Raw genomic sequence first — 56824 nt, 5'->3', positions numbered from 1 at the left:
AAAACCGGCACCCTCACGGAAAACCAGATGACGGTGCAGGCCATCTACGCCGGATCCCAGCTCTACCAAGTTACGGGCAGTGGCTACAGTCCTCAGGGACAAATCCTGGCCCAGGAGGGGGGTGATCCAGTGGAAGTGGAGCGGCTGCTGGCGTTACAGGCTTGTCTCTTGGCCGGCTGCCTCTGCAATGACACCCGTCTGCAACCCAAAGACAACGGCCAGTGGGAGGTGGTAGGGGATCCCACCGAGGCGGCTCTGCTTGTGGCAGCCCAGAAGGGGGGTCTGGATCTGGAAGAACTGCAGCGCCGCCGCCCTCGCCTGGACAGCATCCCCTTTGAATCCGAGTTTCAGTACATGGCCACCTTGCACCGCCTGGGGCCAGAAGAGCACTGCATCTATGTCAAGGGATCGGTGGAAGCCCTGCTGCCCCGCTGCCGCAGCCAGATGGGATCCCAGGGGGAGATCCAGTCTCTAGAAGAGGAGCGGATTCGCCAGCAGGTGGAGGCGTTGGCACGACAAGGGCTGCGAGTTCTGGCCTTTGCCCAGAAACCTGTCTCCAGCAGCCAAACTCGGGTGGATCACCCAGATCTGCAGGAGGGTTTAATCTTCCTCGGTTTGCAGGGAATGATTGACCCGCCGCGGCCGGAGGCCATTGCCGCCGTGCGTTCCTGTCAAACGGCTGGGATGCAGGTGAAGATGATCACCGGCGACCACGTGCTCACGGCTCAAGCCATTGCCGAGCAGATGGGCCTGGGGGGTGGAAAACCTGTGCAAGCCTACAGCGGTCGAGATCTGGAGCAGCTCAGCCCGGAGGAATTTGTGGAAGCTGCCAATCGGGGATCCGTCTTCGCGCGGGTGGTGCCAGAGCAAAAACTGCGCCTGGTGGAAGCTCTGCAAGCGCGGGGGCAGATCGTGGCCATGACCGGCGATGGCGTCAACGACGCTCCGGCCCTAAAGCAAGCAGATGTGGGGATTGCCATGGGGCGAGGCGGCACCGAAGTGGCCAAAGCTGCTGCCGACATGATCCTGACCGATGACAACTTCGCCTCCATTGAGGCAGCCGTTGAGGAGGGGCGCACGGTTTACAACAACCTGCTCAAAGCCATTGCCTTCATCCTGCCGGTGAACGGGGGGGAATCGATGACGATTCTCCTCAGCGTGCTGCTCAACCGCGAGCTCCCCATTCTGGCCATTCAAGTGCTGTGGCTAAACATGATCAACTCCATCACCATGACGGTGCCTCTTGCCTTTGAGCCGAGCACAGGCCGAGAGATGACTCGCCCACCGCGGGATCCGGAGGCCAACTTGCTCTCTCCTAGGCTGCTGCAGCGCATCCTGCTGGTGTCCGTGTTCAACTGGATCTTGATCTTCGGGGTTTTTGAATACATCGAACAAACCACCGGCAACCTTAACCTGGCCCGCACCATGGCCATCCAAGCGTTGGTGATCGGGCGAATTTTCTATTTGCTCAGCCTCAGCCAAGCCATTCCTACCCTGCTGGGTCGTGGACGTGCCAGCCAATTGGAGCGCCATGAGCGCCTCATGGATACAGCAGCCATTGCCATCGGCATTGGGGCGGCCATCCTGCTGCAGATCCTCTTCAGCCAGTGGAGCCTGTTCAACATTATCTTCGACACAGCACCCCTGTCTTGGGAGCAGTGGGGCTTTTGTTTGCTGGTGAGCTTGCCACTCATCGTTGTCTCAGCGGCAGCCAATCGAGTGGATCCTGAATGAATAACTTGCTTTGGGCAACTCGCGCTCACTGCGCTCCCATCTGAAGAAGTGCCGAAGAGGGGATCCCTCAGCCATTACTCAGATGTAGCCGGCCTCTGCCAAGAGATAAAAATGCCTGCTGGCCTAGGTCTGATGGCATCCAGCTTCACACCGCTCTGGCTGTCTTTTCGACCGATTTGCGCAAGGCAATCACCATCTCAGCGGCGGTTTTTTGGAAAGTCGAGCCTGTTTTCTGGCTGTGATCAGAGTTTGGGGCAGCCGACGAGTGGGGATGAGGCTGTAGAAAGCGGTGAGTCGGATCTACACCGCGGTACTACCCCCAAGGCGATCTTTTGTCAGCTCCATCCACAAAAGCCCCAGCACTCTTCAGGGCTTGAGTTCTTTTTGCCCCCATCACCTTTTGGCAAGGGCAGGAACACCTCTTGAGGGAGACGAGGTTTTTCCTTCGGAGCTGCTGGCTCAAGGAACAGGAGAAAAACCTGTCTTCAAAAAAGCCTCCGACTTTCGGTTGCAGGAGTACATCACAAGGGTATGATCTTAAGAGAAGGATGTAGGACATTAAAAAATGTCAGATATACCACCACAACCTTTAACCGGGAAGGCTCTGCTGCAGAAGGTCGAAGCGTTGGGGCATCTTCCGCGCCGAGAAACGGCAAAGCGATGTGGCTATGTAACCATGACCAAGACCAACAAGCCTCGCGTCAACTTGAATGAGTTCTATGACGCGGTGCTGGCGGCAAAAGGTCTGAGTCTCAGCCCAAGTTCCAGCCGAGACAAGCGCGGTCGTGAACCAACCTTTCGGGTCAGCGTTCACAAAAATGGGCAGTTGATCATTGGGTCGGCCTACACCGAAAAAATGAATCTCAAGCCTGGGGATGAGTTTGAGATTCAGCTGGGTTACAAGCACATTCACCTCAAGCAAGTGCTAAACGGCCAGGTGGTGGAGGAGTCAACCCCAAGTAAAGAAGCTTCCCCCAAAGCGACTCGCGGTCGCCGGAAAAAAACTGCTGGGGCTTGAGCCGCTGCCGGGCCGGGAGTGAGGAGAAGGGATCCAGTTGACGAACTGTCACTGCGCAGCTTTCTTCCCGCTTTGCCCTCTTTAAGATGGGATCCAAAGCCTAGGTTCACCCTCTTTCTGACCCTAGATAAGGATCCCTATGCAACAGAAGGTTCAGCCACCCCTCAAGTTTTTGCCGCCGCGATTGACGCCTTGGGTCGTTCATTTCGCTCAAGCAGGCTTGCCCCTTTGGTTGCGATGGACCAAAGGGATCCCTCGCGTTGAAGTGGAGGGGGGAGAGCGTTTGGCTCAGCTTTATCAGCAGTTTGAGGCGGGCAAGATTCGCCTGTTGGTGGCGTTTCGACACCCGACCCTGGATGATCCCCCCTGCTTGATGTACTTGTTTGCCCATCTTCTGCCGCAGGTGGCCCAACGCCAGGGGATCCGCTTTCGGGGCCGACCCCACGTTTTGTTTGTTTATGACCGCGGCCTACCTCTGTGGCTGGGATCCGTTGCCCGTTGGGGCTTGCCGCGCTTGGGCGGGATCCCGATTTTGCGAGGCCGTCTGGATCGGGCAGGGCTAAAAAGTTCTCGTGAGCAGTTTGTATCGGGCCGATATCCGCTGGCGGTAGCTCCAGAAGGAACGATCAACGGTATGAGCAGTCTTCTCAACCCGTTGGAGCCGGGGGTAGCCCAGATGAGCTTTTGGGCGGTGGAGGATCTGCACAAGGCGGGACGGCCAGAGCAGGTGCTGATCTTGCCGGTAGGCCTTCGCTATTCCTACTTGCGGGATCCCAGTGCCGCTCTGAATAGATTGCTCAGCCGCATGGAGGCCGATTGCAAGCTGCCGCCCACGCGCTCGGCTCACGCCGGTCAAGCCTTTTTGCTGGCCCGTATCCTTCGCTTGGGAGAACACCTGCTCCAGGTCATGCAGACCTTCTATGAGCGCTTCTATGCCCCTGCTCTTCCTGCTGCAGATAGAGCCCAAGTTAAAGAGGGGGATCTGTTGGCGCGTCTTCAAAGCTTGTCAGATCTGGCCCTGCGGGTGGCCGAGCAACATTTCGGCCTAGAGCCTCAAGGAGACTTCATCGAGCGGCGGCACCGCATCGAACAGGCGGGCTGGGCCTGGATCTACCGCGAAGATATTGCCGATATTGCTGGTCTCTCGGCTCTGGAGAGGGGGCTGGCCAATCGAGTAGCTGCTGAGGCCAGTTTTCACCTCTGGCACATGCGCTTGGCGGAAACCTTGATGGTGTTTGCGGTGCGCCCCATACCCGAGCAGCCCAGTCTAAGTCTAGACGAGTTGGCGGAAACTGCTCTACGCCTCTGGAGCCTGTTGGCCTGGATCAAAGGAGAAAATCCTGTTGGAACTGCTCCCCCCCGCTTGGGACCCCGCCTGGCCCGTTTCAGCATTGGGGATCCCCTCTCGGTTTCCGAACGCTGGCCCGCCTACCAGGCCAACCGCCGACAAGCCGTACAAGCCCTCACCCAAGATTTACAAGCAGAAATGGAGCGGCTTATCAAAGGGATCCCGTGCTCCCCTGCGGTCCTCCCTGCTGTCTGACATGCCTAGTCGGCTCAGGGGCAAAAAGTGTAACAATTCCTGAGACATCTTGTGAGATATTTCGTGGAAAGTAAGACGAACTTTTGCATTATCTGACAAGCAGGTGAAGGAAAGGGGAAGTTTCTGGCTCTTGGGGTAGAAAGGGGGCAGAAAGGAAGTGAGGCTCGTTGGCTTGGTCTATGTCTGATGAGCTGCTCCGCGCCATTCGCAGACGCGACCTGGAGGCCGCCACTTCAGCCGTGCAGCATTTGCGTTCTCGCCATTTAAGTGAAGCTGTGATCACCTCGATGGTGATGGTGGCCGTGGAGCGGTTGGCATGGGATGAAGGCGACCGGGCCGCCGCCAGTTGGTTACTGCGTCGCTGCTCCAGACGACGGCGCTGAAGGGATCCCCCCTGGCCCAGAGGTCATTGCGATACTTCCCCTTTCCCTGGATCCGAGGGGCTTCCCGTGTCAACCTGCCCACAAAGCCCTATCCGCAGAGGGATTAGCTTTCTTCCTTGCCCTTGTTCGGATCGTCGGGATGCTGTCGGTCCTCATCAAGGAACATAAGCCTCTGGCGAACAGCCAATCGGTACTCGGAGGTGCGCCGAGAGAGAGAAGTCCACGCTCCTGCGCTGCCCAATTTAGACTTCTGATATAGCAAGGACGCGCTGGGAGCGAAGCCAACGGTTTGGGCATCCCCAATGGCAGCCAGATCGGCGCTTAAGAAGACAAACTGCCAGCTCTCCTTCTCGGTTTTTTCCTTGATCATCTTCTCAATTTGCTCTTTGCGGAACTCGCGACTGGCATTCTCTTGCCCATCGGTTACCACAACCATCACAACCTTGGCCGGGCGATCTGCCTCGCTGAGTTCGCTGAGGCTCTTTTCTAGGTCGATGATGCCGCGCCCCATGGCATCCAGCAAGGGAGTAGAAGCTCGCGGCACGTAGGTCTCGCGGGTCAGCTCAGGGACCTCAGCAATTGGCTTGAAGCGGTGAATGACTTCATAGGGATCCTGGGAGTCGAACTGAACCAAGGTAAGGGTGGCACTTCCTCTACGGCATTCTCTTTGCCTATGACTCGGATCAGATTGAAGCGGCTGCCGAGCCCACCCTTGCCGAGATCGCCAAGCTGATGCGCGAGCGCACCGACCTCAGCATCCTCGTGGTCGGTCATACCGATGCGACCGGCAGCTTCGACTATAATCTGGGTCTCTCGCGACGCCGGGCCGAGGCGGTTGTCAACCGGTTGGTTCAGCTGGGTATCGAGCAACGTCGACTCTATCCGGTTGGTGTGGGGTTCTCTGCTCCTGTGGCCAGCAACACCACTGAGGAAGGCCGGGCGAAGAATCGCCGCGTGGAGTTGGTGGATCTGGCGGGTGGCAGAATCCCCTAGGGGAGAGTTTCTGAGTTTTGGCTCAGGGCAAGCATCGCCGAAACTCTGGACACTGCGGCTGCGGCGAACTAGTTTAGAGGCAACTCTTTACTTCTAAGCTATTTCAAGGGGTGGGATCCATGCTTAGGCCCAGTCTTCTGTTCTCCGGCTCGGCTTTGTTGGGTTTGCTGTCCTTGCCGTTTTTGATCGGCGAATGTGGCTGGTTGGCCTCATCTCGTAAGAGCCAGAGTCCTGTCACTGAGGTTTCTCTACAAGCTTGGGAGCACTCCCTGCCCTCATCCCAGGCCTTGTTTGAAGATGAAGCAGGTTCTGGATCTTGGCTCATGCGGCAAGCCCAACTGCAAGAACGGGTACAGCAGCTTGAGCAACGCTCTCTAGCTCACCAGCAGCAGGCTCATCAGTTGCTGGTACAGCAGGCAGATCCCCAGCCCGCCGGGGTTGTTGGCCGTTCCAACCCAAGCCTTGCCGTGCCGGCACGGCCTCGGCGTCAGGATCCCACTCTCTCTCAATCCTCTGCTCCGGCGGATCTTCCCAATGAGCTGGCGCTGCTAACCCAATTCATCCAGCAGGAGCCGGGAAATGCGCAACTTTATCTGCAACGGGCGCAATACTTCTGGCGTCAGTCTCAGGAGGATCCTGCTGCTTTACCCCAGCCGGAGCATGCTTCTGCCATTGCTTACCTGATGCGCTCCGCTCTGCGGGATCTGGATATTGCCATTGCTTTGGATCCCTATCTGGCTGAAGCCTATTTGCTCAAGGCCAAAATCCAACACGAGCGTTTGCAAGAACCTGAGCAGGCTCTGGCAACCTTGTCTCCTCTGGATCGGATTGCCTATCACAACCCGCAACTGCACTTGATCCGCTCTCGCATCTGGGCCGAACAAGGCCATCTGGAATCGGCGTTTGATGTGTCGCATCTGGCGATTGAGCTGGCCAAGCAAAATCAAAGTGCTGCCGATCTTTTCGAGGCCTATGTCCATCGCGGCCTGATGTGGGCCAGCATCTGCGACTTCAATTTGGCCGTTCAGGATTTCAGCCGGGCTATCGAGGTGCAGCCCCAGCGGGCTGAAGGTTACTACCACCGCGGTATGGCGCGCGCTTACCAGGGAGAGGATAGGGCTGGTGCCGCTTCCGATTTGGGTAGCGCTTTGATGTTGTGGCAGGTTTCGGGCGGGGGATCCCCGGGGCTGCTGGAATATGTAGAAGCGGTGCGGAGGGAACTGTTGCGGTAGCTCAGCTCTGGCGGGGTTTTTGCTGAGGATCTGAAGCGCTGGGTTTGGGGTCTTTGCCCAGGAGCATTTGGCAAGTTCGTCCAAGCCAGGCCAGGATGGTAGAGCCATCTGTTACCTAGGGGGGCTTGAACGCCCCCCTGAAGAGAACCCAGCCAGATGATGAGCCGAAGACAATTGACCATCTCCGTATCCTCCGTAGCCCTGGTGGTGGCCACAGGGATGCTGTTGTTGCTGCTGTGGCAACTGCGCAGCTTGGTGCTGACGGTGATGATCGCGGTGGTGGTGGCGGCAGCGCTGGCTCCCCTGGTGGATCTGGCCGAGCGATTACGCATCCCCCGCTGGCTGGGGGTTGTGCTGGTGTATTTGAGCTTAATTGCCGGGATTGCCGGCTTGGCTCTGCTCATTGGCCCAACGGTGGTAACTCAGACCCAGCGGTTGCTAGCGAGGTTGCCCTTCTATCTGGAGCGACTACAACTGCTGGTGGACACCTGGATTGCTGATCTGGCGGGGGTGGATCCGGCGGCGCTGGACTACTTAAACCAGTTGCTCGATCCTCAGTCGTTGATGAGCTGGGCAGTTCGCTCGGGACAACGGGTGCTGGTGCAGTCTTTCGACTTCACCCGCGGTTTGCTGGGTGGTCTGCTAACCACGGTGCTGACCCTCTTCATTTCCGGCTACATGCTGGTGAGCGGCTCTGACTTGGTGCGGGGCTTGGTGGAGTTGTTTCCTTATCCCTGGAATGACCGGCTGGCTCAGCAGGTACACCCGATGGCCCAGCGCATGGGGGGCTACATTCAGGGGCGGGTGCTGGTCTCTGCCATTTTGGGTGTGATGATCACCGTCTCGCTTCGCTTTCTGGGCCTGTCGGAGTTTGCTCTGGCGCTGGGGGTGATCGCTGGGTTTACCAACCTTATCCCCTTCATTGGGCCGGTACTGGGATCCCTGCCCGCCTTGGTGGTGGCAATCGTTCAGGGGGGCTGGACTTTTTTGTGGGTGCTGATCCTATACGTTGCCGTTCAAAACCTGGAAACCTATGTGTTGGATCCTCTGTTGGTGGGATCCTCGGTGCAGGTGAAGCCCTTGTATCAGTTGCTGGCGGTGCTGGGCGGTACCCAGTTGTTGGGTATTGTTGGGGCGGTGATCGCCCCCCCGTGGGTGGCGGGTATGGCGGTGCTGCTGGAGAACCTTTATCTGAAGCCCAAGCAGGAGGCAGAGGTTCGAGCCAGGCTGTATGCTCGGGCCACCGAGGCTGCTGGTTCTTTGGCTTTGCCGGGGATGGATCCTGCCGACGCGAGCAGCCCAGAGCCATCTTTTTCCTCTCGTCCGAATGACTCGTCAAACGAGCCGGAAGGGTTGCCACAGAAAGAAAGTCTCTCGCCTGCGGATCCCGTAGCCGGAAGAAGTCCTTATTAGCAAGCTTCTCATCTGATTCGCCTCTGTTGCTCTCGGAGAAGGGCTGCTGTGGTTTTGGGTAGGGTGCACATCTCAGCGGTGACGGGCATCGAGGATGAACAGAGCACTACCTACGACGAACAGGAGGCTGGCTCCTATCCCCAGCAGGGTTTGGACAACCTTGAGATTGAGAAAGGCTGGAGCTGCGGGATCCCACGGAGGGGGGTCGCTACCCAAGGTCATCACCTCGCTCGCCGCAAACAGGCTGCTCCCCAGCAAAAACAACCAACTGGCCAACTCGTAGCGGTGGTTGCCTCTCATGTCTTCTCCGACTGCAAGTGTTCGTAGGCTTGAGCAGCGGCGGCCATTTCCGCAGCCTTTTTCGAGCGACCTTCACCGCGGCCCCAGCACCGCCCTTGCCCCCAAACTTCCATGGTGAAATGAGGGGGATGCTCCTGGGCGGCCACCAGGCGGTATTCGGGCAGGCTACCCCAAAGGCGTTGGGTCAGTTCTTGCAAGGCTGCTTTGGGGTTGCGCCGAGTGGGGTCTTGAAACCACTGCTCCACTCGCCGGTGTAGATAGGGATCCAGCCAGGGATGCAGCCTGGGCAGCGTGTAAATACCCCAACTGAGATAAAAAGCCCCAAGCAGAGCCTCGAAAGCATCCGCCAGCCGCCGACCCCGTCCGGCCAAGTCGTTTTGAGAGCTGGATCCCACCTCGAGGTAGCGATCCAAGCCGTGCAGATCCGCCAGTTCTGCCAGGTAAGCATCGCTGGTCAGGTCGGAGCGAATCGCGGTCAGCTCTCCCACCGACAGATGGGGATAGGACTGAAACAAGAATTCCGTAACCAAAATCCGCAGGACAGAATCCCCCAACAACTCCAGCCGATCGTTGTTCCGTCGGCCATCCAGAGAAGGGTGAATCAGAGCCTGATCCAGCAGATCCCAACGCAGTTGTTCCAGCAAAGCCGGATCCCTGAATCCAAGGCGGGCCAGCAAATGCTCCAAGGCACGGCGACGGGGCGGGATCAACTCAACCATACACTCAGGTGCTGACGTTGCCTTAGCGGTCAGAACTGCACAGCTTAGGCCCATTTTGACCTGGGCCATCCCACCCCAGCCGGGATCCCCGCTCAGGCGGTAAGCCAGCTATGCTACAGGAGTAGTATAGGCTTTTCGAGGGAGGATCCCTGCATGCCCATCCGCGCCCATTCCCCCATTCCCACGACCCAGATGGAAGTGACCAGCATTCGGCTGGAACGTGAGCTGAAGCAGCGACTGAAGGCGTTGGCCGGAAATCAGGGTTACCAGGCCCTCATACGGGAAATTCTTTGGAGTTATGTCCTGCGTCACTCTCAAGGGGCTGCCACCCTCAGTCCTGAGGATATTCGGGCCAGCTTCCCGGCCACGGCCCACCAAGCCCAATGCTGTGCTCTCACCGGACGGGCCATTCAACCGCAGGAGCCAATGTTGCTGGGGTGGACCACCGATGGGAAGTTTGTCGCCCTCAGCTCCTCCTGCTTTTAAGTTTTGGAGTCTCTCTCCAGTTGGCGAAAGGCTCCACCCGGCACGAATGCCACCCCTTTAGACGCCACGAAGTTCTCGATATTTTCTGGCCCGTTCCTCGGCTGGATCGGGGGCTTGAGCTTTGGCAACTGCCTCCTCCAGTTGGGCCATCACCGTCTCTGCCGGTTCAGCGGAGCGGACGACGTAAAACATTAGGTTAATGGCTTCGTTGGCCGTCAGTTTGAGGGTTTCTTTTCCCTTGGGCACCAGCGCGATCTTGCCATCTGTGGTTGTGATGGCTGTGTGGGATCCCTTAGCCAGAATCTCCCCCGCTTTTTCCAGAGTGACAAGCATATCCGTAGCTCACGGCAGCAGGACATCTACTATCCTATCGAATGTCTTGGGGCAAACGTTCCAGAAGGGTCTAAGCCATTTGGCGGATTGGGTGGGTTCATCATGGGTTGCCATGCTCTGCCAGCCAAGCATACAAGTGGGGAAACAACTTTTGATTGGCCCCTGGGAAGGGAAATTCCGACAGTTCCGCCGGGCTGACCCAGCGCACCTCGCTACATTGCAGGGCTTGGGCTTCTCCGCCCAGGTAGCGACAGATAAAAGCGATAAGAGTAACGGTGAAATGGGTATAGGCATGTTCGACGGTGGCTAGCGGCGCGACCACCTCGATATCGATGCCGATTTCTTCTTTTACCTCCCGTACTACACACTCAGCAGCCGTTTCTCCCGGCTCGATTTTGCCTCCGGGAAACTCCCACAGCCCGCTGAGCATTGAGCTTTCCAGTCGTCGATCGATAAGGATTTCTTTTCCCCGCAGAACAATGGCAACCGCGATTTGCTTATGAGGACGGGAGGCACGGGGTGCAGACATAGGCAATTGTTGGTGTTGACCTCGATTGTAGGCGCTGCAATCCGCTTGCCAAGGGCACCGGCCACAGTGAGGCTTTTTGGGACGACAGACGGTAGCTCCCAAATCCATCAGGGCTTGGTTAAAAGCCCGTGGCTGCACGGGATCCAACAATTGCTGGGAAAGCTGCCACAGCAGGGACAGACACTGGGCCGGAGGCTGTTGCAAAGCCACCAAGCGAGCCAGCACCCGCTTGACGTTGCCATCCAAAATGGGCAAAGGCTGATCGAAGGCAGCGCTGAGAATGCCGCCGGCTGTGGTGCGCCCGATCCCCGGCAGAGCCAACACCTGCTCCAGATCCCTGGGGAACTCACCGTTTCGCTCCCGCATCAAAATTTGGGCAGCTTTGTGCAAGTTCAGGGCCCGCCGATAGTAGCCCAGGCCCTCCCACAGTTTCAGCACCTGCTGCTGGGGGGCTGCCGCCAGTGCTGGGATCCCGGGCAGGGTCTGCATCCAGCGCTGAAAGTAGGGGATAACTGTTGCCACCTGGGTTTGCTGTAACATCACTTCCGAAACCCAAATGGCGTAAGGATCCCGGGTGCGGCGCCAGGGCAGATCCCGCCCGTGTTCACGGTACCAACGCTGAAGAGACTGCCGCAAGCGTTGCAAGAAAGCCTCGTCCCAATTCCCTACCTTGTCCGGGAGGCTTGCAGCGCAGGAAAAGCTGCCCTTAGCTTCTGGAAGAGGCTGAGACTCAAGCCGCGTAAGCAAAGTGCAAAGCCCACCAGATCAGGGCCGAAACCACACCGGCCACAATTCCTGCCGAGATCAAAACGACAATTGGGCTATCTGCCCCCTTGAACTTCATAATGCCGCGATTGTAGTCAGCCATCCTTGCCTCCTACCAGCTCTGGCGTTGGGGTTGTCAGGGATGTTGATCGGGATCCAGATCTGCCAGCTCTATTCACAGGGAAAGCTGTGGCGAAGATGTCCCAGTAGAGGTGCTCCGCACCGCCGGCGCAAACATGCCTGGGGAGAAGCACCGTCCTCGGTCATGCATGATACAACCTTAGCATGGAACAGACTTTGACCCTGGTGATTTGGACTGTTTGGAATAACCAGAAGCTAGGCAACCCGCAGGACTAACCGGTCTGCTTCCCACTGTCGAAATAGGTTGAGAAGGTGGTCGGCTCTCTCTTCATGGGCAGCCAGGATCTCAGCGCCAGAACGGGCTTGATTGGCCAAGGGCAGCAGCAGCTCCACCACTTGGTAGCGGGTAGAGGCCATCATCTTGCCAGGGATCCGGGCGACGGGCCAGAAAATATCCATCTTCTGGGTCAGGATCTGGGCCGGATCCAGCTTGCCCAACAGATCTGAAAAGGGGATTTTTTGATCCCAGTAGCGCACGCTGCCATAGCGGACGAACAAGGGGTTGAGTTGCCAGCGGGATCCCTTAAAAAATTCGACTGTAAAGGGATCCCAAGTTGTTATCTTTTGACCTTGATGGCAGCACCAAAAGAGATTTTGCGTGTGATATAGGGGCTCCAGATACTCGATGACCCGCAGTTGGTCGATGCGAGCAAGGGCCTCGTAGCGGCGATGGAACTCCGGGTGGGTGGCGGCAATCAACGGCCTGGCATTCCAATAGTCCAAGTAGGGGGCTACATCGATAAACTCCAGCCCGGCTTGGGCAAGCAAGTCGGGAATCTCGCCGATGTCGAAAGGGATGTCGTTGGCGTGCAAAAAGTTATCGACGATATTTTCATCGTGGAGGTAGTAGTCCTGGTGGGCCTTGGCATGCTGGGCCAGCATGGAAGTAGGATGAGCTGCCTTTAACAATTGCCGCACGAATTCAATTTTTTCCGGAGTGGCCGGCGGAGTAATGCCCAGCAGCTCCAAAGCGCGGCGAATGCGGTAGAGGTGCCAACGGCCGGAACGGTTGTAGAGCATCAGAGCCATCACCCCGTCGGCAGCTAGGCGCGAGGCCAAGTTCCTCAAAGCCTTGACGGGATCGGCAGTGTGGTGGATTACCCCGTAGGAGCTGATCATGTCGAAGCTGCCTTCGGGCCAAGTAGAGGGATCCAGCAGATCCCCGTACTGCACCGAACAGTTGCGCAGGCCGTGGTGCTTAATTCGCTTCTGGGCCATCTCCAGGGCTGGGCGACTGATGTCAATCCCGACCACCGAACCATAGCCGGGGTTGCTGGCGGCAATGCCATGCACCTCCCAGCCGGTGCCACACCCTGCCACCAAAAACCTGGCTCCTGCGGGCTCTTGCAGCCTACGGGTGCGGGCGTACTGCGCCAAGGTATAGCTGCCCAGACTGGAGAAGCCCTCAAAGGGCCGGTCGTAAGGAATAGGAGGATAGGGGAAAGTCTCGTACTGGGCCTGCACTGCCTGGGTAATCTCGGCTTCGCTCACCAAAAGCACTTCCTCCCACGTATTCCCCCCCATCCTACGGTTTTCTTGAGGTTTTGAGCGGGGAGATCTTCCCAACCGTTGCTAAGCCCCTGCCAGAGCGTGGGTAGCCCGCTTGTAGGCTTCCTCCAGCGTCTCTGCCAAGGTGGGGTGAACGTGCACCAAGCCGGCCAGTTCTCGCACCGTGGCCCGGCGAGCAATGGCCTGAGCCGCCTCGTGGATCAAATCCGCTGCATGTGCCCCCAAGATGTGGGATCCCAGCAGTAGGCCGGTGCTCTTGTCAAAGACCAGCTTGACCATGCCCTCTGTCTCTCCCGAAGCAATGGCCTTGGAGTTGCCGCCAAAGTAGGTGCGCACCGTGCCCACGCTGTAGCCTTCCTCCTTGGCCTGAGGTTCGGTCAGCCCCACAAAACCCATTTCCGGGTGGGTGAACACCGCTGCCGGAATGCTGAGGTAGTCCATGTAGGCAGTACGGCCACAGATGTTTTCCACGGCCACTCTCCCCTGAGCTGCCGCCGCGTGAGCCAACATCATTTTGCCTGTCACATCCCCAATGGCCCAGAGGTGAGGCAAATCGGTGGCCATGCGGCTATCGACGGGGATGAACCCCCGTTTGCCGGTGTCGATGCCCAGCTCGGCCAAGCCCAGCCCCTCTGAGACCGGGATCCGACCGGCAGCCACCAGGCAGCCATCCACCTGCAGCGTCTCGCCGTTGGAGAGGTGAATGGTCACCGGCTGGCCGGGGATCACCTGCCGAGCCAGCACGCCCACAAAGGTTTGAATGGAGCGGGGCTTGATCAGCACTCGCTGGGCCAGGCGGGCAATATCGGGGTCAAAGGCCGGCATCAGGGTCTCCAGGGCTTCGATGAGGATGACCTGGGATCCCAAGGCAGTGTAGATGTCGGCAAACTCCTGGCCAATGTAGCCGCTGCCGATAATCGCTAGGCGCTCCGGGATCCACTCCAGCCGCACCGCCTCGTCGCTGGTGAACACCGTCCGCCCATCCACCTCGATGCCGGGGGGCACAAAGGGGCGGGAGCCCGTCGCGAGAATGACATCCTGTGCCGTGTAGGTGTGGGATCCCTTCTCTTCCTGGACTTCCACCTGCTGGGGTGCCACCAACTTGCCTCGCCCTCTCAGGATTGTTACCCCCAGCTTCTCCAGCGAGCGAGTCATGTCGGCGCGGATCTTCTCCACCACTTGGGCAGCATGATTGGCAATAGCCTCTCGGTTCACCTGAAGGGATCCCACTTGGATGCCCAGCCCAGAGCTATGTTGCAGTTCCCGCAGGCGTCCTGAGGCGGCCAGCAGAGCCTTGGAGGGGATGCAGCCGCGGTTGATGCAGGTGCCGCCCATTTCTGCACCTTCAACGATGGCGGTCTTCAGGCCAGATTCGACCGCATGTAAAGCAGCGCCGTGGCCGCCGACGCCGGCACCGATGATGATCAAGTCAAAATCGAAGCTCATGGCGAGATTGGATAACCGGTGCCTCATTTTCTCACCTTGTTGGCCTTCCCAGAAACCAGGCTGAGAGCACCCAAACCATGGGGTAGCATAGGGTCGCTTGTAGCTGGGGGGGAGCGGGGGTACGCATGGAACTGCAAGCTTTGATTTTCGATGTGGACGGCACGCTGGCGGACACGGAGCGGGATGGTCATCGCGTGGCCTTTAACGCTGCCTTTGCCGAGGCAGGGCTGGACTGGCACTGGTCGGTGGAGCTCTACGGCCAACTCCTGGCCATTACGGGGGGCAAAGAGCGCATTCGCCATTTCGTTGCAACCTGCCAGCCGCCGCTACCCCCTGGTGAAGATTTAAATGCCCTCATTGCCCGGCTGCACCAGGCCAAAACCCGCCACTACACTGCCCTATTGGCCCAAGGGGGGATCCCACTCCGCCCAGGGGTGAAGCGCCTCCTGCAGGAGGCCAGAGCTGCTGGGATCCGCTTGGCCATTGCCACCACCACCACGCCGGAAAATGTAACAGCCCTTTTGGAGCACACACTGCCGGAGAGCCTAAGCTGGTTTGAAGTGATCGCTGCCGGCGATATTGTCCCCGCCAAAAAGCCCGCCCCCGACATCTACTTCTACACCCTGGAACAGATGGGGCTGCCCCCCCAGGCCTGCCTGGCCTTTGAAGACTCGGAGAATGGGCTGCGCTCGGCCCAGCAGGCCGGTATTCCCACTGTGGTGACGGTAAACGACTATACCCGGGATCAGGATTTTTCCGGGGCAGCTTTGGTGTTGGATCACCTGGGGGAGCCTGAGGATCCGTTTCGGGTGTTGGCGGGAACGGTGGGATCCCACCGCTACTTCACCCTGGAGTTGGCCCGACAGATCCATGCTCAAGTTGCCCGGTCTGGAGTGGGAAGCTCATGATGGCGTCAGATCTCCAAGACCTGCGGCAGCGCCTAGAGGCTCATCTGCAGCAAGTGGCCCAGCCCCGGGATCCCGACTGGTCGCCCTTGGGCCATCAGCAGGTGGAGCGCTACATCCAAGAGCAGCTTTCTAAGTGGGGATCCCTGGAGTCCTTCCCCTTTGAGGCCGGTGGCCGCCTGCACCGCAACTGGATCTTGAAATTGCCGGGATCCCGTTCTGGCCGCCAACCCATCCTCATCGGAGCCCACTTTGACGCTGCCCCGGCAACCCCTGGAGCAGACGACAACGCCAGCGGCGTGGCGGTGTTGCTGGAGTTGGCCCGCCATTTTGCTGCCGAGCCGGCTTCTTCTCCGCTGTGGCTGGTGGCCTTTGACCTGGAGGAGCGGGGAATGGTGGGCAGCACAGCCTACGCCCGCTTTCTTAAACAGCAGCGCCAGCCCCTGCGGCTGATGCTCTCTCTGGAGATGCTGGGCTACCGGGATCCCGCCCCCGGATCCCAGGACTATCCCGCCGGCCTTGAGAAGCTTTACCCCAACCGGGGAGATTACATTGGCCTTATTGGCAACTGGCCCACCTGGGGGGATCTGCTCAAGCTGCAGCGTGATTTTCAAAAAGCGGGGATCCCTTGCTGTTGGTTGTTGGCCGGGCAGCGAGGCTTGATCCTACCTGCCACTCGCCTGAGCGACCACTCCCCCTTTTGGGATGCGGGCTACGCCGCCGTTATGGTTACCGACACCGCCTTCTTGCGCAACCCTCACTACCACAAGCCAAGCGACACCCTCGAAACCCTAGATCAAGACTTCCTGACGGGGGTCTGCCAGGGCTTGATGGCCGGGATCCGCTCGCTGTAGCTCTTCCAAACACCACAGTCGTTCAACAACAAGTAGCGTGCGTTAAGTCCTAACTCCCCTCTCTCTGGAAGGAGGCTGGGGGTAAGGGTAGAGTTGGCATCCTCAGTACGGAGATTTCTCCAGGGGGTTCGCGATTCTTCGACTGGATCCTTTGTTGATGAGGGGAGACAATAGACGAGAGTAGTAAGACGAGAGTAGTAGCAGGGAAAAGGTTAAAAAACCTGCCTTGGCACTGTAAAACTCAGCAGGAGATTGCGTATGAGCGCTTTTGCCCAAGCTCCCAAAAAGTGTGTTTCCGCCGCCTTCAAAGAAGAGGGCAAGCTGCAAGAGTGTATCCAGCGGCTTTTGAACCGTGGCATTCCCAACGATTGCATCTCCATTATTGGCCGCAACTTTCAAACCGAAGCCAAAATTACCGGGTTTATCACCCGCAAAGAGGTGGTTCTGGACGGTCTGACCAATGGGGCCATCTATGGATCCCTGTTCGGATCCCTGCTGGGGCTGCTCACTGGCGTGGGGGTGCTGTTCATTCCCTTTTTGGGGGCAGTGGTGGCCGCTGGGCCTCTGGGAGCCGCTTTGTTGGGGGCAACGGGCGGCGCTTTGTACGGAGCACTGGGAGCGGGCCTGGGATCCGCCCTGATTGCCTTGGGTATGCCGCAGGAGAAAGCCGCCATCTACCAAACCCGGGTACAGGCGGGCGAGTTCTTGTTGGTGGTGCAAGTACCGGAAGAGAAGTCGGGCGAAATTTACTTGCTGCTGCAGAGTGCTGGCGGAGAGGAAGTTTCCATTGCCGACTTGAACTTGCCCGGTGAGCCAGAGGGAGACTTAACCCCAGAGAGCATCTCGCCGGAAATCCGCGCTGACCTCTCGGAAGAAGCGCAGCAAACCTTTGTGGAAGCCTACAACCAAGCCAAACAAGAGAGCAATAACTCCGCCCATGCACTCCTCAAAGCTTGGGAAAAGGTCAAGCAAATTTTCACACGAGATGAGAAAGGGATCTTCTCCAAACGCAAGCCCTAGCCCAAAAAGTTTCCGAAGTAGCGAGAGCACAGTAAAGCGCCATCTCGCCGCTCTGCCTGTACGTGTTCTGGGTCTGCTCCAATTTTTTTTTAGCTGCAACCTTATATCCTGAGAATAGCCCGAAAAACTCTAACCTAACCTTGCAGGGGTGAGCCTATGGCTGCGAGTGACTTCAAGGATTATTACAAGATCCTGGGCGTCAGCAGAGATGCCTCTGCCGAGGAAATCAAGCGCGTCTATCGCAAGCTGGCCCGCCAGTATCACCCCGACGTGAACCCCGGCAACAAGGCGGCAGAGGAACGCTTTAAGGAGATCAACGAAGCCTACGAGGTGCTCTCTGATCCAGAGAAGCGGCGGCGCTACGACCAGTTTGGGCAGTACTGGCAGCGGGTGGGTGCCGGCTCTGCGGCTGGAATGCCCGGCATGGAGGGCTTCGCCCAATACGCCAGCTTCGAGGAGTTTATCAACGAGCTGCTGGGCCGTATGGGATCCCGCCGCAGCGGGTTCCAGGGCTTCGCCGGCGGCTTTGGGCCGTTTGTTTCGGTGGATTTGCCGGGGCAGGATGTGGAGGGCACTCTGGGTCTCAGCTGGGCAGAAGCTTTCCACGGCACCCAGAAACGGCTGAACCTAGATGGAGAAACGCTAACTATCCGCATTCCCCCCGGCGCTAAGCCGGGCAGTCGCATCCGCGTCAAGGGCAAAGGCCAGGTCAGCCCCTTTGGCGGGCCAAGAGGGGATCTCTACCTCACTTTGGAGCTGCCCCCCCATCCCTTCTTCCGCTTTGACGGAGACAACCTGCTCTGCGAGCTGCCCATTACTCCTGACGAGGCGGCTTTGGGAGGGACGGCGGAAGTTCCCACCCCTACGGGTCGCGTGCAACTGAGGATCCCTGCCGGGGTAGACAGCGGCCAAACCCTGCGGCTGCGGGGCCAAGGCTGGCGGGATCCCCAAGGCCAGCGGAGCGACCTGCTGGTGCGGCTGAAGGTGGTGGCGCCCAAATCCCTTTCCCAGACCGAACGGGATCTCTACGAAAAGCTGCGGCAAAGCCGTAGCTGGGATCCCCGCGCCCACTTGCAGGAGGTGAGTCTATGAGTTTGGCCATTGTGCGGGTAGAAGAACGGCTCTATACCTTCGAGCAGGCCACGGAACTGCTGGGGATCCCTCCCCACCTGCTGGAATGGCTGCTGGCCCAAGGCTTAGTGGAGGCCGAGAGCAGCTACCTGACCCCCCAACAGCTCAGGCGGTTGTTGCAAATGAGCCGCCTACACCGAGACTTGGGGCTTAACTGGACGGGGGCAGCGATGGTCTTGGACATGGCTCAGGAAATTGCCCGGCTCAGGGGGCAACTGCGCCACTACCGCGGATTTTGAGGCTGCCCAGCCAACCCATCAAGGAGATAAACTTCGATGAACCCTATGGAACAGATCATCCGACGTAGCCAAGTGGTGGGCCTGCTGGCCCTCGATGGCAGCACTGCTACCGCCTTGGGTACCGTAGAAGAAATCTGGGTTGACCCAACAGGGCGGGTATGCTACTTCACCAGCCAGCAGGGGTACACCCCCCTGGAGCAGATTTCTCTCATCGGGCCAGACGCGCTGCTGACCTACTCCACCGTTTTTGCTACCCCCCTAACCCCCATCAGCTCTCTTTACCGTCGCACAGTGCGCATTGGGAATCGAGAGGTCGGCTGGATTGAGGATTTTCTCTTTGACTGGGAGACTGGAGCGATTGCCGCTTATATTCTGGGTGGCAGCATTGCCGAGCCTTGGGGGGGGCGCGCCGTTCTCCTGCCTGAGGATGTGGAAGCCATTGATGTGGACGCGGTGGTGGTTAAGGAGGATGCTCCGCAGCGGCTGAAATCGGAAGCAGAAGGCTTGAAGAACTTTTGGAGCGAAAAATCTCGGCAGGTGAAACAGCTTATCCAGCGCATGGGGGATCGCCTCAAGGCGTTGGTTGGCCCACAGGATCCGCCGGAGGTGGTGCGCGTTAAGGTGAAGCAGGTGCGGGACGAGCTGGCCAAAGGGGGCAAGTTCGATCTCTCCCTACTGGACGAGGCGGCAGAGTTTCTGCAACACAAGTGGGAAACCTGGCAACATCGCCTCAGCCGCGCCGCTCAGCGCATGCAGGCTGCCCTTCAGGCTGCTTGGGAGAAGCTGACCGAATAGCAAAGAATGACTCTGCAACCTCTGGCCTGCGGTCGCCTCAGATGCTGCACATTTGCTTCCCAACTGCTTCCCAACTCCCCTCTTCCTCTGGGAAAGGGGCTGGGGGGCAACAGCATGAGGTGCTTGGGGAGTCCGTCCCACTGCTCGACCGGAACTGTTGCAAGCCAGTCCTCGACCAAACCCAGCTGACGGACGGCGGCTTTTTCGGCTACGATCTAAGATCGCTGTCAATGCTCGGATCAGGTTTCAAGACCCCCGCAGGGCACCTGTACGGCAGGGAGAAAGATGACTTACGCAATTGTGGAAACCGGCGGTAAGCAGCTTTGGGTGGAGCCGGGGCGTTTTTACGAGGTCGATCGCCTGGCGGAAGTGGAGGAGAACAGCCCCTTCGATTTGTCTCGTGTGCTGTTGATCAACCACGAGGGACAAATCACGTTGGGGCATCCCTACGTTTCGGAGGCGGTCGTCAGGGCACGGGTTTTACAGCATCGGCGCGGCGATAAAATCATCGTCTACAAGATGAGGCCAAAGAAAAAGACCCGCAAAAAGAGGGGTCATCGGCAACCGCTGACCCGTCTGCTGATCGAGTCTATTGAACTCAATGGGGTGCCCCTAGCCACGGCACCATCCCGTACGGAAGCGGCTCCAGAGTCTAACCCAGAGGCAGCCCCTTCGGCAGCGGCGACAGGGATCCCTGCGGATGAGGAATAAACTCTGAACTCAGGTGTCCTGAATCCCGATTTTTTTATCTCGTTTCTGTTGATCACGCAGTTGCATAGGAGGCGTCATGGCTCATAAGAAGGGAACGGGCAGCACTCGCAACGGTCGAGATTCCAATGCCAAGCGGCTGGGGGTGAAGCGCTATGGGGGCGAGCTGGTGCATCCCGGCCACATTCTGGTCAGGCAGCGGGGCACCAAGTTTCACCCAGGGGTGAACGTGCGCATCGGCGGCGACGACACCTTGTATTCTGTGGTCACCGGTATTGTGACTTTTGAGCGCTATGGCAAGTGGCGGCAAAAGGTGAGTGTCTACCCAGCTGAGGTGGCTGCCCAGTAGGGAAAGGCCCAGCTTTGAAACTGCCTGGGAGAGTTTCTTCCGCAAGAGAAGATTCTCGCTTCTGTCGACCAAGCTGCTTGCCGGGCTGAAAACTGTCTGCTCCAGAGCAGACAGGGTTTTGCTGTTGCTGATTCCTGAACTTTTTTCGTTCTTGAGGATTGGGGCCAGCCGGAAGAGAAGAGGAGCTAGGGATCCCTGACCACTTAGGGGCGAAAATGGCAAAAGCGTGGAAGGCAGAAAGCTGATGCGGGTGTATTTGTTTCGCTGGGCAGGGTTGCTTCACCTCATTGCCGGGGTGATGTACCTCTACTGGCGACTGACAGCCGGGTTGATGGATTTGGGATCCCTTTTGTTTTGGGGGGCAGAGCTGTATGTTTGGCTGGCAGCGGTGGGCTTCACCCTCAGCCGCTATCCCCAAGTGCCGAGAGAGACGATCCCATCCCCAGAGGTCCTGCGGCGGTCGTTTTTCCAATTGCCGCGGGTGGATGTACTGGTGCTGCGCCAGTGGGATTCTCTGGAGGCAACCCGGCAGACGGTGCTCTCGGCTCTGCACCTCGACTACCCGTGGGAGCGGTTGTTTGTCCACATTGTGGATCGGGTAGAAGATGAGGAGATGGCCAAGGCGGCCCGGGCCATTCCCTGCGAATACTGGGCCTGCCCTAGCCCCACAGCCGACCCCCTGGCTTACGCGATGGGATCCCCTCACATCCAAGGGGAGTATCTGCTCCTGGTGCAGCCGGGCCATTTTCTCGAGCGGGACTTCCTGTGGCAGACCTTGCCCCACTTTTACGACTCGCCGGAGCGGGCTCCCATCGCCAATCGTATCGGGTTTGTGCAGGCGATGCTGCGCACCCTAGGCCAGCCCAGAGCCGTTCACCCACTGCAACAGCTTTTGGCGGTGGGATCCGAAGGGTATCAGGCGGCACCCCTGTTGGGTTCTGGCTGTCTCATCCGGCGCAAGGCTTTGGAAGGGATCCCGCGGATCGACATTCGTCGCCCTGTGCAGTTGGGGTGTCAGATGCACTGCCGCGGCTGGCAGTCTCAATTGGTTCGCCAAACCCAGGTTACGGGTGTTTTGTTGCCCTTGCGCAACCGCCGCGTTGCTTTGCTGGCTTTGTTTTCGGCCTTGAGGGAAAATCCCTTCTGGGGCAAGCCGACCACGCAGCAGCAGCGCTTTCAATACCTGTGGCTGGCCCTCTGGGCTGCCGGTGGGATGGCGGAGCTGGTCTACTTGGCGGTGCCGATGGTCTTTCTCTGCACGGGGTGGATGCCGGTGCCGGCCTTTGACCGGGTCTTCTTCGCGTGGTTTTTGCCTTATGCTCTCCTAGGGCGCATCAGTTGGCTCTTGGCCTTTCCCCCGCATTTGTGGGGGGCAGCTTGGCAGTCGGAACGGCAGACGGGCAGCCAGTTTTTTCAGTCCATCCAGGCGCTGGTGCAAAGTCTGCAGGGAGTGCCCCCCTATCCCGAGCAGCCTTCCCAGCTCTCCTTAGGACCTCAGGCTCTGGCTATTGTGCTGACTTTTCTGGCTATGGGGGTGGGATCCCTGCGTTTTGCCGGCAGTTGGGATCCCTCTTGGCCTGAGCTGCTGTTTGGCTTGGTCTGGGCCTTCTACAACCTGATGATCCTGACGGTGCGCCCCGACGATCACGATTTTGCCGGCTTTGCTTTTCCCAGCAGCAGCGCCGCTGCGGCGACAGAAGAGAGCGCCGACCCATAGGCTGCCAAGCCAAGACAAGTTCATCGCAAAACCAAATCCCCACATCCATTCAGCTGCTGCATGGATGAAATGGCAGGCTGCCGCGGCAGATGGTGGGCAAACGCTATGCTGTGAGAAGTGTAGGATAAGTGGATCGGCACAGGTTGTCTCCAACTCTCCGGGGAGGTGTACCGGTGGAGAGGGGGGATCCCTGGCCAAGTCGCCCCTCCTGTTTGCAGGATTGAACGCGGTCTTCTAGGTTCAGAACGACACACCTGTGGAGTCAGAGAGACCCCCCCTTCGACTGCTCCCCCTGGGTACGGATCCCTGGCAGCAGGGCTGTGCCTATTGGCTGGAGATGGGATCCCACCGTTTGCTTCTCGATTGTGGGTTGCCCGCTCCTGCTCTCTTTAAGGCTCTGCCAGGGATCCCGGATGCGGTAATCTGCAGCCATGCTCACTTTGACCATGTGCAAGGGCTACCTGCTTTTCATCGTCGTTACCCTCAGGTACCTCTCTACGCCACGCCGGTGACTGCTCATTTGGCCGCTGGTCTGTGGGAGTGTGGCGTTTGGCCAGGCTACGACCGGGACATTCGCTTTCCCCCCTTTCGGGCGCTGCCTTTGGGCCGGGCGCGAGAGATTTTGCCCCATCTGATGCTCACTTTCTTTGCGGCTGGGCATCTGCCGGGAGCGGCGGCAACCCTGCTGCAAAATACCCAGGCAACCCTGCTGCAAAATACCCAAACCACTCCGGCCCAAGCCTGCGTGTACACGGGCGACTGTTCCCTGGCCTCAACTCGCTTTGCCCCCGGCTTGGATCTCATTGCTTTGCGCCACTGGCAGCCGGACGTGTTGCTCATCGAGGCTTCGCTGGGATCCACCCGCCATCCACCCCGTCGTCACCTGGAAAATCGCCTGGTGGAGCGGTTGCTCAGCGCCTTGGAAGCGGGGCAAACGGTGCTGTTTCCCCTGCCAGTGTTGGGGTTGGGGCAGGAGCTGATCTTTCTCCTCAAAGCCCACCACCGCTTTACCCAAGCCCCCCAAGATCTCAAGATATGGGTGGCGCCGGGGCTGGCGGCAGGCTGCAATCTCTACGAGCGCTTGCTCACCTACCTGCCGGAGCCGGTGCGCAATTTCGCCACCTACCAGCCCTTGTTCTGGGAAGACCGCCTGCAGCCGCGGGTTCAGCCCCTTACCGAAGCGGATCCTCTGCCCCAAGGCTTGCTGCTGTGCGACGCCGATGCCGGGCCTGAGGCTTGGGATCCAATTTGGTCGAGGTTGTTGGCCCAACCGCAGCGCTCCTGTCTGCTGGTGCGGCTGCCGGAAGTGGAGCTGGCCACCCCATTTGAGCGTTGGCCGGCGCCGCTGCGCTCCCGCATTGCCGTTGAATGGATAACCTGGCACAGCCACAACGATGTCGGGCATCTCACCCAGATCATCCACACCTTTCGCCCCCAGCATTTGGTCTTGGTTCACGCCGACCCCAAGCAGGCTCAGGATCTGGCGGATCTGCCGGAGCTGTGCAATCGCTACCATGTCCACTGCCCCCAGCCCGGACATTGGCTGGAGCTACCCGACGGCCGCCTGCAAACCCCGGTCAAGCTCCCGGATTCTCCTGCCGAGGTCACGGATCCCGCTGTGCGCTACGAGGGGGAGGTGGAAGAAGTTTGGCAGGAGCAGGGCTCGCCGCGGGCTTTGGCGGGGGTACAGGTGCGTCTGCCGCCCCAGATCACCCAGGATCCCCGTTGGCTGGCCTGGGCCGATACCGGCCTGGTGGAAGCCCGCTGGCAGGGATCCGAACTGGTGCTGCGCGGCCTTTCTCCACGGGAGCTGATCCGCCCGGCAGAGGCTGCCCCTTCTCCAGCAGGGATCGTGCCGCGTCCAAAACAGCCTTCTGTATCCAGTCATCACGGTGGCAAAAAGTGCCAAAATTGTCGCTTTGCCCGCCAGATCTTGACTTCCCAAGCCCAAGCCTTTCGCTGTGATCAGGAGCGTTCCCCCCTCTACCGCCTCAGGGTGGATCCCCAGGGGAGCTGCCCCTACCATCAGCCGCAGGAGATCCGCTCTTCCGGTTAGCCGTCAAGCCACGGCAGCCCAAAGGCTAGAATGGGGCAAGTCCCGGTGCCAACCATGCTTGAGCAAGACTTCTGGGCAAATCATCGCCGTGGGCCGGTCGGATCCCTGGAGCGCCCAGCCGAGGCCTTGGCTGCGGCCAGCCCGCCCGTAGTGCAGATGGTTGGGGTGAACAAAGTCTATCCACTGCCGGAGGGCAGTTTTCAGGCCCTCTACGATATCGACTTGGCGATCCAGCCGGGAGAGTATTGCGCCATTATGGGGCCCTCTGGATCCGGCAAATCCACCCTGATGAACCTCATCGGCTGCTTGGATCGGCCCAGCTCAGGGCGCTACTGGCTGGATGGGGTGGAAGTTTCCACCCTGACCGATCGCGATTTGGCCCACATTCGCAACCAAAAAATCGGCTTTGTCTTCCAGCAGTTCCATCTCCTGCCCGTCCTGACAGCGCTGGAGAACGTCATGCTGCCCTTGGCCTATGCTGGGATCCCGGAGCCGGAGCAACGCCGGCGGGCCAAGCAAGCCCTAGAACAAGTGGGCTTGGGGAGCAAACTGCAGCAGCGTCCGGCCCAACTCTCCGGCGGCCAGCAGCAGCGGGTGGCGATTGCTCGTGCCATTGTCAACCGACCCCAACTGTTGCTGGCTGATGAGCCGACTGGGGCTCTGGATAGCCATACCGGCCAGGAAGTGCTGAACCTTTTTGCGGAGCTCCACCGGCAGGGCATCACCCTGGTCGTGGTCACCCATGACCTTGAAGTAGCCCAGGCCGCCCAGCGCATTATCCGGGTTGGAGATGGCCGTTTGCTGGATTGAGAGGGATCCGCCTGGGGGCAGTTGGGTTCAGGAGAGTTCCCAGTTGCGGTGAACTGGCGTGCCGGATGGATCCCTGGCCTCACTTTGGGTGAAGGTCGAAGGGAATGTCTTAAACGGGCATGGGATAACCCTATCTAGGATGGCCCAGCTTGGGCTACTCTAAACGCAACTGAGGGCTTGGGAAGAGGATCCGTCCATGAAACTGATCGAAGATATCATCCGGTTTTTGGAAACCCGCCTGGAAGAATTTCTCAGGGCCCACCCTGAGATCGAGCTGCAAGCCCTCGATGAGCAGTTGCGCCAGCAGGAATCCGATACCCTGCGGCTGTTGCAGGAAAGCCGCGCCCAAGAGGAAGCTCTCCAAAAAAGCATTCTCAACTTGGCTGAGGAGATCAAAACCTGGCACTTTCGCATTGAGAAGGCGCAGCGGGCCAATCGCCCCGATCTAGCCGAAGGAGCGCGACGCCGGGAAGCTGAGCTGTTGGAGAGGGGCAGCCAGCTATGGAGTCAAATGAAGGCCCAAAAGGAGAAAATCCAACAAATGGAAGCGCTGCTGCCGCAAATTCGCCAGCGCCGCCAAGAGGTGAAGACCAAGCTGCAGGAGGTAAAAGCCGCACAAGCCAAAGGCGTTGACAGCCCGGACTTGGGTTTCAGCCCTTGGGGAAAACCTTCCGAGGCTTGGGATGAATTGGAAGAGCAATTTCGTCAGCTAGAGGTGGAAAACGAATTGAATGACACGAAGAGGAAGGTGCGGGAACAGCAGCGGCGGTAACAGCCTGACCCAAAATCTTGTTAGTTTGCTAATGTTGAATCCAGTCGCAACAGCCAAAATCGAGCTGGGCGGAACTTGTGATTTAAGCCCTTGGTCTCAAGAGCCATAGCCACATCATTTCCAGAACTTTCTCTGGCACCGACCGGGAAGAAAAGTCTCTCCTCTCCCCCAAGAGTGATACGCTATTGGGCATGAATGAGTTGTATCTGAATCACCCCACATTTGGTCTGCTCTACAGCCTGTGTCAGGTCGACGAAAATCAGGCTCTCTTCACCACTCTCTACGCCCAAAGGCTCTTTTTTCGGGTTTACTTCAGGCCGCCGGATAACAGCGGGGATCCTGCTGCCATGGAGGAGTTGGTCTTCGATCCGATTAGCCGTAATGAGGCTCGCCAGCTCATCGAAGAGCAAATGCGCCTGCTGCGCCGTGCTGCCCGCCAAGATGAGCTAGAACAATTGCAGTTGATCTACAAGCAAACCTTTTCCTGAAAGAGGGTTTTCTGAAGGTCTTGCAGGGCTCAGGACGAGGGTTTTGTTCCTCAGATAAGATAGCCACCTAAAACTGAGACAGAAAGCGCAGGTCGCTGGTATAAAACAGGCGGATATCCTGAATGCCGTGGAGGAGCATGGCCATCCGCTCAATGCCGATCCCTGCCGCAAATCCGGTGTAGCGCTCCGGGTCGTAGCCCACCGCTTGAAATACATTGGGATCCACCATGCCGCAGCCGAAGATTTCCAGCCATTTCGAGCCAAAGCGCACGTCCATCTCAGCAGAAGGCTCGGTAAAGGGAAAATAGCTGGGCCGAAAGCGGGTTTCTCGCTTGCCCAATAGGCGGGTGATGAAAGTGTTGAGGGTGCCCTTCAGGTCGGAAAAGGTGAGGTTCTCGCCCACCGCCAAAATTTCCATCTGGTGAAACACAGCGGAGTGGGTGGCATCCACGGTATCGCGGCGCATCACCCGACCGGCATGCACAATGCGCAGCGGCGGCTGGTGTTGCTCCATGTAGCGCACCTGCACCGAGGAGGTTTGGGTACGCATCAGGTAGCCATTGGCCAGGTAGAGGGTATCCTGCATATCCCGCGCCGGATGGTCGGCAGGGGTGTTGAGAGCCTCGAAGTTGTAGTACTCCGTCTCGAGCTCAGGCCCATGCACCACGGTGTAGCCCATTCCCACAAAGATATCGAGCATGCGGTCGATGGTGGCCTGCAGCGGATGGATCCGCCCCAGAGGCCGACGGGGCCCGGGCATAGTGACATCCAGGCGCTCTGCTTCTAAGCGGGCCAGCAGTTGAGCTTCGCCAAGGGCCTGTTTGCGCTGCTCCAGGCTGGATTGGAGAGCTTCTTTGAAGGTGTTGGCCAAAGCGCCGATGGCAGGCCGTTCTTCTGGGGGCAGCTTCCCCATTCCCCCCAAGATTTTGGAGAGCTTACCTTTCTTGCCCAGGTAGTCGATGCGGATCTGTTCCAGAGCCTCCAGACCGTCAGCTTGTTCCACTTGGGCGAGGGCCTCGCTTTGCAGGGTGAGAAGCTGTTGGCGAAGCGTGTCTTTTTCGTCTTGCATGGGGCCGATTCCAAGGGCAGAAGGGATCCCTGGGGTTGTGAGGAGTCCCTACAAAGGTATCACAGGAGGGAGCTCGGTCGCGCCTTTGCATCCGATGGGGTTGGTCGGCAGCAGGGGGAACCCTTTTGGGGAACTAGCTCTGAGGCGCCGAATCTGGCAACAGACACCCCAGAGCGTCACACCCTGCCGGTCCCTCTGCTGCCAAGGTAAAGTTGCGGTCGTAGCGGGCCAGGGCCGCGAAGAAGTTATCTGTCCGCCGTCTCTTTTTGACCTCGGCCACCAGTCGTTCGTAGGTGGGCTTGTCGATTTTCTCAAAAGGCAGGCGGGGGAAGGGGGCATCGAAGCGGGCCAGCAGCGCTGCGCTGATGTAGCCCTCGTCGTCGCGGATGGCTTCGTAGATACGGGATCCCAGAGCTTCCACCTCGTCCTCCCGCAGCTCGATGGTGGCGGAGGTGTTGTGGGTGGTGTAGTACTTCTGAACCTGCATATAGAAGTCAAACTGGGCCAGGGCCGAGAATTGCTCGATCTCGATCTGGCCAGCACCGGGCAGGTTGGCCCATTCTACTTCCACAGGCAGTTCCACCAGCCATTCGGTACAGCGGGGATCAAAGGGGTCGTTGAGCAAGTTCCCGTTTTCATCTTTGTCCGCCTGAGCAGGTACCACCGAGTAGCCATAGTCCAGACAGGCCAGCGCCACCGGGTCATTTTTGGCAAAGGTGATGCGGCGGATGTAGCGTTGGGCTTTGGGCGGGTGCCAGCCGGGAGAGGCGTTGGTGAGCAGCGACTTGGTGCCGGCGGGCTGAACCGTGGTGCAGCGGTTGGGGCGGCGCAGGCTGTGGCGGTCGCAGTAGTCCCAGACCACGCGGTGGACGATCTCCTTCCAGCGGCTGAGGTATTCCCGCTCCTGCTGCTTGAATTCCTTCCCGATGGGGGTATCGGGTCTCCCTTCCTGCCACCAGCGCAGCCATTCAACCCCAAAGGCTTTGACGCAAAAGTCGAACAGGCCTGTGAACGAGACGCCGACAATGGGATCCCATTCCCGCGAGCGCTGGAAGCGAGGTTCCACAAAGTGGTGGTGGAGCAGAGCTGCCACCGTGAGGGCTCCCGCCGTGAAGGCGTCTTCCTGCTCCTGCCAGTTCTGGGGATCCAGCCGGTTGAGGTGGATCTCGGCCAGATTGCAGTGGAAGTCGAATCCGATGATCTCGCCGCAGTTGTGGACGACTAGCCCGTTTGCATCAAAGCAGCTGGGGCCGGGCACGGTGCAGTCATAGACCGGTTCCACCCCGTCAGGCTCCAGCGCTGCAACCGTGACGGCAAACCGCTCTCGGTTAAGCCGGGGCTGATAGCTGCCCAGCAGTTCGCCTAGCTTCTGGGCTTTGCGGGGTTCGCGGAAGCCCACTACTGCTTGAAACTGGTGCAGGTTGTCCTTAGTGATAACCAGCTCGTGAGCGATAACCAGCTCGTGCTGCGCGGCTGGCTGGCGCTGGCTGGCGGGCAGCAGGTGATATCCAGCGGGACGGATGGCCGAGACAATCCCCAGGCGGGCAAGCATGCGCTGCACGGCTTTGAGGGTGTCCAGGTTGCTTTGGGAGAGCCGCACGCTAAGCCCCTGCACGCTGCCATCGGCATCAAACAGGCCGCACAAGAAGCCGCGGTGGAAATCGCAGCTGGTGGCCTCGACTGCCGCAGTCATTTCTTTCTGTCCTAGAGCTATGCCGAACTTGGCCGCCAGTCTTGCCAAGCCGGTGGAATGGATAACCCGACACTTCAGCTCAGGGTGATACCAGGTCTCTGGCCGGCGAGGTTCGCACCCCACCGCAGTTTGCAACCGCTGAACCGCATATGGGTTCATCTCGTCTTGGGTATCCTGCCAGTGGCGCAATACAGCTGTGTCGTTCCACTGGGTCGTCGCAAGGCTGCCGTTGCCCAACCAATTCCCCAGGAGCCAGCCTTCCTCCCAGGTTCCCTCACCATCCCACGGGGTTAGATGGCGATGGTTGTGCAGCAGGATGCGGTCGCCCGGGCGCAGGTCTTCTGCCGGCACCCATTCGGTGTACTGTGCCTTTGGGGTCTGGGCGATGACCTTGAGAACCCGATGGTTGCCTGTCAGCCGCAGAGAAAACCCCTCCTCGGTCAACAGCTTGAGCACGGGCTTGGTGCCAGAGTAGAAGAACCCGGCTGGCGTGGTGCTGAATAGCTCGCCGTTGACATAGGTGCTGTGCTGCTTGCCGATAAGGTCTTTCACCTGGCGCGGGCCGTCGCCGGTATGGATCCAGGTGTCGGCCGTAACGCAGGGGTTCAGCCCGTACCGTTGTACCCTATGCCATGCCGGGGGTTGGAGGAACGGAGAGTCGGTAGCTGCCTGCCGCTCTTCTATCCAGCGTCCGGCTCCCTCTGGCCCCTGCGAGGCATAGACGTCGAGGAACTCCCGCTTGAGCTCTGGGGTGTTGAGCAGGTCGGCGTTGGCCCGCGCTACAGCTTCCCCGGCCCACTGGATGGCGCCCTCACCGGAGTAAAACTGCTTGCGCACGGCCTCAATACATTCTTCCCGCGTCGGCTTGCGGTGAAACACCCGCGTGTGGTTGGCCATGCGCAGGGCATCTCGCTCGGGATCAATTCTCCAGTTGCCGTTTTCGTCCTGCTGCCAGAGGTTGTCTTTGGCGGTGGATCCCAGCTGGTCGTCGGCAGCAAACTGACGAATGCCAGCGCTACGACGAATGTTTCCCGCCACCACCACCACCGCCGCCTCGTCGATGAGCAAACAGCACTCCACCGAGTTCAGTTGCCGACCTACCGCCCTGTTGAGGATGGCGGCACAGCGCTCGTACAAGCCGGGCAGCTTAATGGGGTTGGCTACGCCCCCAAACCCTTTCAGCCGCTCCCCAGCCGGGCGGACATCGCTCAAGTCCACTGTCACTTCCACCTGGCCCCCAAAGCTGGGATCCGACGCCAGCTCCAGCAGCGCTTGGTAGGACTCCACCCAGCCGCGGCGGCTGTCCCCCACCTGGATGTGCACCTGGGATCCCTGCCGTTGGATGCGGGTGTGCTCCTGCCGCTCTTCGGGAGGGGTGGTGCCGATGGATCCCTTCACGTGAACCCGCAGGCGGTTGACAATGGGGGGCAACTGGCGGATGAACTGGGGTTCCAGCACCGCTCCCGTGCCGCAGCCCATCATGGCCAGATCCATCATCAGGCCAAAGGCCCGCCAGTCCACCACCGCCAAACTGGTGCAGTTGTAGGCACCGGAGAAGTTTTCCGGCTTCTGGATCCAGTCGGTGCCCATCACCCACAAGGCTCGACCGGAGATCAACGCCTTCAACTGCCGCTGCATGCGCTCTACGAGCTCCCGCTCCTGAGGGGTGAAGCGCCCCAACCGGGCAATATCGGCCAAGGTGCGATCGCAAACCTCGCTCCAAGTCTCGCGGCTGCCATCTGGGCGGCGACGGCTGTAGGTGCGGTAGAACACCGGGCTGGCCGCCGGGGCTGTGGCCGGAAACTCGCCTGGAGGCGCGGCTCCCATCGTCTGGGCGGGATCAAGTCCCTGTACTTCTTTGCTCTGTTCGCCTGAGCGGGACGAAGTCCACACCATAGCCACACCTCTTCTGCAAAGCTCGGTAGTTCCGACTCTTGAGCGCCGGTTGGCAACCCCGCCGACCCAATGCCCAACCACGTTATCACAATCTTCAGGGATCCGGTGTTGTAGGTAGTGTTGTGCTCTGAGAAGATCTTTAAGAGCCTCTAGGGATAGGGCAGGCCCGCTGTCTGCCGGGGGAGCCGCAAGGGAACGGAAGGCCCGGCAGAAGGGCTACAGTGGAGGAGAGGGATCCCAAGTTAAGGGGCTGCTTGTCGTCTTCAACGGCACCTTCCTGGGCCTTCTCCCCAGTAAGAGCTGTGTAAGGAGTTGTATCGTCATGACCAGTCGCCTGCGCATCGGTAGCTTGTGGGGGATCCCCTTTTTCATCGACTACACCTGGTTCCCGGCGGCCCTCCTGCTGGTGCTCTCCTACGGGGTGTTGACGGCGATGGGGTTGTTTCTTTCTCTGCTGGCCCATGAGTTGGCCCACAGCTTGGTGGCCCGCGCCTATGGGGTACGGGTTAACTCGATAACCCTATTTATTTTTGGGGGTATGGCGGCGATTGAGCGGGAAGTTCCCCGCCCCCTTGGGGCTTTTTGCGTGGCGGTGGCAGGCCCTCTCCTCAGCTTGGGTCTGTTTGTTTTCTTCAGCGTGGCCCGGGCTTGGGCTGTGCCGGAGTCGATGCTGGCCTCAACCCTCACCAGCTTGGCTGCCATCAACCTGACGATTGCCCTGTTTAACCTGCTGCCGGGCCTGCCTCTGGATGGGGGGCAAATGCTCAAGGCGGCCATCTGGGGTTGGACAGGGGATCGGCAAAAGGGTATGCTGTGGGCGGCCCGAGCCGGCCAGGGGGTGGGCTGGGGTTTGGTGGGGCTAGGTCTGCTGGTGGTATTTTGGGGGAGCCTCAACGGCCTCTGGGTGGGGTTGATCGGCCTGTTTATTTTGAACACCGCCCGCCGCTACAGCCAGTACGCGCAACTGCAGCAGGTGCTGGCCCGCCTGAAAGCTGCAGATGTGATGACCCGCCAGTTTCGGGTTTTGGATGCGAACATGAGCCTGCGGGAGTTTGTGGATCGCTATCTGGTGCCTTCTTCTCTCAGGCCGGAAGCCCCAACTCAACCGGCGGACGTTTATTTTGCTGAGGAAGATGGCCGCTACCGTGGGCTGGTCAGGCCAGAATTGCTCAACGACATCGAGCGCAGCCAGTGGGATCGCCTCACCCTCAAGGCTATTCTCAAGCCGATGGAGCAACTGCAGGGGGTACGAGAAGAGACCCCCATTCCCCAGGTAATTCAGATGATGCGCCAGGCAGAACCCCGCCGCATTTTGGTTTTCACGCCCACCGGCGCCATTGCTGGCTTGATCGACCGGGGGGATGTGGTGGCCATGGCTGCCCGGCAGTTGGGGGTCGTGCTGCCCCAAGAGGTGGTGCAGCGGGTGCGCGATAGCGAAGAATGGCCCCCTGGATTTCAGGTGGAGGACAATCTGGCCGGAGAGGGATCCCCCAGTCTGGCTTGGCAGGGATCCCCGGATCTGCGCAATGAGCCTTAGGGGGATGTCTGGACAGGGAGCAGCCCAAGGTACCTAGGTTCTCCCTCTACCACAAAAGGGGTTGGGATCTGCAAGGTGGGGAGAGAAGGCCGAGAAAAGTAGTCTCAGATACTATTTCCCGGAGCCCCTCTCCATCTACAATTAAGACTGTTCTCCATCAGTTAAGAATTTTGAACCGCTTTCCTCGTCTCTTGCCCGCCTACACCCACCGACTGAGCAACGGGTTAGGCGTTATCCTTCATCCCATCCCCATTGCCGATTCTGTAACCGTTGATGTCTGGGTACGGACAGGTGGACGCCATGAGCCGCCGGAGTGGCTGGGCCTATCCCATTTTTTGGAACACATGGTGTTTAAGGGCAGCGAGCGGCTGGCCCCTGGTGAGCTGGATTGGGCAGTGGAAGGACGGGGCGGAGTTACCAATGCTGCCACCGGCCAAGACTACACCCATTACTACATTACGGTGGCTGCTGCCGACCTGGCGGATACCCTGCCCTACCTGGCAGAGGTGGTTTTGCGGGCCGGGATCCCAGATCTGGAGTTTGAGCGGGAGCGGCAGGTGGTTCTGGAGGAAATTCGCCGCGCTGCCGACAACCCGGACTACACGGCCTATCAGCTTTTGATGCAGACCGCCTATGGGGAGCATCCCTATGGACGACCGGTGTTGGGCACACCGGAAAGCTTGATGCAACTGACCCCTGAGGTGATGCGCGCTTACCACCGCGCTTGGTATCGGCCTGAATCCATGACGGTGGTGGTGACGGGTGGCATCGATCCCGAGCGGGCGTTGGCCTTGGTGGAGGAGCAGTTTGGCAGCTCTGCTGCTGGGCCAGCACCGGCCAGCCCCCCCATCCCGCCCCAGCCTCGTCCCCAAGGGATCCTGCGCCGGGAGAGCGACCATGCCCGCTTGGAGCAAGCCCGTCTGAAATTGGCCTGGCCTACCGTTGGCATTGACGATTGGCAACAAGCCTGTGGCCTGGAGATGTTGGCTTCTCTGCTGGGAGATGGCCGTACTTCGCGGCTGGTGCATCTGCTGCGGGAACAGCGGGGCTGGGTGAGGGCCATTGGCTGTTCTTCGCTGGTGTTGAAGGAGGGGGGACTGTTTTGTATCGGCGCTCAGCTGGAGCCGAAGGATGTGGCGCGGGTGGAGGCGACGATCCTGCACGAGATTGAAAAGCTGCAGCAGGATGGCATCGGCCAAGCGGAGTTGGATCGCACCCGGCGTATGCTCACCCATGAGTTCCTGTTCTCCGCCGAGTCTCCCAGTCAATTGGCGGGCATCTATGGCTACTACGAGACGCTGGGCGGGGTGCAGCGCATTCAAGAGTACCTGGAGCTGTTGCAATCTTTTACCCCGGCTCAGATCCGGGAATTGGCCCAGCAGTACTTGTCTTTGGAGGCCTATGTGGTCACCGTTCTCAAGCCGACTGCCCTGGGTACAGCGGCGGCTTCGGAGCTGCAACTGGCTTGCCGTTAAGCGCTGCCTCGACGCTCCGGACTCTTGATTTTCGGATTTTGGACGGGATCCCTTGCCTGCATGAACTCTGCTCTGCTTGCCACCCAACGTGGCCGTTTACAGCGCGTCCTTTTGGCCAATGGCATCACGCTGTTGCTGGGCCAGAACCCAACGGTGGAGATCTTGGCTGCCCACTGTTTTTTCCGCGGCGGTAGCCGGGCAGAGCGGCCGCAACAGGCGGGGGTGAGCCACTTGATGGCGGCTGTCCTCACCAAAGGCACGCATCGGCGCAACTCCCAGGCCATTGCTGCTGCGGTGGAATCGCTGGGGGCCTCGCTATCGGTGGACAGTTCTGCCGACTCTTTCGAGGTGAGCCTGCGCTGTGTGGCTGCCGATTTCCCGGAGCTGCTGGATTTGCTGGCGGAGATATTACGGGATCCCAGTTTTCCTGAAGAGGAGGTGGCGCGAGAGCAGGGGTTGATGCTGCAAGCCATTCGCGCCCAGCAGGAACGGCCTTTCAGCTTGGCTTTCGATCAGGTGCAACAAGCCCTCTATGGGGATCATCCCTACGCTCTGCCGGGGTTGGGACGGCTGGAAACGGTGGGATCCCTGACCCGCGAGGATTTGGTAGCCTATCACGCGGCCTACTGTCGTCCCAATGGAATGGTGATGGTGGTGATCGGCCCAGAGCCGCCGGAGCAAATGGCTGCCCAGGTGGAAGCGGCTTTGGGGGACTGGGTTGTTCCCGGCCCCTCTCCAGAGGATCGGGATGTTCCCCTACCCCCTCTGAGGGATCCCCAACTGCTGAGGTTGCCCCAGCCCACTCAGCAGACAACAATCTTGATTGGGTTTCGCGGATCCCCTGCTGCTTCTGCGGATTATCCGGCCCTGAAGTTGCTGGCCACCTACTTGGGCAGCGGTCTGTCCAGCCGTCTGTTCGTGGAACTGCGGGAGCGCTGTGGCCTGGCCTATGAGGTCTCGGCTTTTTTTGCCACCCGTCGGGATCCCGCCCCTTTTGGGGTTTACATGGGCACTGCGGCAGAGAACACCCAGGTGGCCCTGGAGCGCCTACAAGCAGAAATCCACCGTCTGCAGGCCAATCCGCTCGACCTGGCAGAGGTGGAAATGGCGCAGCGCAAACTTCTGGGCCAATATGCCCTCAGCAAACAAACCAATGCCCAGGTGGCCCAACTGGTGGGCTGGTACGAGATTTTGGGCTTGGGCATGGAGTTTGACCAGCAGTATTTGCAGAGGGTCAGGCAACTCACCCCAGAGCAGCTCCATCAAGCCGCAAAAACCTACCTGACCCCCCCGGCCATTGCTCTGGTGGGGCCGGAAGCCGCCTTGGCAGAGGTTGAGCTGGTGTTTTAAGCTGAGCAAACCATGAGGAAAACTAAGATCTGGCAAACATGGCCATTTCGATTCAAACGGGGACATTGCGCCCACACCTCAATAAAACACCTAAATAAAAAATGTTGAAAATGTTGAATGCGCAGTGCCGGAAAGCTTTTTTTAGGAGCCCATGTGTCTCACCCTGGCCTGAAGTAACCATAACTCTGGATTGAGGTCACGATTGTGGGTCAATCTCGAGATGTCCAAGAAAACGATGGGGATCGTTTCTGAATAGCAGCCCTCTGAGAAAACTGGCGTTTTTCCTTTCTTTATCTTGCTTGAGCTTTTTGTGGCTGGTAGGCACAGCAGATCATCTGCAGGGGATACCCAAAAAGAGGGATCCGTGCCGCTTGGGCGGCTGGAAAAGCGGTTTTCCTTTGCGTTTTGCCCCTACTGGCGTCCCTTTCGGCGGCCCCTGCGTACCCACCACGGACTGTGGTCCGTGCGCGAAGGGATCCTGATCCGGCTTACGGATCGGGAGACAGGCTGTCAGGGATATGGGGAAATTGCTCCCATCCCTTGGTTTGGCAGCGAGACCTTAGAGCAGGCTCTGGAGTTTTGTCGGCAGCTGCCCCCTCTTTTGTCGGAGGCGTATATTTTGGGGATCCCAGAAGCACTGCCGGCCTGCCGGTTTGGGTTGGAAGGCGCTTGGCTAGCCTGTCGGGATCCCGATTGGTTGAACAAGGATCTCTCTCTACTCTCTTTCTGTGAACTTTTGGGGGAGACCCTGCCGCCGGAATCTTACAAGGACTCCTACAAGGACTCCGTCCCACTCACGCGGTCGGTGTACAAGCTCAAGGTAGGGAGGGATCCCATGCAGCAGGAGTTGGAGAAGCTGGAGCAATGGCTGGAGCGGTTGCCACCAGGATCCCGTCTGCGTTTGGATGCCAATGGGGGGTTAACGCTTGCGGAGGCCCACCGGTGGCTGATGGTTTGTGATCGGCTTAACCAGGCCTCGCCGGTCAAGATTGAGTTTTTGGAGCAGCCTCTGCCGCCGGATCAGCACGCCCATTTGGTGGAGCTCAGCCGCCAGTACCAAACCCCCGTTGCTTTGGATGAATCGGTGGCCTGCCTGGAGCAGTTGCAAGCGATCCATCGCTCAGGATGGACAGGGATCCTGGTGGTGAAGCCATCTTTGGTGGGCTCCTGCATTGCGCTGCGAGAGTATCTCAGCCGCCATCCCGGCCTGGATCTGGTCTTTTCTTCGGCGCTGGAGACTCCCATCGGCGCCTGGCACGGGTTGGCTTGGGCGGGATCCCTGCAAGCCAAAACCGCCTCTCCCCGGGCCGTGGGATGGGGGGTAGGGGAGTTTTTCCAGGAAGGGGATCCCCTGACCTTGACCCAGCTCTCAGCCCAGGAGCGGGCTGCCCTCATGCAGGCGGTGTGGGAGCGCTACAGCCGGCCCTAGACTGCGGCGGCCTGTTGTTTGGCGTATTCCTGCCGCAGATAGGCCTGGATAAAATGCATCAGCTCCTCCGGCTCGCCGTTCATAAAGGCCTCGACATTGTAGGTTTCGGCGTTGGTGCGGTGATCTTTGATCAGCTTGTAGGGATCGAAGGTGTAGGTGCGAATACGCCCCCCAAAGCCCTGAGTCACCATCTCGCCGCGAATCTCGGCCAGCTTTTGTCTGCGTTTTTCTTCTTCCATCTCGATCAGCTTGGCCTTCAAGATCTGGATGGCCCGCTCTTTGTTTTGCAGTTGGGAGCGCTCCTCGGTGCAGCGCACAGCAATGCCGGTGGGCTTGTGGATCACCCGCACTGCTGTTTCCACTTTGTTCACGTTTTGGCCACCTGCTCCACCCGAGCGGGAGGTCTCGAACTCCAGATCTTCCATCTTCAGCTCATACTCGCTTTCCTCTTCCAGGATCGGCATCACCTCTACGCCGGCGAAGCTGGTTTGCCGTTTGCCGTTGGCGTTGAAGGGGCTGATGCGCTCCATGCGGTGGTTGCCCTTCTCGGCAGAAAGATACCCATAGGCGTAGGGGCCTTCGATCAGCAGGGTGGCGGACTTGATACCGGCTTCGGCGCCTTCGGAGTATTCCGAGAGGCTGACCTTGTAGCCCTGGTTTTGTGCCCAGCGGGTGTACATTTTCAAGAGCATTTCCGCCCAGTCCTGGGCGTCGGTTCCCCCTGCGCCGGCGGTGATGGTGAGGATGGCACCGTTTTTGTCGTAGGGGCCGGAGAGCAGTTGCTGTAGCTCCCACTGGCCCAACTCCCGCTCCACCACTGCCAGGGATCCCGCTGTCTCGGCTAAGAGTTCCGGATCGGGCTCTTCTTGGAGCAGCTCAAGGGCGCTGACGGCATCTTCTAGGCGATCCTTCCAGCGATGCACCTGATCCCAGGAGGCCTTGAGGCTGTTGAGCTTTTGCAGGTGGCGGCGGGCTGCCTCTACATCATTCCAAAACTGCGGCTGCGAGGCTTCTTGCTCTAGGATGGCAATCTGTTGCTCCAAGTGGGGCAGGTCAAAGATAGTCCTGAGCGTTGCTCAGGCGCAAGGTGAGCGATTCTAGGGTGCGTCTTAGATCGGCAAGTTCCATAGAGAGCAGCAAGCTGTTTGCGCGTCGGATCCCATCCTAACCTGTGGGCCGGCAACTCAATCAAGGGATGGAGCCCTTCTGTGGGGCAGTTCCTGGCCGTTCCCATTGCAACAGCATTGCGATCCCTTGTCCATAGCAACAACCCCGCCAGAGGCAGGACGGAGTCCTTTGGCTTCTGCCGAAAGATCCCTGTTGAGGTGGCTCAAGCCTATAGCAGAATAAAGAATTCGGTTTCGGAGGCTGCGATGCTGAAGGTCTTTTCCTTGCTTTCCGGGCTGGTTTTGGCGGGAGGAGTGGCTGCTTTGGCCATCACCAATCCCACCTTAGAAGAGCATGCCTCTAACCCCCAAAACCCTGAACTTTGCTGAATTTACTGAGCTTTAGGCGGTTTGGCAAAAGTCATTGAGAGGGATATAGTAGACCAAGTTTCCCCCTGATCCTTGAGTCCACCGCAACGGTTGCCGGGAAGTGAAGGGGGAAAGCGCTCGGGGGGTATTCCTCAGGGCTTTGCGGGATACCGCCTTCCTGCTCAGAGATAGGCAGGATGCGATCGCTTCTTTCCTGAACCATGTTCAGGAGAGTTCAGCGTGAATGTATCAGTACAGAACCCATGCAGGGCAACAACTGGCCGCCTACGCTACGCGAGAATACTGCGCTCAGATCCCGTCTTTCTTGGTCACTTTGATCGAGGAATGTCATGCCCTTGTCCGAGAGCTCCAGCCCGAACTAGAAGCTCTGTTCATGCGCCAAACCCGCCGGCAGAATTTTATCCTTTTCAGCCTCTACGCCACCGATTTGTCGTTGCTCAACTTTGGCCCACTGGGGATCTCCTTGCCCACCTACCACTTTGAAACCCTTGCCGTGGCTGGGCAATTTTATACTTATGAGACTCGAGAGGGGAAAGTTGACCCCTAGCCACCATGGCAACCTTAGGGATCAGACAGATCCAAAAGAATCTCAAACCCAAAAGGGAGGCTAGATCTGGGCCTGTTCCAACAGGGTTTGCAGCTCTTCCAGGGCCAACTGGGCCGACTGGGCCTGCTGGTAAAGGGATTGCACCACCTCAGCGCTGCTCTGGGCCGATTGCAGTGTGGATTGGCTCTGGCGCTGGATGCGATCTGCTAGGCCGCGAATGCGGTTGCTGGCTTCAGTGGTTCGCCCGGCCAATTTGCGGATCTCCTGGGCAATGGCTCCAAAGCCACCGGCACCACCGCTGCGGTTGGCCTCTACAGCCGCGTTAAAGGAGAGCAGGCGAATGTATCCTGCCACCTCCACGATCAAATCCACGATGGTGTTGATCTCCTTGAGTTCGCGGGATAGCTCCTGGTTGTTGTCGGCAATTTCCTGGAAGAGGGTGCGCACCGCTTCTACCCCAGCAAAGGTGGCGGCAAAGGTGGATTTGCCTCTCTCAGAGAGCACAGAACTGATTTCAATGATGCGGGCGTTGAGGCGAGCCAACTCCTCGGAGCGCTGTTGGGCCCGGCGACGTTCCATGTCTAAGGCCAGGTTTTGGTTGAGGATCTCGGCTTTTTGTCGCTCCAGATCCCGGGCATACTGGAGGCTGCGGTTTTTTTCCTGCTCCAGCTCTGCCAAGATCCTTTTCATCTCTTCCTGCTGCTCCTGTAGCTTGCGCTGGGTGGCCAGATGCACCTGGGCCTGGGCCACCAACAACACCGGCACATCGAGAAGGCGGTAGTCCTGGGATCCCAGTTGAACCACCACGGGGTCATAGATGGTCTCTTCGGGCCGTTGGAAAGCTCGGTCGGCTGCTTGGATGACATCGCAGTCGCCGGGGAGCAAGAGAAAATCCCGGCTATGGAACTCTACCATGGAGCTGATGGGCCGCTTCAAAAACACATCCAGGCCGTAGGGCTTGCTAAGCATCCACTCCAGAATGGCGCGGCGGGTCAACATTCCCCGCACCTGTGACCGCTCGTCCAGCACGATGACTCCTGAAAGGCTGCTGTCATCTTCTAGGCGGCGCACCACGTTCTCACAAGGGGTGGACTCGCTCACCTGAAACTCCACCAAGGCCAAATCGCGCAGCTTGGTGTTGATCGATAGGGTGGGAGTGGGCGGGTTCGTCAGGGTAGCCATCACAGGGATCGTCGGCACACGTTGGGTACAGATGGGTTGGATGCTAATGTGTAGAGTAACACAAAAAGTCGGCCCTAAATCGGCCTTTGATGGGGTGATTCCTGCAGAAAATCGACCACCTTCAGTTTGCCCTGGGATCCCATCTCCTGCCCATAGAATTTTGCAGAATTGTGCGGGAAGGATGGCCTGGGATCCCTTCTTTGCGGTTTGCTGGGACGGATCCCTTTGATGCTGGATTTAGCGGGTTTCTTGATAGCGGTGGTAGATTTCCAGAATTTCGCTGCGTCCTCGGTTAAAGGCGGCCACCACTTGCGGATCGAAATGGCTGCCTCTGTTGTCCTCTACAAACTGAAACACCTCCTCCAGATCCCAGGCTTCTTTGTAGGGGCGACGGCTGGCCAAGGCATCGAATACATCGGCTAAGGCCACAATTCGCCCTTCTAGAGGGATCCCTTCTCCTTTGAGGCCGCGCGGATACCCACTGCCGTCGAACTTCTCGTGGTGGGTAAGGGCGATGATGGCGCTCTTTTGCATCAGCTCGGAGTCGGACTTGCTGAGAATTTCGTAGCCGATCTCAGGGTGACGGTTCATGATCTGCCGTTCTTCTGGGGTCAGACGCCCCGGCTTTTGCAAGATGGCATCCGGGATCCCGATTTTGCCCACATCGTGCATGGGACTGGCGTAGAAGATCAGCTCTTGCTCATGGCTGGATAGGCCCAAGTGCTTGGCGATGATGCGAGAGTAGTTGCTCATCCGCTTCAGGTGAAAGGAGGTATCTTGATCCCGGTATTCTGCGGCCACAGACAGACAGAAGATGGTCTCGAAGTGGGCAGATTTGAGCTCTTCCCGCAATTGGACGTTTTGATAGGCAACCGCCGCCTGGGAGGCCAAGGCTTCTGCCACGCTAACTTCCAGCTCAGAAAAAGGTTGGCTCCACTCGGCCACTTGGTCAGGAGCTAGGGGGGTGGGGTGATCCGGCTTTAGGCGGTTCAACAGTTGTAGGGCGCCGAGGATCTTTCCTGAGGGATCCCGCATGGGCACAGTGAGCAAGGAGCGGGTGCGATAGCCGGTCTGCCGATCCACCTGTGGGTTAAAGGCATAGGGCCGGTCGGCGGGCAGGTGGTAGACATCTGGCAGATTCAGGCTCTCCCCGGTGAGCACCACATAGCCCACAATGCTGGAAGGGCTGAGGGGCAGGCGCAGATCCCGCAGCTCCTCATGGCGGTTGACCACGAAAAAGCGCAGTTCCTCCCCCTCTCGGACAAAAAGGCTGGCCCCATCACAGTGGGTCAGTTCTCGGGCTTGAGCAACAATCAACTCCAGCAGCCGCTGCAGATCCGTTTCTGAGGAGAGGGCAATCCCCACCTGAATCAGACGCTGGCTGAGGCGCAGGGCATCCGAGGCATCGAATTCGGTTGTGCTGGGGTGAAGACCGAAGGGGGTGGGCAGGCTCATAGCAGGGTTGGTCAGAAGCGTTCACAATGAGCGTTGACAATAAACAATGGCAGAGTCATGGGCGGCGAGCCATTTGCCCCCAGGGATCCTCACCGCTGTCCCGACTCAGTCCGGCTGGGTATCTGACACCTTCGGGGCGACCAGCAGCCCAAAAACACGCCAACACCACTCAAAGCAGCGATGCCTTACTTTAGCTCGAGGAGGCGAGAAACGTTGTGACCCAGGTCAAGCCCAAGGGAACCGATGAGATTTCCCTGCAGCTCGTTGTGGGCCTGGGCAATCCCGGCCCTCAATACGCCAATACTCGCCACAATTGCGGCTTTATGGTGGTGGATCGGCTGGCGCAGCGCTGGGGGATCCCATTGGTTTTGGAGAAGCGATTCCAAGGTAGCTACGGAGAAGGGTTTGCCCTGGGAGGAAAGCGGCGCTTGCTCAAGCCGGAAACTTATATGAACTGTTCCGGCCAATCGGTGCGGGCGGTGCTGGATTGGTACAAGTTAGATCTCGCCTCTGTGCTGGTGGTGTACGACGACATGGACTTGCCGCTGGGTCGTCTGCGCCTGCGGGGATCCGGTTCTGCCGGTGGGCACAACGGCATGAAGTCCATCATTCAGCACTTGGGGAGCGAAGCGTTTCCGCGGCTGCGTTTGGGGGTGGGCAAACCCAAGGGCAGCCAAGATGTGGTCGGGCATGTGTTGGGGGGATTTGCGCCTGCAGAACAAGAGGTGCTGGAGCGGGTGTTGAATACGGCGGTAGAGGCCGTGGAGTGCTGCTTGCAAGAGGGACTGAGGACAGCCATGAACCGCTTTAATCCTCTGGATCTGTCTGGGCCATCGTCCGATTTGGATGGATCCAACCCTGCACCGGGCCATGGCGAGGCTTCCTCCTGAGGAGCAGCTCGTCGTCCACCTGGGTTGTTGGCTCTGAGGGATTTTCCAGGAGCGGGGTGATAAGGGCTTCGTCTCCCTGATGCAAAGGGATGAAGGGCAATACTCCAGATAAGTATCAATTATCTGGAGTATAAGAGTGCCTACCTGGGCGTTGCCAACAGTTCCCAAGGGAGGTTAGCTTCTGTAACAGTCTTCCAGCAGAAGGGCGAAAGGAATGGGAACGGCAGCGTTCCCACCAGGGCCGGCCCGAGACAAAAAGCTGTTCATCATTTGAGGGTGAGATCTTGCTGTTGAACAACCTAGATTCAGTGTTGCTTGCTGTTGAAGCCGCTGCCCCCCTTGAACCGGAAGGGGCTGCCAATCTTTTACCCCTGATCTTGGCGGCGGTGCTGATGGCTCTGGTGGTCATCTATCTGGCCAGCCGTATTGCCGGAGAAATCGCCGTTCGCCTCGGCTTTCCGCCGGTGCTGGGAGAATTGCTGGGGGGCGTCGCGGTAGGGGCCTCCGCGCTGGGGTTGTTGGTCTTCCCGGAAGGACAAGTTTCCGGCCAAGAGCTGCACACCTTGGCTCAATCCTCAGCACTGATGCAATTTCTGCAAGCCACTGCCGGACTCGACGAGGGATCCCTGGTACAGGTGTTCTCTTCCCAAAGCCAGATCATCGACATCCTCTCCGAGATCGGGGTGATCATCCTCTTGTTTGAAATCGGCCTCGAGTCGGATCTGGCCGAGCTGTTGCGGGTTGGCCCTCAAGCCGCAGCCGTAGCCATCATCGGCGTTGCTGTGCCCTTCCTGGCCGGAACACTGGGCCTACTCTACCTGTTTCATGTGCCCGTTATCCCCGCCATATTTGCCGGCGCTGCCCTCACAGCAACCAGCATCGGCATCACCGCCCGCGTCTTGGCCGAGCTGCAAAAACTCACCTCCCCAGAGGGGCAAGTGATCATTGGTGCCGCCGTCTTGGATGACGTGTTGGGCATCATCATCTTGGCCGTAGTGGCGGGCTTGGCCAAAAACGGAGAAGTCAACCTTTCCGATATTGGCATCATCATCCTCAGTGCCATCCTCTTCTTGGTCGGCTCTATTGTTCTGGGGCGCCTTCTCAGCTCCTACTTTGTGGCCCTTCTCAACAGCCTGAAGACCCGAGGTAACCCCCTTCTGCCCGCCCTCGTGCTGGCCTTTCTGCTGGCTTATGTAGGGCAAATCATTCATCTAGAAGCGATTTTGGGCGCCTTTGCCGCTGGCTTAATCTTGGCCGAAACCGAGAAACGGCAAGAGCTGGAAGAACAGATCAAGCCCATTTCCGACCTACTGGTGCCCATCTTCTTCGTCTGCGTTGGGGCCAAAACCAACCTTGCCGTACTCAACCCCACCCTCCCCGTCAACCGAGAGGGGCTGATCATTGCCGTCTTCTTGATCGGAGTTGCCATTGTGGGCAAGCTAGCAGCGGGCTTGGGGGCCTTTGGCAAGCCGGGCATCAACCGCTACGCCATCGGGGTGGGCATGATTCCCCGGGGTGAGGTGGGCCTGGTGTTTGCCGGCGTGGGAGCCGCCAGTGGGGTTCTCTCCGATGCCCTCGATGTCAGCATTATCGTCATGGTGATTGCCACCACCTTTGTCGCTCCCCTCTGGCTGCGGGGAGTGTTGATTGGGGAAGCCAACTCCCCCCCCTCCCTCCTGGACTTGCAGGCAGAAGCGTCAGAGCAAGAGCGCAAAGGCGGCGCCGACGAGACCGCGTCATCGCTCCCAGACTCAGAACGGGTGGGCATCCCCGAGGGTTAAGTTATCTCAGCTTCCCCCTCAAACGCCCCCAGAGGGTCTGGAACAGCAGCCGCAGCGGATTGCGGCGTTGAGGCTTCACGTCAATTCTCTCCGTCGTCTCCTCTTGGGGCAAAATTGCCTGCATCGAGGGCGGATCAAACCGCTGCATGGTTGTGGAGCGTCGATCCACCACCTCCGCCTTCACGCTGCGAAAGCTTACAGACTGGAGATACCGCTGAAAATCTTCGTCTGACAACTGGCGAATGCAGTACTGCATCCGCACCTGATTCCCCAACAGGATCTGATCCCCATCCTTGAGATCCCAGCTCAAACATCTCTGCCCATTCACCGAGACGCCGTTGGTGCTGCGCTTGCCCTCGATATTGCCGTCCAGCAGCCGGTAGGTATACTGGCCATCTTTTTGGGGTAGCCGCAGCAGCAGCGCGTGTTGCCGGGAAACCGCCGCCGAATCGATGACAATCGCATTGCTGGGATCCCTGCCGATGGAATAGGTGGCAGCACTGAGGGCCACAGCCCGCCGTCCTTGTTCATCATCGATCACCAACACATGCCAGATTTGGGAGGGGGAAGACTGTGCGCCGGTAGCCATGGTCTGGGGCCTTGAGGGGGAGCTGGGTTGACCGTCGAAGTTGCAGTACAGGCTCCTTTCCCGTTAGCGGGCTGGCAGCCACACCTCAGCCATTGCCCAACCCTCGGCGAACCGCTGTGGGAAGAAGCTCAACGAGGGGGAGACTCGGCAAGAGAGGGGCTTTCCCCCATAATAGTAAGGCGGAGCTTCTGCAAAAAAAGAGGATAGCTGAAACGTGAACACGACTCCAACCCCAACCCTCCTCGAAGCCCTTCCCCCGATCTACCCCGGCGTTGCCGTGCGGGTCATCAACCCCAACGACACCTACTACTGCTTTGAGGGCCAGGTACAGCGGGTTACCGACAACCATGCCGCTGTCCTCTTTGAAGGCGGCAACTGGGACAAATTAGTCACCTTCCGCCTCACAGAATTGGAAGTGGTGGACAAATCCCGCCCCTAGCCCTGCTCTCCCCTGTCCCTTTTGGCATCTCCCCATGCGCAGCCATTGGCAGGAACCTTTCCTCTGGATCCATGCCGCCGGCATCCTCCTCTTCCCCTTGTGGGTGGGGCTGACCCTGATCGGGCTGGCCACAGGGGATCCCCTCCTGCCGGTGGGGGCGGAGCAGGCTTGGGTGGCCGTGGTGGGCATTGGGCCGGTCTTTGCTATGCAGTGGCGCAAACCGTTTGACATCTTTAGCGTGTGGGTGGCTTCTGTCCCCCCAGAAGAACTCACCCTCGAGCAGCGCCGCATCTTGGCCGCCTTCCTCAGCCCCGAACATAAGATTTTGACGCTGTTGGCGGCAATCCTGATGCTGGAAGTCGGTGAGCGCCTCTACGACTTTGCCCCCCTCTTTGCCCCGCTCACCCCTGGCAACGGCACCCGTCTGGCAGGCCTAGCCATAGCTGCCTTTGGATTTTGGGGATCCAACCTGTTCTTGCAGATCCCCATTGCAACGATACGGGTACTCCTCCTCAGCGAGCCGGAGCTGGCCCAAATGGATCCCGTCCCCGTCGAGGAGATTGAAAGCCGCTTCTCCGTCATCGGCGATCGCCGCAGCCCACTCCTGCAACGGCTGTTGCGCCGCATCTCCGGCCAGGATTCAGAAGGCACCTCGAAAGACCAAAAAGACAAGGTTAAAAACAGAGCGGCAGAAAACCCCCAGCCGGAATCCGAGAAGCGGGATCCCTCTGGGGAAGTTGCCATGCCGGCCCCTGAAACTCCCCCCGATCCCACCTAAGGCAAGCTTCCGCAAAAGCTGTAGCTCAATGTTAGATTGGAAGCAATCCAGACATCGTGAAATCGAACCATCGGCATTCCCCTGAGCTTCGAGGCTACCGCACCGGCAATGGCGAGCAACTTTTCTTTCCGCTTCAAGCAATTTACCCAACGCCTCAGAGAAACCACCCAACTTCCCCAGTTTTTCACCGATCAAGCCACCAGTGAAACCCAAAACCTCGCTCGGGAGTTGGCTTTGGTTGGGGAATACGCCACTCAGCTTAGCCAAGTGGTGATGGAGGTGGACTTTCTCAACCAGCTCTACACCCGTCTTTTGAACGAGCGGGAAGTGTTGCAGCAGGAAAAAGATCACTTGGAAGCGCGGGTCTTTGAGTTGCAACAGGAACGCAACGAGACGGAGCCCCAGGTGATGTATTTGCGAGAGCAGCTCAGCCAGGCCAGCTTTCAACTGGAACAAACTCAAAACCGGGAACGCAGCCTTAGCGAGCGAGAACGACAGTTGTCGGAAATTGTAGCCCAACTGGAGCGACGGCGGGCTGTACTCAACCAAGCCATCGAAAACCTCACCAATCAAGAGGCCGATTACACCGTTCGCACCAAAGAACTGGAGGCGGTCGTCCGGGAAAACGAAAAGAAAGCCAAGCAGTACCTGGAAGCTGCCAACCACTACCGCGCCTACCTGGAAGAGCTCAATGCTCAAGTGCAAGAAACGCAAGCCAAGCTGAGAAGCCTTGGTGTTGAGCCCAAGCCCGCCGACCTGCCTCGACTTGAGGATCTGGAAAAACCCACCCCCATCCCAACACCGCCTCCTGCTTACACGCCGCCCCTTCCCCAACAGCCCCCTCCACCCCAGCAGAGTGGCTATTGGTCAGATAGTCCCTTCGACGACGACCCCTGGGGATAGACTCTCCTGCCAGGACCTATAAGCAAGCTTTGCAACAAAGCTCAGTGCTCTCTGCCCGAACTGGCCTTGGGGATGCCTGGGCGCTCACGTACCCTGGAAGAAACCTGTTGCAAGGGATCCGCAGGATCTCCACTGGGGATCCCGATCCTCGACATTCAATCCTTTCCTGCCCAGCCAAACCTATGGAACCGACCCTGCCGGATTTACAGGCCCTCAGCCAATGGGATCGACAGTTCTGCCAGTTTGCTGCCCAGCAGCAGCTCCTCAAGCCCAAACAACTGGCTTTGGCCCTGAAGATCCAGCGGCAGCAGCACGGCCCTCTAGCCTTGATCCTCTGGCAGTTGGGCTTTGTGGGCCTGCAACACCTGGCTCAGTTCTGGGAAAAAATGCCCAGCGAAGCCGAGTCCGAACTGCTCGAGGACAGGGCCTGCGGTGGATGAAAGGTGCCCCCTTCCCCCACTCGCTTTTCCGCCAGAAGAGAAGAAGCAAGCAGATCCCTCTTGCTACCCAACGCTGTCGCCACCAGGCAGCAGATCCTTGGGATCCTCCGGTGGGGGCAGATGCGCCAGATCCACAGGCGAAGGGGATCCCCCCAAAATTCGCACCTGGATCCCCTTGATCACGACATAGAGCACCGGCACCACCAGCAAACTGAGCATTGTCGAGACGAACATGCCGCCGATCACCGCCGTGCCCAGAGACTGACGGCTGGCGGCCCCGGCCCCGCTGGCCACTGCCAGCGGGAAAATGCCAAGTATGGTGCTCAAGGCCGTCATGAGAATCGCGCGGAAGCGGGTCTCTGCCGCCTGCACTGCAGCCTTAACCAGGGGGATCCCTTGGGCAACCAACTGGTTGGCAAACTCCACAATCAAGATGGAGTTTTTGCTGGCCAGCCCGATCAACATCACCAACCCGACTTGGCAGAAGACGTCGTTGGTCAAGCCCCGCAGCAGTTGCGCCAAAAGAGCCCCAAGAACCGCCAGCGGCACCGCCAACAAAATGATCAAGGGATCCACATAGCTCTCAAATTGCGCCGCCAGCACCAGGAAGACGAACACCGAGCCCAAAGCAAAGATCAGCGGCGCCTGTCCTCCCGACTCGATTTCTTCCAGCGACAGGCCCGACCACTCGAAGCCAAACCCCTGCGGCAACAACTGGGCGGCTAGAGTTTCCATAGCCCGAATCGCTTGCCCTGAGCTAAAGCCCGGCAGGGCGCTGCCCTGAATTTCCACCGAGCGGAAGAGGTTGAAGTGGTTGATGATGGCCGGGCTGGTGGTCTCCTCCACCTGAACCAGGGTGCTCAACGGCAAGAGCTGCCCCTGCCCACCCCGCACGTAGAACTGGCCGATGCTTTCCGGGTTACCTCGGAATGCTTGATCCGCCTGCACATAGACCCGGTAGTTGCGGTTGAACAGGTCGAAATCATTGACGTAGGTGCCCCCCAGCAGCGTCTGCAGCGTGCCGAAGACATCCAACAGAGGGATCCCCAACAACTGGGCCATCTCCCGATCCACCTGTACTTCTAGCTGCGGCGAATTGGCGTTGAAGGTGGGCGGGTTAATCCCCAAGCCCAAGGGGGGTTGGCCCGGCGGGGGCGGCGAGTTGCCTACAAAAAACAGGGTGTTGGCCGTCTGCTCCAAGAGGTTGAAATCGTTCACCCCCCGATCCTGAAGCTGGAAAGTAAACCCGCCCGCAACCCCCAAATTGGGAATGGCCGGCGGCAGGATCGGGATCACCAATGCGCGGCTGATCCCGCCCAAAAAAGGCCCAAATAGCCGGTTGACAATCGCTTGCGCCGATTGCTCCGGTTGCCGCCGCTCTTCCCAGGGCTTGAGGGTGGCAAAGATCAGCCCATTCCCCGGCGAGGGCCCGGTAAAGCTGAACCCCCCCACGATCACCCGATTTTCGATCTCAGGGATCCCCTCCAAAATAGCGGCGGCCTGCCGGATCACCCTGTCGGTATAGTTGAGGGAAACCCCCGGCGGCCCCTGGACAATGGTGATGAAAAAGCCCTGATCCTCATCCGGCACAAACCCCGTCGGCACAATTTGGAACAGCCAGTAGGTGAGGCCCAAACAGGCAATAAACCCCGTCACCACCAACAGCCGCAGCTTCACCACCAGCTCCAGCAGGCGGCAGTAGGCCGCTCGGATCCCTTCCACGGCGCGGTCAAACCAGCGCAGCAGCCAAAACATCTGCTCTGAGCGCGGACGAATCAGCAGCGCCGACAAAGCCGGAGCCAAGGTAATGGCATTAAACGTGGACAGCGAAACCGACACGGCAATGGTGACGGCAAACTGCTGGTAGATGCGACCGCTGGTGCCAGGAAAGAAAGCAACAGGCACAAATAGCCCCAGCAGCACCAGCGTCGTGGCGATCACCGCCCCCAACACCTCGTTCATCCCCGCCGAGGCCCCCTGCAGAGGCCGCATGCCGCGGTCGCGGATGTAGCGGGAGATATTCTCCACCACCACAATGGTGTCGTCCACCACCAAGCCAGTGGCCAGGGTGAGGCCGAACAGAGTCAAAGTGTTGATGGAAAAGCCAAACAGGCGCACAAAGGCGAAGGTCCCCAGCAGCGCCACCGGAATTGTAACGGTGGGAATGAGGGTGACGCGCCAATCTTGCAAAAAGATGAACAGTACCAGCACCACCAGGGCAATAGCCTGCAGCAGGGTAAAAATCACCTCCTGCACCGACTCGGTAATGAACAGGGTGGCGTCGAAAGGGATCTCGTAGATCAAGCCGGGCGGAAAACTCTCCGCCAGCTGCGCCAACGTCTGCCGCACCTGCCGCGACACCTCTAGGGCGTTGGCATCCGGTTGTTGGGTGATGGCGATCCCCACCGCCTCCTGCCCCCCGATGCGGAAGAACGTATCGTAGCTTTGGGCCCCCAGCTCTACCCGGCCCACATCGGCAATGCGCACCAAGCTGCCATCGGCGTTGGCCTTGAGAACGATCTGGGCGAACTCCTCCGGCTGCGACAGCCGCCCCGTGGCCTGGACGCTGATCTGAAACTCCTGATCCGGGGGGCTGGGCTGGCCGCCAATTTGGCCGGCGGGCACCTGGATATTCTGCTGGCGCACTGCGTTTACCACATCCAGAGCTGTCAGACCATAGCTGGCCAGCCGCGTCGGATCCAGCCAGATGCGCATGGCATAGGTGCGCTCCCCGAAAATGATGACATCGCTGACGCCGCGGATGCGCCGCAAAGCATCCCGCACAAACAGCTCCGCGTAGTTGCTCAAAAACAGCTCGTCGTATTCCCCCGCCTCTGAGCGCAGCGCCAACACCAGCACAAAGGCGCTGTCGCCGGCCTTTTCCACGCTGATGCCGTTTTGGATCACCTCCGCCGGCAGCCGGCCCTGGGCCCGCGCCACCCGGTTCTGCACATCCACAGCCGCCGTGTCCAGATCCCGATCCGGGCTGAAGGTAACGGTGATCTGGCTGGTGCCGTTGCTGCTGCTCACCGAGGCGATAGACCGTATACCCTCGACGCCGTTGATCTCCTGCTCCAGCACATTGGTTACCGCCGTCTCCACCGTCTCGGCGTTGGCCCCAGGATAAACAGCAGTCACCCTCACCGCTGGCGGCGCCACCTGTGGGTAGTAGTCCACCGGCAGTAGGGGAATGCTCACCGCCCCCACCAGCACGATCAGGATGGAGCAGACGCTGGCAAAAACAGGGCGGCGAATGAAAAAGTCAACAAACATAGTCCAGCGCAGTGAGGAGTGAAAGGGGATAGCTGAGTTGGGAAACCGCCGGAGAGAGAGGACCTAGGGCGGGGATCCAGGAGGTCTCCCTCCCCCTTGTGGCTGCATCCTCTGCTGAAAAAGCACCTCATCGACAATCGGGGCGCCATCGCGGATTTTCTGCAGGCCGCTCAGCACAATTGGCTCATTGGCCTCCAAACCCTCCAGCACCTCATAGCTGTTTCCGTAGATGGATCCCAGCTGCACCGGCCTTTGCACCGCCACCGCCCCCGGGGGCATGCCCTCTGCTGGCGGCTCCGTTGTCTGCACCGTGTAGACAAAGGTTTGCGCCCCCAAGCGGGCCACCGCCGTCACCGGCACCAGCAAGGCCGGCCGCTCCTCCCAGATGACCCGAGTCCGCACAAACTGGGCCGAGCGCAACTGGCCGGCAGGGTTCTCCAGAAGAGCCTTGGCCAGCACCGATTGCGTGGCGGCGTTGGCTTCGGGAGCAATGAAAGAGATTTGGCTGCTGCCGATCACCTCGCCGCGGCTATCCAGGATCTGCACCGGCGTGCCAATGCGCAGCTGGGGGGCCCGCTGCAACGGGATGTTGAGGTTGAGCTCCAGCGCCTGGGTTTGGGTCAAGGTGGTCAAAACCGTCTGAGGCGTCACGTAGTCCCCTTGCCGCACCAAAACATCCCCCACAATGCCGGCAAAGGGAGCCGTGACCTGGAAAAACTGCAGTTGCACCTGCTGCCGCTCCGCCTCGGCCTGGGCTCGCTGCACCTCCCGCTCTGCCCGCAAGATCGCGGCCTCCTGGGCGCGGATCTGCTCCTGTTGCGCCGCCAAAGCCGCCTCCGCCTGGCGCAGGTCGCGGCTGGATTGATCCGCTTGCGCCTGGCTGATGGCCCCCTCGGCCAAGAGGCGCAGGTTGCGCTCGTGCTGCTCCCGGGCAAACTCCGCCGCTGCCTCCAGCCGCAGCCGATCCGCCCGCAACTGGCTGAGCACGGCCCGGCCGCTCTCCAGGTTGGCTTGGGCTGCGGCTATCCCCGCCGTTTGGCCGGCCACCGCCGCCTGTTGCTGCCGGCTGTCGATCTCAAAGAGAGGGGCTCCGGCAGCCACCTGGGATCCCAGCTGCACGAACACCTGGGTCACCTGTCCACTGACCTGAGGGCGGATACTGGCCACCTGCTGGGATCCGAGGCTGGCCATGAACTCTGAAGTCTCTTCGATTTGCTGTTCCTCTACCCTGCCGACGGCCACTGGTGTGGGTTGGCCTTCTCCGCCCCCTTCACCCCCCATGCTGCGAGGTGGCCCGCCGGGCCGGCAAGCAGCTACCAAGAGAGAAAGGCACAACAGCGGCAGAGCTGTTCGCAGTTGCATCGTGAACCTGCCTCCCTAACGGCTATCCCAACAGAGGGATCCCACCTCTGCATTGACTCAATCAACCAGGGTACTGAGACTGTGCCCTGCTGCGCCTGTGCAAAAGCGCTGGCCATCCTTCCCAATCCATAGCTAGGGTGGATGCGTGACATCCTCCCGGCGCTCGTCCTGTGGATAGAGCGCGGGCCACCCTTCCCGTCAGCAGGACGGAGTCCTTACCTCGCGGTCGGGCATTCCTGCCCCACGCCACTTGTCTGGGTCTACAACCCCCGACAAAACGACTGGACAAGTGGCTTCCCTTCCCCAGCCTCCCTGGCTACTGCCAGCTTGCAAAACAAGTCTAATCCACAGGGAACGGTGCATCGGCAGACAGGATGGACTCCTGCACCCAGGAACCCCTGTCCACCGGCCAAGAGCAAGATGCTATCCACTCCTTAGGTTTCCCGCAAAGTGTAGTTGTATACGCGCCGGCCAATCTCCAGCCACGCCAACAGCAAGGCCTCCGTCCCGCTACCGCGAGCGGCTTGTTGGGAGGCATCTGGATCAATCCGGTACTTGTAGGTTACCGCCAGCATAAGTAGGTTTTACTACAGATTTCGCTCAGAGGTATGGCGGGGATCCCTGTATCCCGGTGCTCACCCTGCGGGTAGAGTGCAGGACTGATTGCCCCTGCACCTCCGTTGGTTAGCAGATGCGGGATCCTCACCAGTGCGCCGTTGGCCACAGTCTACGGCCCGCTTTGCGAATAGCCGTTTGGGCCATCCCAATCCCAAAGGATCCCATCTCTGCACCCCAAAGTTGCCAAAGTTGAATGAAGCTTATGATTCAAGCCGAGCCAAAAAGATTCGGCACAATGGGGAGAGCCATTTCACCAAGCTGTTGAGGACATCGCTATGGCCTACAAACTCTGGATCGACGGCCAATGGGTCGATAGCCAAGGGGGGGGCCTGATGACCATCGAGAACCCGGCCACCGGCGAGAAACTGGCAGAGGCGGTGGATGCCAGCCCTGCCGATGTGGATCGGGCGGTGCAGGCCGCCCAAACAGCCTTCTACGATGGCCGTTGGTCGAAACTCACCCCCGGCGAGCGATCCCTGGCCCTCTGGAAATTGGCAGATCTGATCGAGGCTCGTGCCCCAGAACTGGCTCGTGTGGAATCGGAAAACACCGGCAAGCCCTACGAGTTCCTCAGCTTAGGGGGAGATTTGCCGTTTGCGGTGGATAATCTGCGTTTCTTCGCCGCTGCCGCCCGCGACATCCATGGCTTTAGCGCCGGGGAATATGCCAAGGGCTACACCTCCCTCTTTCGCAAAGAGCCGGTGGGGGTGTGCGCTCAAATTACCCCCTGGAACTATCCGCTGATGATGGCCGTCTGGAAGATCGGCCCCGCCCTGGCCGCCGGCTGTACGGTGGTGCTCAAGCCCGCTCCTGCCACCCCCCTGACCACCCTGATGCTGGGAGAACTGATCGCCGAGGCTGGGATCCCGCCCGGGGTAGTCAATATCGTTACCGGAGGCAATGCCACCGGCCAAGCCCTGGTGGAGCACCCCCAGGTGCGCATGGTCAGCCTTACCGGCTCTACCGCCACCGGCAAGCAGGTGATGCGGACAGCGGCAGATACCCTGAAGCGGGTGCATTTGGAACTGGGGGGCAAAGCGCCGTTTATCGTCTTCGAGGATGCGGACGTAGAGACCGTTGCTGCCAAGGCCACATTTGCTGCCACCGTCAATACCGGCCAAGACTGTACGGCAGCCACCCGCGTCTATGTGCACGAGAGCAAGCTGGCGCAGGCGCAAGAGGCCATTGTAGAAGCCATGCGCAAAGTAACGGTGGGATCCCCTTTCGAGGCGGGAGTGGAGATGGGGCCTTTGGTCTCAGCAGCCCAGCGGGAGCGGGTGATGGGATTTGTGGAGCGGGCCAAAGCAGAGGGAGCCAAGGTGCTGACCGGCGGTCGGATCCCTTCCCAGCTTGCCCAGGGCTACTACTATGAACCCACGGTGATTGCCAATGTCGATCAAAAAGCGGAGATCGTACAGAGTGAGGTTTTTGGGCCGGTTCTCACGCTCGGCTCGTTTCGCGAAGAAGCGGAAGCGCTACGCTTGGGCAATGACGTCCTATACGGGCTGGCGGCTTCTGTGTGGACTCAAGACATCGGACGAGCGATGAGGTTGGCCGCCGATCTGGAGTTCGGCACCGTCTGGATCAACGACCATATTCCCATTGCCTCTGAGGCCCCCCATGGCGGCTTTAAGCAATCGGGATTTGGCAAAGATCTCTCGGCAGAAGCGGTGCGCGACTACCAAATCACCAAACACGTGATGATTGCAACCCGCTGAAGTGATGCCCATTTTGAACAGAAGATGACCACCAAACAGCGGCGGCTCACCAGGGGTATTCCCAGTCGCCGTAGGCCATTGGTGGCCTTGATTCCGACCTACCCCTTCCCCTTGGGAGAGGGCTTGGGGAACTGTCTGGAGCCGGTTTGGAACCTGATACATTCACGCTGAACTCTCCTGAACATGGTTCAGGAAAGAAGCGATCGCATCCTGCCTATCTCTGAGCAGGAAGGCGGTATCCCGCAAAGCCCTGAGGAATACCCCCCGAGCGCTTTCCCCCTTCACTTCCCGGCAACCGTTGCGGTGGACTCAAGGATCAGGGGGAAACTTGGTCTACTATATCCCTCTCAATGACTTTTGCCAAACCGCCTAAAGCTCAGTAAATTCAGCAAAGTTCAGGGTTTTGGGGGTTAGAGGCATGCTCCCCAGAAAATCTCAGTTGCAAAGGCGGCGCGGAGCACTCAAGCGATAGACTGGGGTGTACAGCTCCCGCTCCGCTGCGAATCTGCTCGATTGAACCGTTGCTCGCCAAGCCTACCCGCCAACCATGGGATCCGCAACTCTATCCGCTCCTTGTACCTTTCCCCTCACCGCTGTAGTGGGGCAACAGGCGGCCAAGCTGGCTCTGCTGCTGGCAGCAGTGGATCCCAGCCTAAGGGGTGTGGTGCTGGTGGGGCCTCGCGGCACCGCCAAGTCGGTTTTGGCCAGAGGGATCCACGCCTTGCTACCGCCCATCGAGGTGATTGCGGGATCCTATTGCAACGACGATCCAGCGCAGCCGGATACCTGGTCCGACTGGGCCAAGGCTCGCTACCCAGCCGGAGAGGTGCCGCCCACCCAAGTGATATCGCCCCCCTTTGTCCAGGTTCCCCTGGGCGTCACCGAAGATCGGCTGCTGGGATCCGTCGATGTGGAGGCCTCCATCAGGCAGGGGGAAACGGTCTTCCAGCCAGGGCTCTTGGCTGCCGCCCACCGGGGCGTGCTCTATGTGGATGACATCAACCTCTTGGACGACGCCATCGTCAACTTGTTGCTGACGGTGGTGGGGGATGGGGTCAACCGCCTGGAACGGGAGGGGCTGAGTCTGCAACACCCCTGCCGGCCTCTCTTGGTGGCCACCTACAACCCCGAAGAGGGATCCCTGCGCCCCCACCTGCTGGATCGCCTGGCACTGGTGGTGCCGGTGGGGCAGGAGCTGAGCCTAGAAGAGCGAGGGGAAATTGTCCAACGGGCAACGCAATTTGTCGATGCTCCCGAGCCCTTCCTGGCCGAGCACCAGGCGGAACTGGAGGAAATCCGCACCCGCATCCTCCTGGCGCGGGAGTGGCTGCCCCAGGTCAAGCCGCAGCGGGAACAGCTCCTCTACCTGGTGCAGGAGGCCATCCGCGGCAACGTCCAAGGGCACCGGGGAGAACAATTTGCCCTGCGAGCCGCCTGTGCCCTGGCGGCGCTGGAGGGGCGGGATCGCCTCCTGGCCGAGGATCTGCAGCAGGCCGTGCAGCTGGTGCTGCTGCCCCGCGCCCGTTACGACCCCGACCAGCCCCCGCCTCCCCCCCCACCCCAATCCCAACAGCCCGATCCTTCCCCAAGCAATTCCGACGACACTGGCGAGGACCAGGAGGAGACGGATCCCCAGCCGGAAAGCCTCAGCCTGCCGCAGGAGTTTTTTTTCGATCCTGAGCAGGTGGCCCTCGACCCGCGCCTGCTGGCCTTTGCCCAGTCCCTCAACCAGCAGGGAAAAACGGGATCCCGCAGCCTGGTGTTCAGCGCCGACCGGGGCCGTTACATCAAGCCCATCCTGCCCCAGGGATCCAACCCCCGCATTGCCGTCGATGCCACCTTGCGAGCCGCTGCTCCCTACCAGAAGAGCCGCCGCCAGCGACAACCGGGACGCGCCGTCGTCGTGGAACCGAGCGATATCCGCGCCAAAAAGCTGGTTCGCAAGGCCGGAGCCCTGGTGATCTTTGTGGTGGATGCCTCCGGCTCCATGGCCCTCAACCGCATGCAAGCGGCCAAAGGAGCGGCCCTGCGCCTGCTCACAGAAGCCTACCAGAACCGCGACAAGGTGGCCCTCATCGCCTTTCGTGGAGAAACTGCCGAAGTGCTGCTGCCCCCCACCCGCTCCATTGAGCTGGCCCGCCGCCGTTTGGAATCTCTGCCCTGCGGCGGGGGATCCCCTCTTGCCCATGCCCTCACCCAAGCCGTGCGGATGGGAGTCAATGCCCGTGCTGCCGGCGACGTGGGCCAGGTGATGCTGGTGGCCCTCACCGATGGCCGGGCCAACATCCCCCTCAGCCGCTCTTTGGGACGGAGCGATGGCAAACCCCAGTCGGGAACGGATCCCATCGACCTGAAGCAGGAGCTGCGGGAGATTGCCCTGCGCATCCGCGCCCTGGGGTTGAAGCTGCTCTTGATCGACTCCCAAAGCCGCTTTGTAACCACCGGCTTCAGCGCCGAACTGGCGGAATTGGCGGGCGGACGGTGCTTTCATCTGCCCCGCGCCACCGACCAGGGGA

The 56824-nt window shown here is 59.5% G+C and carries 52 protein-coding genes (2 of these 52 only partly in view); 35 read left to right on the top strand and 17 right to left on the bottom strand.

Annotated elements, in window-relative coordinates:
* From ACVWZG_RS05340 to ACVWZG_RS05325, 4 genes are all read left to right on the top strand, one after another.
* A protein-coding gene (locus tag ACVWZG_RS05340; RefSeq protein ID WP_457405280.1) for a cation-transporting P-type ATPase crosses the window boundary here: on the top strand, positions 1-1734 show its 3' portion. 1032 nt of this gene lie to the left of the window's left edge; 1734 of the gene's 2766 nt are visible here — the last part of the coding sequence; its start codon lies beyond the left edge, outside the window; it ends in the stop codon at positions 1732-1734.
* 565 nt (positions 1735-2299) lie between these two features.
* Complete coding sequence (locus ACVWZG_RS05335; protein WP_011432404.1) at positions 2300-2752, top strand: AbrB family transcriptional regulator; 453 nt, start codon at positions 2300-2302, stop codon at positions 2750-2752.
* Positions 2753-2891: 139 nt separating this feature from the next.
* Positions 2892-4295 (top strand): 1-acyl-sn-glycerol-3-phosphate acyltransferase, encoded by a 1404-nt coding sequence (locus ACVWZG_RS05330; RefSeq protein WP_457405278.1) that lies wholly within the window; start codon positions 2892-2894, stop codon positions 4293-4295.
* A gap of 179 nt (positions 4296-4474) precedes the next feature.
* On the top strand, positions 4475-4678 hold the full coding sequence (locus tag ACVWZG_RS05325; protein ID WP_041436260.1) for a hypothetical protein: 204 nt from the start codon (positions 4475-4477) through the stop codon (positions 4676-4678).
* A 103-nt stretch (positions 4679-4781) separates the two neighbouring features.
* On the opposite strand, the gene ACVWZG_RS05320 is transcribed toward ACVWZG_RS05325, so the two are convergent.
* Positions 4782-5312, bottom strand: a complete 531-nt coding sequence (locus tag ACVWZG_RS05320) for a hypothetical protein (RefSeq protein WP_011432401.1) — start codon at positions 5310-5312, stop codon at positions 4782-4784.
* A gap of 26 nt (positions 5313-5338) precedes the next feature.
* Between ACVWZG_RS05320 and ACVWZG_RS05315 the strand changes: the two genes are divergently transcribed.
* The 3 genes from ACVWZG_RS05315 to ACVWZG_RS05305 all read left to right on the top strand — a co-directional run bounded on the left by ACVWZG_RS05315 (position 5339) and on the right by ACVWZG_RS05305 (position 8316).
* Positions 5339-5671 (top strand): OmpA family protein, encoded by a 333-nt coding sequence (locus ACVWZG_RS05315; protein WP_414412828.1) that lies wholly within the window; start codon positions 5339-5341, stop codon positions 5669-5671.
* Positions 5672-5994: 323 nt separating this feature from the next.
* Complete coding sequence (locus ACVWZG_RS05310) at positions 5995-6903, top strand: hypothetical protein (RefSeq protein WP_457415282.1); 909 nt, start codon at positions 5995-5997, stop codon at positions 6901-6903.
* A gap of 159 nt (positions 6904-7062) precedes the next feature.
* Complete coding sequence (locus ACVWZG_RS05305) at positions 7063-8316, top strand: AI-2E family transporter (protein ID WP_457405383.1); 1254 nt, start codon at positions 7063-7065, stop codon at positions 8314-8316.
* Between the two features lie 72 nt (positions 8317-8388).
* On the opposite strand, the gene ACVWZG_RS05300 is transcribed toward ACVWZG_RS05305, so the two are convergent.
* Both ACVWZG_RS05300 and rnc read right to left on the bottom strand, forming a co-directional pair.
* Entirely contained in the window at positions 8389-8616 is a 228-nt protein-coding gene (locus tag ACVWZG_RS05300; RefSeq protein WP_414349981.1) for a hypothetical protein, read from the bottom strand.
* A complete protein-coding gene (gene rnc / locus ACVWZG_RS05295; RefSeq protein WP_011432396.1) occupies positions 8613-9335 on the bottom strand; it encodes a ribonuclease III in 723 nt (240 codons plus the stop codon). The genes ACVWZG_RS05300 and rnc overlap by 4 nt, the downstream gene beginning before the upstream one ends.
* Positions 9336-9488: 153 nt before the next feature.
* Here rnc and ACVWZG_RS05290 point away from each other — a divergent pair, with 153 nt between their 5' ends.
* A complete protein-coding gene (locus ACVWZG_RS05290; protein ID WP_414349980.1) occupies positions 9489-9821 on the top strand; it encodes a hypothetical protein in 333 nt (110 codons plus the stop codon).
* Positions 9822-9878: 57 nt separating this feature from the next.
* On the opposite strand, the gene ACVWZG_RS05285 is transcribed toward ACVWZG_RS05290, so the two are convergent.
* The 5 genes from ACVWZG_RS05285 to lpdA all read right to left on the bottom strand — a co-directional run bounded on the left by ACVWZG_RS05285 (position 9879) and on the right by lpdA (position 14544).
* Positions 9879-10154: a hypothetical protein gene (locus ACVWZG_RS05285; protein ID WP_099812344.1), complete on the bottom strand. Its 276-nt coding sequence runs from the start codon at positions 10152-10154 to the stop codon at positions 9879-9881.
* Between the two features lie 100 nt (positions 10155-10254).
* A complete protein-coding gene (gene mutY, locus ACVWZG_RS05280; RefSeq protein WP_457405273.1) occupies positions 10255-11319 on the bottom strand; it encodes an A/G-specific adenine glycosylase in 1065 nt (354 codons plus the stop codon).
* Positions 11320-11413: 94 nt separating this feature from the next.
* Positions 11414-11551 (bottom strand): hypothetical protein, encoded by a 138-nt coding sequence (locus ACVWZG_RS05275; RefSeq protein ID WP_011432392.1) that lies wholly within the window; start codon positions 11549-11551, stop codon positions 11414-11416.
* A gap of 233 nt (positions 11552-11784) precedes the next feature.
* Positions 11785-13113 (bottom strand): class I SAM-dependent methyltransferase, encoded by a 1329-nt coding sequence (locus ACVWZG_RS05270; protein ID WP_457415279.1) that lies wholly within the window; start codon positions 13111-13113, stop codon positions 11785-11787.
* A 48-nt stretch (positions 13114-13161) separates the two neighbouring features.
* Positions 13162-14544, bottom strand: coding sequence for a dihydrolipoyl dehydrogenase (gene lpdA, locus ACVWZG_RS05265; RefSeq protein ID WP_457405270.1), 1383 nt, complete (start codon positions 14542-14544; stop codon positions 13162-13164).
* Positions 14545-14669: 125 nt separating this feature from the next.
* Between lpdA and ACVWZG_RS05260 the strand changes: the two genes are divergently transcribed.
* From ACVWZG_RS05260 to ACVWZG_RS05200, 13 genes are all read left to right on the top strand, one after another.
* Positions 14670-15452 (top strand): HAD family hydrolase, encoded by a 783-nt coding sequence (locus ACVWZG_RS05260; RefSeq protein ID WP_457405269.1) that lies wholly within the window; start codon positions 14670-14672, stop codon positions 15450-15452.
* A complete protein-coding gene (locus ACVWZG_RS05255) occupies positions 15449-16303 on the top strand; it encodes a M28 family peptidase (RefSeq protein ID WP_457405266.1) in 855 nt (284 codons plus the stop codon). Before ACVWZG_RS05260 ends, ACVWZG_RS05255 begins: the two co-directional genes overlap by 4 nt.
* Before the next feature lie 258 nt (positions 16304-16561).
* Positions 16562-17323, top strand: a complete 762-nt coding sequence (locus ACVWZG_RS05250; RefSeq protein WP_457405263.1) for a ChaB family protein — start codon at positions 16562-16564, stop codon at positions 17321-17323.
* A 156-nt stretch (positions 17324-17479) separates the two neighbouring features.
* Complete coding sequence (locus tag ACVWZG_RS05245; RefSeq protein ID WP_414381340.1) at positions 17480-18415, top strand: DnaJ C-terminal domain-containing protein; 936 nt, start codon at positions 17480-17482, stop codon at positions 18413-18415.
* On the top strand, positions 18412-18693 hold the full coding sequence (locus tag ACVWZG_RS05240; RefSeq protein WP_011432385.1) for a chaperone modulator CbpM: 282 nt from the start codon (positions 18412-18414) through the stop codon (positions 18691-18693). Before ACVWZG_RS05245 ends, ACVWZG_RS05240 begins: the two co-directional genes overlap by 4 nt.
* A 45-nt stretch (positions 18694-18738) precedes the next feature.
* Entirely contained in the window at positions 18739-19488 is a 750-nt protein-coding gene (locus tag ACVWZG_RS05235) for a photosystem reaction center subunit H (RefSeq protein WP_041436253.1), read from the top strand.
* Positions 19489-19773: 285 nt separating this feature from the next.
* Complete coding sequence (rplU, locus tag ACVWZG_RS05230) at positions 19774-20199, top strand: 50S ribosomal protein L21 (protein WP_011432383.1); 426 nt, start codon at positions 19774-19776, stop codon at positions 20197-20199.
* 76 nt (positions 20200-20275) lie between these two features.
* Entirely contained in the window at positions 20276-20545 is a 270-nt protein-coding gene (rpmA, locus tag ACVWZG_RS05225) for a 50S ribosomal protein L27 (protein ID WP_011432382.1), read from the top strand.
* Between the two features lie 226 nt (positions 20546-20771).
* Positions 20772-22262, top strand: a complete 1491-nt coding sequence (locus tag ACVWZG_RS05220; RefSeq protein WP_457405261.1) for a cellulose synthase — start codon at positions 20772-20774, stop codon at positions 22260-22262.
* A 256-nt stretch (positions 22263-22518) separates the two neighbouring features.
* Entirely contained in the window at positions 22519-24318 is a 1800-nt protein-coding gene (locus tag ACVWZG_RS05215; protein WP_457405259.1) for an MBL fold metallo-hydrolase, read from the top strand.
* A 54-nt stretch (positions 24319-24372) separates the two neighbouring features.
* Positions 24373-25128 (top strand): ABC transporter ATP-binding protein, encoded by a 756-nt coding sequence (locus ACVWZG_RS05210; protein WP_414421397.1) that lies wholly within the window; start codon positions 24373-24375, stop codon positions 25126-25128.
* A gap of 196 nt (positions 25129-25324) precedes the next feature.
* Positions 25325-25900, top strand: a complete 576-nt coding sequence (locus ACVWZG_RS05205) for a TIGR04376 family protein (RefSeq protein WP_414419458.1) — start codon at positions 25325-25327, stop codon at positions 25898-25900.
* A gap of 191 nt (positions 25901-26091) precedes the next feature.
* Positions 26092-26388 (top strand): PipX family protein, encoded by a 297-nt coding sequence (locus ACVWZG_RS05200; RefSeq protein ID WP_011432377.1) that lies wholly within the window; start codon positions 26092-26094, stop codon positions 26386-26388.
* 67 nt (positions 26389-26455) lie between these two features.
* Here the strand turns inward: ACVWZG_RS05200 and pheS are convergent, their stop codons facing one another.
* Both pheS and nrdJ read right to left on the bottom strand, forming a co-directional pair.
* Positions 26456-27457 carry a phenylalanine--tRNA ligase subunit alpha gene (pheS, locus tag ACVWZG_RS05195; RefSeq protein WP_011432376.1) on the bottom strand — a complete coding sequence of 334 codons (1002 nt, stop codon included), beginning with the start codon at positions 27455-27457 and terminating at the stop codon, positions 26456-26458.
* Positions 27458-27590: 133 nt separating this feature from the next.
* Positions 27591-30977 carry a ribonucleoside-triphosphate reductase, adenosylcobalamin-dependent gene (gene nrdJ, locus ACVWZG_RS05190; protein ID WP_457405380.1) on the bottom strand — a complete coding sequence of 1129 codons (3387 nt, stop codon included), beginning with the start codon at positions 30975-30977 and terminating at the stop codon, positions 27591-27593.
* Positions 30978-31368: 391 nt separating this feature from the next.
* Here nrdJ and ACVWZG_RS05185 point away from each other — a divergent pair, with 391 nt between their 5' ends.
* The 4 genes from ACVWZG_RS05185 (at position 31369) to ACVWZG_RS05170 (ending at position 36837) form a co-directional block, all read left to right on the top strand.
* Positions 31369-32583 (top strand): site-2 protease family protein, encoded by a 1215-nt coding sequence (locus tag ACVWZG_RS05185; protein WP_457384075.1) that lies wholly within the window; start codon positions 31369-31371, stop codon positions 32581-32583.
* A 170-nt stretch (positions 32584-32753) separates the two neighbouring features.
* Positions 32754-34058, top strand: a complete 1305-nt coding sequence (locus tag ACVWZG_RS05180) for a M16 family metallopeptidase (protein WP_457405256.1) — start codon at positions 32754-32756, stop codon at positions 34056-34058.
* 60 nt (positions 34059-34118) lie between these two features.
* On the top strand, positions 34119-35408 hold the full coding sequence (locus ACVWZG_RS05175) for a M16 family metallopeptidase (RefSeq protein ID WP_457405253.1): 1290 nt from the start codon (positions 34119-34121) through the stop codon (positions 35406-35408).
* Between the two features lie 310 nt (positions 35409-35718).
* A complete protein-coding gene (locus ACVWZG_RS05170; protein WP_457415276.1) occupies positions 35719-36837 on the top strand; it encodes an o-succinylbenzoate synthase in 1119 nt (372 codons plus the stop codon).
* Here ACVWZG_RS05170 and prfB read toward each other — a convergent pair.
* Positions 36834-37965, bottom strand: a protein-coding gene (gene prfB, locus ACVWZG_RS05165; protein WP_457405249.1) for a peptide chain release factor 2 whose coding sequence is annotated in 2 segments (ribosomal slippage) — positions 36834-37892 and positions 37894-37965 — 1131 coding nt in all. Because the reading frame shifts where the segments join, the coding sequence is not laid out codon by codon here. The two genes, ACVWZG_RS05170 and prfB, sit on opposite strands and share 4 nt — an antisense overlap.
* A 245-nt stretch (positions 37966-38210) precedes the next feature.
* On the opposite strand from prfB, the gene ACVWZG_RS05160 reads away from it, so the two are divergent.
* Both ACVWZG_RS05160 and ACVWZG_RS05155 read left to right on the top strand, forming a co-directional pair.
* On the top strand, positions 38211-38333 hold the full coding sequence (locus ACVWZG_RS05160) for a hypothetical protein (RefSeq protein ID WP_414349965.1): 123 nt from the start codon (positions 38211-38213) through the stop codon (positions 38331-38333).
* A gap of 223 nt (positions 38334-38556) precedes the next feature.
* Positions 38557-38880 carry a DUF4359 domain-containing protein gene (locus ACVWZG_RS05155; protein WP_457405246.1) on the top strand — a complete coding sequence of 108 codons (324 nt, stop codon included), beginning with the start codon at positions 38557-38559 and terminating at the stop codon, positions 38878-38880.
* Positions 38881-38940: 60 nt separating this feature from the next.
* Here ACVWZG_RS05155 and ACVWZG_RS05150 read toward each other — a convergent pair whose 3' ends face one another.
* Complete coding sequence (locus tag ACVWZG_RS05150) at positions 38941-40062, bottom strand: methyl-accepting chemotaxis protein (RefSeq protein WP_457405244.1); 1122 nt, start codon at positions 40060-40062, stop codon at positions 38941-38943.
* A 237-nt stretch (positions 40063-40299) separates the two neighbouring features.
* Positions 40300-41517 (bottom strand): HD domain-containing phosphohydrolase, encoded by a 1218-nt coding sequence (locus ACVWZG_RS05145; RefSeq protein WP_457405241.1) that lies wholly within the window; start codon positions 41515-41517, stop codon positions 40300-40302.
* Positions 41518-41732: 215 nt separating this feature from the next.
* On the opposite strand from ACVWZG_RS05145, the gene pth reads away from it, so the two are divergent.
* Together pth and ACVWZG_RS05135 are read left to right on the top strand one after the other, a co-directional pair.
* Positions 41733-42407 (top strand): aminoacyl-tRNA hydrolase, encoded by a 675-nt coding sequence (pth, locus tag ACVWZG_RS05140; RefSeq protein WP_457405238.1) that lies wholly within the window; start codon positions 41733-41735, stop codon positions 42405-42407.
* A 290-nt stretch (positions 42408-42697) separates the two neighbouring features.
* The gene (locus ACVWZG_RS05135; RefSeq protein ID WP_457405377.1) at positions 42698-44188 is read left to right on the top strand and encodes a cation:proton antiporter; all 1491 of its coding nucleotides are present in this window, start codon (positions 42698-42700) and stop codon (positions 44186-44188) included.
* Position 44189: 1 nt separating this feature from the next.
* Here ACVWZG_RS05135 and ACVWZG_RS05130 read toward each other — a convergent pair whose 3' ends face one another.
* Positions 44190-44777: an FHA domain-containing protein gene (locus tag ACVWZG_RS05130; protein WP_414330833.1), complete on the bottom strand. Its 588-nt coding sequence runs from the start codon at positions 44775-44777 to the stop codon at positions 44190-44192.
* A gap of 214 nt (positions 44778-44991) precedes the next feature.
* Between ACVWZG_RS05130 and ACVWZG_RS05125 the strand changes: the two genes are divergently transcribed.
* The 4 genes from ACVWZG_RS05125 to ACVWZG_RS05110 all read left to right on the top strand — a co-directional run bounded on the left by ACVWZG_RS05125 (position 44992) and on the right by ACVWZG_RS05110 (position 47337).
* Positions 44992-45216: an NAD(P)H dehydrogenase subunit NdhS gene (locus ACVWZG_RS05125; RefSeq protein ID WP_011432364.1), complete on the top strand. Its 225-nt coding sequence runs from the start codon at positions 44992-44994 to the stop codon at positions 45214-45216.
* A gap of 34 nt (positions 45217-45250) precedes the next feature.
* Positions 45251-45994 (top strand): low-complexity tail membrane protein, encoded by a 744-nt coding sequence (locus ACVWZG_RS05120; RefSeq protein ID WP_457405236.1) that lies wholly within the window; start codon positions 45251-45253, stop codon positions 45992-45994.
* A gap of 108 nt (positions 45995-46102) precedes the next feature.
* Positions 46103-46897 carry a hypothetical protein gene (locus ACVWZG_RS05115; protein WP_414390040.1) on the top strand — a complete coding sequence of 265 codons (795 nt, stop codon included), beginning with the start codon at positions 46103-46105 and terminating at the stop codon, positions 46895-46897.
* A 182-nt stretch (positions 46898-47079) separates the two neighbouring features.
* Entirely contained in the window at positions 47080-47337 is a 258-nt protein-coding gene (locus tag ACVWZG_RS05110; protein WP_414381293.1) for a DUF2949 domain-containing protein, read from the top strand.
* Positions 47338-47400: 63 nt separating this feature from the next.
* Here ACVWZG_RS05110 and ACVWZG_RS05105 read toward each other — a convergent pair whose 3' ends face one another.
* The 3 genes from ACVWZG_RS05105 to ACVWZG_RS05095 form a co-directional block, all read right to left on the bottom strand.
* Positions 47401-50610, bottom strand: coding sequence for an efflux RND transporter permease subunit (locus ACVWZG_RS05105; RefSeq protein ID WP_457405233.1), 3210 nt, complete (start codon positions 50608-50610; stop codon positions 47401-47403).
* A gap of 63 nt (positions 50611-50673) precedes the next feature.
* The gene (locus ACVWZG_RS05100; RefSeq protein WP_011432359.1) at positions 50674-51972 is read right to left on the bottom strand and encodes an efflux RND transporter periplasmic adaptor subunit; all 1299 of its coding nucleotides are present in this window, start codon (positions 51970-51972) and stop codon (positions 50674-50676) included.
* A 434-nt stretch (positions 51973-52406) separates the two neighbouring features.
* Entirely contained in the window at positions 52407-52547 is a 141-nt protein-coding gene (locus tag ACVWZG_RS05095; RefSeq protein ID WP_414384465.1) for a hypothetical protein, read from the bottom strand.
* 318 nt (positions 52548-52865) lie between these two features.
* Between ACVWZG_RS05095 and ACVWZG_RS05090 the strand changes: the two genes are divergently transcribed.
* Both ACVWZG_RS05090 and bchD read left to right on the top strand, forming a co-directional pair.
* Complete coding sequence (locus tag ACVWZG_RS05090) at positions 52866-54308, top strand: gamma-aminobutyraldehyde dehydrogenase (protein WP_011432357.1); 1443 nt, start codon at positions 52866-52868, stop codon at positions 54306-54308.
* A 547-nt stretch (positions 54309-54855) separates the two neighbouring features.
* On the top strand, positions 54856-56824 hold the 5' portion of the coding sequence (gene bchD, locus ACVWZG_RS05085; protein WP_457405232.1) for a magnesium chelatase ATPase subunit D. The gene runs 50 nt beyond the window's last position; 1969 of the gene's 2019 nt are visible here — the first part of the coding sequence; the start codon lies at positions 54856-54858; its stop codon lies beyond the right edge, outside the window.

The organism is Thermostichus sp. OS-CIW-33 (assembly GCF_054059615.1).
This window is presented reverse-complemented; position numbering and strand designations above follow the sequence as displayed.

What these genes read in the sequence shown, in the direction of transcription:
- ACVWZG_RS05335 (WP_011432404.1), top strand. Translation starts at nt 2,300, where the DNA reads ATGTCAGATATACCACCACAACCTTTAACCGGGAAGGCTCTGCTGCAG.
- ACVWZG_RS05330 (WP_457405278.1), top strand. Translation starts at nt 2,892, where the DNA reads ATGCAACAGAAGGTTCAGCCACCCCTCAAGTTTTTGCCGCCGCGATTG.
- ACVWZG_RS05325 (WP_041436260.1), top strand. Translation starts at nt 4,475, where the DNA reads ATGTCTGATGAGCTGCTCCGCGCCATTCGCAGACGCGACCTGGAGGCC.
- ACVWZG_RS05310 (WP_457415282.1), top strand. Translation starts at nt 5,995, where the DNA reads ATGCGGCAAGCCCAACTGCAAGAACGGGTACAGCAGCTTGAGCAACGC.
- ACVWZG_RS05305 (WP_457405383.1), top strand. Translation starts at nt 7,063, where the DNA reads ATGAGCCGAAGACAATTGACCATCTCCGTATCCTCCGTAGCCCTGGTG.
- ACVWZG_RS05300 (WP_414349981.1), bottom strand. Translation starts at nt 8,616, where the DNA reads ATGAGAGGCAACCACCGCTACGAGTTGGCCAGTTGGTTGTTTTTGCTG.
- rnc (WP_011432396.1), bottom strand. Translation starts at nt 9,335, where the DNA reads ATGGTTGAGTTGATCCCGCCCCGTCGCCGTGCCTTGGAGCATTTGCTG.
- ACVWZG_RS05290 (WP_414349980.1), top strand. Translation starts at nt 9,489, where the DNA reads ATGCCCATCCGCGCCCATTCCCCCATTCCCACGACCCAGATGGAAGTG.
- ACVWZG_RS05285 (WP_099812344.1), bottom strand. Translation starts at nt 10,154, where the DNA reads ATGCTTGTCACTCTGGAAAAAGCGGGGGAGATTCTGGCTAAGGGATCC.
- ACVWZG_RS05275 (WP_011432392.1), bottom strand. Translation starts at nt 11,551, where the DNA reads ATGGCTGACTACAATCGCGGCATTATGAAGTTCAAGGGGGCAGATAGC.
- ACVWZG_RS05270 (WP_457415279.1), bottom strand. Translation starts at nt 13,113, where the DNA reads ATGGGGGGGAATACGTGGGAGGAAGTGCTTTTGGTGAGCGAAGCCGAG.
- lpdA (WP_457405270.1), bottom strand. Translation starts at nt 14,544, where the DNA reads ATGAGCTTCGATTTTGACTTGATCATCATCGGTGCCGGCGTCGGCGGC.
- ACVWZG_RS05260 (WP_457405269.1), top strand. Translation starts at nt 14,670, where the DNA reads ATGGAACTGCAAGCTTTGATTTTCGATGTGGACGGCACGCTGGCGGAC.
- ACVWZG_RS05255 (WP_457405266.1), top strand. Translation starts at nt 15,449, where the DNA reads ATGATGGCGTCAGATCTCCAAGACCTGCGGCAGCGCCTAGAGGCTCAT.
- ACVWZG_RS05250 (WP_457405263.1), top strand. Translation starts at nt 16,562, where the DNA reads ATGAGCGCTTTTGCCCAAGCTCCCAAAAAGTGTGTTTCCGCCGCCTTC.
- ACVWZG_RS05245 (WP_414381340.1), top strand. Translation starts at nt 17,480, where the DNA reads ATGGCTGCGAGTGACTTCAAGGATTATTACAAGATCCTGGGCGTCAGC.
- ACVWZG_RS05240 (WP_011432385.1), top strand. Translation starts at nt 18,412, where the DNA reads ATGAGTTTGGCCATTGTGCGGGTAGAAGAACGGCTCTATACCTTCGAG.
- ACVWZG_RS05235 (WP_041436253.1), top strand. Translation starts at nt 18,739, where the DNA reads ATGGAACAGATCATCCGACGTAGCCAAGTGGTGGGCCTGCTGGCCCTC.
- rplU (WP_011432383.1), top strand. Translation starts at nt 19,774, where the DNA reads ATGACTTACGCAATTGTGGAAACCGGCGGTAAGCAGCTTTGGGTGGAG.
- rpmA (WP_011432382.1), top strand. Translation starts at nt 20,276, where the DNA reads ATGGCTCATAAGAAGGGAACGGGCAGCACTCGCAACGGTCGAGATTCC.
- ACVWZG_RS05210 (WP_414421397.1), top strand. Translation starts at nt 24,373, where the DNA reads ATGCTTGAGCAAGACTTCTGGGCAAATCATCGCCGTGGGCCGGTCGGA.
- ACVWZG_RS05205 (WP_414419458.1), top strand. Translation starts at nt 25,325, where the DNA reads ATGAAACTGATCGAAGATATCATCCGGTTTTTGGAAACCCGCCTGGAA.
- ACVWZG_RS05200 (WP_011432377.1), top strand. Translation starts at nt 26,092, where the DNA reads ATGAATGAGTTGTATCTGAATCACCCCACATTTGGTCTGCTCTACAGC.
- pheS (WP_011432376.1), bottom strand. Translation starts at nt 27,457, where the DNA reads ATGCAAGACGAAAAAGACACGCTTCGCCAACAGCTTCTCACCCTGCAA.
- nrdJ (WP_457405380.1), bottom strand. Translation starts at nt 30,977, where the DNA reads ATGGGAGCCGCGCCTCCAGGCGAGTTTCCGGCCACAGCCCCGGCGGCC.
- ACVWZG_RS05185 (WP_457384075.1), top strand. Translation starts at nt 31,369, where the DNA reads ATGACCAGTCGCCTGCGCATCGGTAGCTTGTGGGGGATCCCCTTTTTC.
- ACVWZG_RS05175 (WP_457405253.1), top strand. Translation starts at nt 34,119, where the DNA reads ATGAACTCTGCTCTGCTTGCCACCCAACGTGGCCGTTTACAGCGCGTC.
- ACVWZG_RS05160 (WP_414349965.1), top strand. Translation starts at nt 38,211, where the DNA reads ATGCTGAAGGTCTTTTCCTTGCTTTCCGGGCTGGTTTTGGCGGGAGGA.
- ACVWZG_RS05155 (WP_457405246.1), top strand. Translation starts at nt 38,557, where the DNA reads ATGTATCAGTACAGAACCCATGCAGGGCAACAACTGGCCGCCTACGCT.
- ACVWZG_RS05150 (WP_457405244.1), bottom strand. Translation starts at nt 40,062, where the DNA reads ATGGCTACCCTGACGAACCCGCCCACTCCCACCCTATCGATCAACACC.
- ACVWZG_RS05145 (WP_457405241.1), bottom strand. Translation starts at nt 41,517, where the DNA reads ATGAGCCTGCCCACCCCCTTCGGTCTTCACCCCAGCACAACCGAATTC.
- ACVWZG_RS05130 (WP_414330833.1), bottom strand. Translation starts at nt 44,777, where the DNA reads ATGGCTACCGGCGCACAGTCTTCCCCCTCCCAAATCTGGCATGTGTTG.
- ACVWZG_RS05120 (WP_457405236.1), top strand. Translation starts at nt 45,251, where the DNA reads ATGCGCAGCCATTGGCAGGAACCTTTCCTCTGGATCCATGCCGCCGGC.
- ACVWZG_RS05115 (WP_414390040.1), top strand. Translation starts at nt 46,103, where the DNA reads ATGGCGAGCAACTTTTCTTTCCGCTTCAAGCAATTTACCCAACGCCTC.
- ACVWZG_RS05110 (WP_414381293.1), top strand. Translation starts at nt 47,080, where the DNA reads ATGGAACCGACCCTGCCGGATTTACAGGCCCTCAGCCAATGGGATCGA.
- ACVWZG_RS05105 (WP_457405233.1), bottom strand. Translation starts at nt 50,610, where the DNA reads ATGTTTGTTGACTTTTTCATTCGCCGCCCTGTTTTTGCCAGCGTCTGC.
- ACVWZG_RS05100 (WP_011432359.1), bottom strand. Translation starts at nt 51,972, where the DNA reads ATGCAACTGCGAACAGCTCTGCCGCTGTTGTGCCTTTCTCTCTTGGTA.
- ACVWZG_RS05095 (WP_414384465.1), bottom strand. Translation starts at nt 52,547, where the DNA reads ATGCTGGCGGTAACCTACAAGTACCGGATTGATCCAGATGCCTCCCAA.
- ACVWZG_RS05090 (WP_011432357.1), top strand. Translation starts at nt 52,866, where the DNA reads ATGGCCTACAAACTCTGGATCGACGGCCAATGGGTCGATAGCCAAGGG.